50 protein-coding genes, 1 tRNA gene and 1 pseudogene (1 of these 52 cut by a window edge) are annotated in these 57299 nt (G+C 66.8%); 29 read left to right on the top strand and 23 right to left on the bottom strand.

The genetic code is table 11. The features are described 5' to 3' along the window. The 12 genes from PTQ19_RS12230 to PTQ19_RS12175 form a co-directional block, all read left to right on the top strand. A protein-coding gene (locus tag PTQ19_RS12230) for an acetate/propionate family kinase (protein ID WP_274367545.1) crosses the window boundary here: on the top strand, positions 1 to 848 show its 3' portion. The gene continues 376 nt to the left of window position 1, outside the view; 848 of the gene's 1224 nt are visible here — the last part of the coding sequence; its start codon lies beyond the left edge, outside the window; it ends in the stop codon at positions 846 to 848. A 211-nt stretch (positions 849 to 1059) separates the two neighbouring features. After that, positions 1060 to 1827, top strand: coding sequence for a beta-phosphoglucomutase family hydrolase (locus tag PTQ19_RS12225; RefSeq protein ID WP_274367544.1), 768 nt, complete (start codon positions 1060 to 1062; stop codon positions 1825 to 1827). Next, entirely contained in the window at positions 1820 to 4309 is a 2490-nt protein-coding gene (locus tag PTQ19_RS12220; RefSeq protein ID WP_274367543.1) for a glycoside hydrolase family 65 protein, read from the top strand. The genes PTQ19_RS12225 and PTQ19_RS12220 overlap by 8 nt, the downstream gene beginning before the upstream one ends. Positions 4310 to 4482: 173 nt before the next feature. Beyond that, a complete protein-coding gene (locus tag PTQ19_RS12215; RefSeq protein WP_274367542.1) occupies positions 4483 to 7320 on the top strand; it encodes a DNA polymerase III subunit gamma and tau in 2838 nt (945 codons plus the stop codon). Beyond that, positions 7320 to 7913 (top strand): recombination mediator RecR, encoded by a 594-nt coding sequence (gene recR / locus PTQ19_RS12210; protein ID WP_179410128.1) that lies wholly within the window; start codon positions 7320 to 7322, stop codon positions 7911 to 7913. The genes PTQ19_RS12215 and recR overlap by 1 nt, the downstream gene beginning before the upstream one ends. After that, positions 7910 to 8818 (top strand): DMT family transporter, encoded by a 909-nt coding sequence (locus PTQ19_RS12205; RefSeq protein WP_274367541.1) that lies wholly within the window; start codon positions 7910 to 7912, stop codon positions 8816 to 8818. The genes recR and PTQ19_RS12205 overlap by 4 nt, the downstream gene beginning before the upstream one ends. A gap of 89 nt (positions 8819 to 8907) precedes the next feature. After that, complete coding sequence (locus PTQ19_RS12200; protein WP_179411785.1) at positions 8908 to 10194, top strand: aspartate kinase; 1287 nt, start codon at positions 8908 to 8910, stop codon at positions 10192 to 10194. Positions 10195 to 10466: 272 nt separating this feature from the next. Continuing rightward, positions 10467 to 11540, top strand: coding sequence for an aspartate-semialdehyde dehydrogenase (locus PTQ19_RS12195; RefSeq protein WP_179410129.1), 1074 nt, complete (start codon positions 10467 to 10469; stop codon positions 11538 to 11540). A gap of 172 nt (positions 11541 to 11712) precedes the next feature. Then, positions 11713 to 13143 carry a malate dehydrogenase (quinone) gene (gene mqo, locus PTQ19_RS12190; protein ID WP_241263883.1) on the top strand — a complete coding sequence of 477 codons (1431 nt, stop codon included), beginning with the start codon at positions 11713 to 11715 and terminating at the stop codon, positions 13141 to 13143. 10 nt (positions 13144 to 13153) lie between these two features. Further along, complete coding sequence (locus PTQ19_RS12185) at positions 13154 to 13783, top strand: thymidine kinase (RefSeq protein WP_179410131.1); 630 nt, start codon at positions 13154 to 13156, stop codon at positions 13781 to 13783. A 300-nt stretch (positions 13784 to 14083) separates the two neighbouring features. Further along, positions 14084 to 14824 (top strand): FadR/GntR family transcriptional regulator, encoded by a 741-nt coding sequence (locus PTQ19_RS12180; RefSeq protein WP_274367540.1) that lies wholly within the window; start codon positions 14084 to 14086, stop codon positions 14822 to 14824. Between the two features lie 25 nt (positions 14825 to 14849). Continuing rightward, positions 14850 to 16109 (top strand): alpha-hydroxy acid oxidase, encoded by a 1260-nt coding sequence (locus PTQ19_RS12175; RefSeq protein ID WP_179410133.1) that lies wholly within the window; start codon positions 14850 to 14852, stop codon positions 16107 to 16109. Positions 16110 to 16271: 162 nt separating this feature from the next. Here PTQ19_RS12175 and PTQ19_RS12170 read toward each other — a convergent pair whose 3' ends face one another. The 4 genes from PTQ19_RS12170 to PTQ19_RS12155 form a co-directional block, all read right to left on the bottom strand. Further along, on the bottom strand, positions 16272 to 17045 hold the full coding sequence (locus tag PTQ19_RS12170) for an HAD-IIB family hydrolase (RefSeq protein ID WP_179410134.1): 774 nt from the start codon (positions 17043 to 17045) through the stop codon (positions 16272 to 16274). A gap of 102 nt (positions 17046 to 17147) precedes the next feature. Next, a tRNA-Pro gene (locus PTQ19_RS12165) sits at positions 17148 to 17221 on the bottom strand. 75 nt (positions 17222 to 17296) lie between these two features. Beyond that, positions 17297 to 18235 (bottom strand): metallophosphoesterase, encoded by a 939-nt coding sequence (locus tag PTQ19_RS12160; RefSeq protein ID WP_274367539.1) that lies wholly within the window; start codon positions 18233 to 18235, stop codon positions 17297 to 17299. After that, complete coding sequence (locus PTQ19_RS12155; RefSeq protein WP_274367538.1) at positions 18232 to 20829, bottom strand: penicillin-binding protein; 2598 nt, start codon at positions 20827 to 20829, stop codon at positions 18232 to 18234. The genes PTQ19_RS12160 and PTQ19_RS12155 overlap by 4 nt, the downstream gene beginning before the upstream one ends. An 83-nt stretch (positions 20830 to 20912) precedes the next feature. Here PTQ19_RS12155 and PTQ19_RS12150 point away from each other — a divergent pair, with 83 nt between their 5' ends. After that, the gene (locus tag PTQ19_RS12150) at positions 20913 to 21137 is read left to right on the top strand and encodes a hypothetical protein (RefSeq protein WP_274367537.1); all 225 of its coding nucleotides are present in this window, start codon (positions 20913 to 20915) and stop codon (positions 21135 to 21137) included. Continuing rightward, positions 21134 to 21592: a RidA family protein gene (locus PTQ19_RS12145; RefSeq protein WP_179410138.1), complete on the top strand. Its 459-nt coding sequence runs from the start codon at positions 21134 to 21136 to the stop codon at positions 21590 to 21592. Before PTQ19_RS12150 ends, PTQ19_RS12145 begins: the two co-directional genes overlap by 4 nt. Positions 21593 to 21700: 108 nt before the next feature. On the opposite strand, the gene acs is transcribed toward PTQ19_RS12145, so the two are convergent. After that, a complete protein-coding gene (gene acs, locus PTQ19_RS12140; RefSeq protein WP_274367536.1) occupies positions 21701 to 23668 on the bottom strand; it encodes an acetate--CoA ligase in 1968 nt (655 codons plus the stop codon). A 365-nt stretch (positions 23669 to 24033) separates the two neighbouring features. Here acs and PTQ19_RS12135 point away from each other — a divergent pair, with 365 nt between their 5' ends. The 4 genes and pseudogenes from PTQ19_RS12135 (at position 24034) to PTQ19_RS12120 (ending at position 27966) form a co-directional block, all read left to right on the top strand. Next, positions 24034 to 25047: a TadA family conjugal transfer-associated ATPase gene (locus PTQ19_RS12135; RefSeq protein WP_274367535.1), complete on the top strand. Its 1014-nt coding sequence runs from the start codon at positions 24034 to 24036 to the stop codon at positions 25045 to 25047. Continuing rightward, positions 25041 to 25970 (top strand): type II secretion system F family protein, encoded by a 930-nt coding sequence (locus tag PTQ19_RS12130; RefSeq protein ID WP_274367534.1) that lies wholly within the window; start codon positions 25041 to 25043, stop codon positions 25968 to 25970. The genes PTQ19_RS12135 and PTQ19_RS12130 overlap by 7 nt, the downstream gene beginning before the upstream one ends. 55 nt (positions 25971 to 26025) lie before the next feature. Next, positions 26026 to 26139, top strand: a pseudogene (locus PTQ19_RS12125) (DUF4244 domain-containing protein); the annotation flags it as partial. Between the two features lie 21 nt (positions 26140 to 26160). Further along, complete coding sequence (locus tag PTQ19_RS12120; protein WP_274367532.1) at positions 26161 to 27966, top strand: recombinase family protein; 1806 nt, start codon at positions 26161 to 26163, stop codon at positions 27964 to 27966. Positions 27967 to 28584: 618 nt separating this feature from the next. Here the strand turns inward: PTQ19_RS12120 and PTQ19_RS12115 are convergent. From PTQ19_RS12115 to PTQ19_RS12100, 4 genes are read right to left on the bottom strand one after another with little or no spacing between them, the layout of a single operon-like run. After that, complete coding sequence (locus PTQ19_RS12115) at positions 28585 to 30123, bottom strand: hypothetical protein (RefSeq protein ID WP_274367531.1); 1539 nt, start codon at positions 30121 to 30123, stop codon at positions 28585 to 28587. Beyond that, positions 30120 to 30926, bottom strand: coding sequence for a hypothetical protein (locus PTQ19_RS12110; protein WP_274367530.1), 807 nt, complete (start codon positions 30924 to 30926; stop codon positions 30120 to 30122). The genes PTQ19_RS12115 and PTQ19_RS12110 overlap by 4 nt, the downstream gene beginning before the upstream one ends. Then, positions 30926 to 31756, bottom strand: coding sequence for a hypothetical protein (locus PTQ19_RS12105; protein WP_274367529.1), 831 nt, complete (start codon positions 31754 to 31756; stop codon positions 30926 to 30928). The genes PTQ19_RS12110 and PTQ19_RS12105 overlap by 1 nt, the downstream gene beginning before the upstream one ends. Continuing rightward, on the bottom strand, positions 31753 to 31941 hold the full coding sequence (locus PTQ19_RS12100) for a hypothetical protein (RefSeq protein ID WP_274367528.1): 189 nt from the start codon (positions 31939 to 31941) through the stop codon (positions 31753 to 31755). Before PTQ19_RS12100 ends, PTQ19_RS12105 begins: the two co-directional genes overlap by 4 nt. Positions 31942 to 32068: 127 nt before the next feature. Between PTQ19_RS12100 and PTQ19_RS12095 the strand changes: the two genes are divergently transcribed. The 4 genes from PTQ19_RS12095 to PTQ19_RS12080 are packed head-to-tail and all read left to right on the top strand — an operon-like array spanning position 32069 to position 34800. Further along, entirely contained in the window at positions 32069 to 32344 is a 276-nt protein-coding gene (locus PTQ19_RS12095; RefSeq protein WP_274367527.1) for a hypothetical protein, read from the top strand. Beyond that, positions 32341 to 33708 (top strand): type IV secretory system conjugative DNA transfer family protein, encoded by a 1368-nt coding sequence (locus PTQ19_RS12090; RefSeq protein ID WP_274367526.1) that lies wholly within the window; start codon positions 32341 to 32343, stop codon positions 33706 to 33708. The genes PTQ19_RS12095 and PTQ19_RS12090 overlap by 4 nt, the downstream gene beginning before the upstream one ends. Beyond that, complete coding sequence (locus tag PTQ19_RS12085; protein ID WP_274367525.1) at positions 33701 to 34465, top strand: hypothetical protein; 765 nt, start codon at positions 33701 to 33703, stop codon at positions 34463 to 34465. The genes PTQ19_RS12090 and PTQ19_RS12085 overlap by 8 nt, the downstream gene beginning before the upstream one ends. Then, the gene (locus PTQ19_RS12080) at positions 34462 to 34800 is read left to right on the top strand and encodes a hypothetical protein (protein ID WP_274367524.1); all 339 of its coding nucleotides are present in this window, start codon (positions 34462 to 34464) and stop codon (positions 34798 to 34800) included. Before PTQ19_RS12085 ends, PTQ19_RS12080 begins: the two co-directional genes overlap by 4 nt. Positions 34801 to 34866: 66 nt before the next feature. Here the strand turns inward: PTQ19_RS12080 and PTQ19_RS12075 are convergent, their stop codons facing one another. From PTQ19_RS12075 to PTQ19_RS15385, 8 genes are all read right to left on the bottom strand, one after another. Beyond that, positions 34867 to 38325 carry an AAA family ATPase gene (locus PTQ19_RS12075; RefSeq protein WP_274367523.1) on the bottom strand — a complete coding sequence of 1153 codons (3459 nt, stop codon included), beginning with the start codon at positions 38323 to 38325 and terminating at the stop codon, positions 34867 to 34869. 230 nt (positions 38326 to 38555) lie between these two features. Beyond that, positions 38556 to 38990: a hypothetical protein gene (locus tag PTQ19_RS12070; protein ID WP_274367522.1), complete on the bottom strand. Its 435-nt coding sequence runs from the start codon at positions 38988 to 38990 to the stop codon at positions 38556 to 38558. Positions 38991 to 39014: 24 nt separating this feature from the next. Continuing rightward, positions 39015 to 39800 carry a DUF2637 domain-containing protein gene (locus PTQ19_RS12065; RefSeq protein WP_274367521.1) on the bottom strand — a complete coding sequence of 262 codons (786 nt, stop codon included), beginning with the start codon at positions 39798 to 39800 and terminating at the stop codon, positions 39015 to 39017. 441 nt (positions 39801 to 40241) lie between these two features. After that, the gene (locus tag PTQ19_RS12060) at positions 40242 to 40439 is read right to left on the bottom strand and encodes a hypothetical protein (RefSeq protein WP_274367520.1); all 198 of its coding nucleotides are present in this window, start codon (positions 40437 to 40439) and stop codon (positions 40242 to 40244) included. Positions 40440 to 40608: 169 nt separating this feature from the next. Beyond that, the gene (locus tag PTQ19_RS12055; protein ID WP_274367519.1) at positions 40609 to 40947 is read right to left on the bottom strand and encodes a hypothetical protein; all 339 of its coding nucleotides are present in this window, start codon (positions 40945 to 40947) and stop codon (positions 40609 to 40611) included. Positions 40948 to 41118: 171 nt separating this feature from the next. Further along, positions 41119 to 42021, bottom strand: coding sequence for a L,D-transpeptidase (locus PTQ19_RS12050; RefSeq protein WP_274367518.1), 903 nt, complete (start codon positions 42019 to 42021; stop codon positions 41119 to 41121). A gap of 96 nt (positions 42022 to 42117) precedes the next feature. Continuing rightward, on the bottom strand, positions 42118 to 43131 hold the full coding sequence (locus PTQ19_RS12045; RefSeq protein WP_274367517.1) for a prealbumin-like fold domain-containing protein: 1014 nt from the start codon (positions 43129 to 43131) through the stop codon (positions 42118 to 42120). Between the two features lie 57 nt (positions 43132 to 43188). Next, positions 43189 to 43398, bottom strand: a complete 210-nt coding sequence (locus PTQ19_RS15385; RefSeq protein ID WP_425313213.1) for a helix-turn-helix domain-containing protein — start codon at positions 43396 to 43398, stop codon at positions 43189 to 43191. 139 nt (positions 43399 to 43537) lie between these two features. Between PTQ19_RS15385 and PTQ19_RS12040 the strand changes: the two genes are divergently transcribed. Further along, positions 43538 to 44074 carry a hypothetical protein gene (locus PTQ19_RS12040; protein ID WP_274367516.1) on the top strand — a complete coding sequence of 179 codons (537 nt, stop codon included), beginning with the start codon at positions 43538 to 43540 and terminating at the stop codon, positions 44072 to 44074. Between the two features lie 32 nt (positions 44075 to 44106). Here PTQ19_RS12040 and PTQ19_RS12035 read toward each other — a convergent pair whose 3' ends face one another. The 3 genes from PTQ19_RS12035 to PTQ19_RS12025 form a co-directional block, all read right to left on the bottom strand. Continuing rightward, positions 44107 to 45255, bottom strand: a complete 1149-nt coding sequence (locus PTQ19_RS12035) for an SH3 domain-containing protein (RefSeq protein WP_274367515.1) — start codon at positions 45253 to 45255, stop codon at positions 44107 to 44109. A gap of 113 nt (positions 45256 to 45368) precedes the next feature. Then, complete coding sequence (locus PTQ19_RS12030; protein WP_274367514.1) at positions 45369 to 45506, bottom strand: hypothetical protein; 138 nt, start codon at positions 45504 to 45506, stop codon at positions 45369 to 45371. A gap of 759 nt (positions 45507 to 46265) precedes the next feature. Further along, positions 46266 to 46628 carry a hypothetical protein gene (locus tag PTQ19_RS12025; protein WP_274367513.1) on the bottom strand — a complete coding sequence of 121 codons (363 nt, stop codon included), beginning with the start codon at positions 46626 to 46628 and terminating at the stop codon, positions 46266 to 46268. Between the two features lie 1083 nt (positions 46629 to 47711). Here PTQ19_RS12025 and PTQ19_RS12020 point away from each other — a divergent pair. The 5 genes from PTQ19_RS12020 to PTQ19_RS12000 all read left to right on the top strand — a co-directional run bounded on the left by PTQ19_RS12020 (position 47712) and on the right by PTQ19_RS12000 (position 52608). Further along, positions 47712 to 49463, top strand: a complete 1752-nt coding sequence (locus PTQ19_RS12020) for a DNA primase family protein (protein WP_274367512.1) — start codon at positions 47712 to 47714, stop codon at positions 49461 to 49463. Next, positions 49463 to 50071: a hypothetical protein gene (locus PTQ19_RS12015; RefSeq protein WP_274367511.1), complete on the top strand. Its 609-nt coding sequence runs from the start codon at positions 49463 to 49465 to the stop codon at positions 50069 to 50071. Before PTQ19_RS12020 ends, PTQ19_RS12015 begins: the two co-directional genes overlap by 1 nt. 280 nt (positions 50072 to 50351) lie before the next feature. Continuing rightward, complete coding sequence (locus PTQ19_RS12010; RefSeq protein WP_274367510.1) at positions 50352 to 50792, top strand: hypothetical protein; 441 nt, start codon at positions 50352 to 50354, stop codon at positions 50790 to 50792. A 143-nt stretch (positions 50793 to 50935) separates the two neighbouring features. After that, entirely contained in the window at positions 50936 to 51976 is a 1041-nt protein-coding gene (locus PTQ19_RS12005; protein ID WP_274367509.1) for a hypothetical protein, read from the top strand. Between the two features lie 23 nt (positions 51977 to 51999). Beyond that, on the top strand, positions 52000 to 52608 hold the full coding sequence (locus PTQ19_RS12000) for a type II toxin-antitoxin system prevent-host-death family antitoxin (RefSeq protein ID WP_274367508.1): 609 nt from the start codon (positions 52000 to 52002) through the stop codon (positions 52606 to 52608). Between the two features lie 308 nt (positions 52609 to 52916). Here the strand turns inward: PTQ19_RS12000 and PTQ19_RS11995 are convergent, their stop codons facing one another. Together PTQ19_RS11995 and PTQ19_RS11990 are read right to left on the bottom strand one after the other, a co-directional pair. Then, positions 52917 to 54116, bottom strand: a complete 1200-nt coding sequence (locus PTQ19_RS11995) for a hypothetical protein (protein WP_274367507.1) — start codon at positions 54114 to 54116, stop codon at positions 52917 to 52919. A 35-nt stretch (positions 54117 to 54151) separates the two neighbouring features. Next, positions 54152 to 55231, bottom strand: coding sequence for a hypothetical protein (locus PTQ19_RS11990; RefSeq protein ID WP_274367506.1), 1080 nt, complete (start codon positions 55229 to 55231; stop codon positions 54152 to 54154). 107 nt (positions 55232 to 55338) lie between these two features. Here PTQ19_RS11990 and PTQ19_RS11985 point away from each other — a divergent pair, with 107 nt between their 5' ends. After that, complete coding sequence (locus PTQ19_RS11985; protein ID WP_274367505.1) at positions 55339 to 55926, top strand: TetR/AcrR family transcriptional regulator; 588 nt, start codon at positions 55339 to 55341, stop codon at positions 55924 to 55926. 87 nt (positions 55927 to 56013) lie between these two features. Here the strand turns inward: PTQ19_RS11985 and PTQ19_RS11980 are convergent, their stop codons facing one another. Next, the gene (locus PTQ19_RS11980; RefSeq protein ID WP_274367504.1) at positions 56014 to 56805 is read right to left on the bottom strand and encodes a DUF2510 domain-containing protein; all 792 of its coding nucleotides are present in this window, start codon (positions 56803 to 56805) and stop codon (positions 56014 to 56016) included. Positions 56806 to 57299 lie beyond the last annotated feature (494 nt).

Genomic DNA, 57299 nt, shown 5'->3' with positions numbered 1-57299 from the left:
AGCTCAGCGTGCTCGCCCCGCTGCACAACCCGGCCAACCTCGCCGGCATCGTCGCCGCGAAGGCCGTCTTCGACGACGTGCCCCACGTGGTCGTGTTCGACACGGCATTCCACCAGACGCTCCCGCCGGCCGCCTACACCTATGCCATCGACGCCCAGATCGCCCGTGAACACCGGGTGCGCCGCTACGGGTTCCACGGCACCAGCCACAAGTACGTCAGCGAGCACGCCGCGGAGTTCCTGGGGCGGGCGAACGACAGCATCCGACAGCTCGTCTTCCATCTCGGCAACGGGGCATCCGTCACCGCCGTCGACCGCGGACGCTCGGTGGAGACGTCGATGGGGCTCACCCCGTTGGAGGGCCTGGTCATGGGTACCCGCTCGGGCGACATCGATCCGGCCGCACTGCTGCACCTCTCCCGTCGCGCCGGGCTCGGTATCGACGAACTCGACGACCTGCTGAACAAACGCAGCGGTCTGCTGGGGCTTGCCGGGTACAACGACATGCGCGACATCCTCGCGGGAGCGGATGCCGGTGACGAGGCCTCCCGGCTGGCCTACGACGTCTACATCCACCGGCTGCGTGCGTACGCCGGCGCGTACATCGCGCAGCTCGGCGGCGTCGACGTGATCTCGTTCACCGCCGGGGTCGGCGAGAACGCAGTGAAGGTACGCGCCGACGCGCTCGCGACGCTGGGGTTCGTCGGCGTGCGGATCGATCCCCACCGCAACGCCGAGCGCGCGCCCGGCATCCGACGCATCTCGGCCGACGACTCGGTCGTCGATGTGCTGGTCGTGCCCACTGACGAGGAGCTCGAGATCGCGCGGCAGACGCTCAGTGTGATCTGAGCGTCGGATGCCGGCATCCGACGTTCATCGGTGCGCGACGTTCCCGTCGGAAATCCCAGACCTGCGCGGCGTGTCGCAGCGCAGGGCGACATGACACGCCTCGGTGGGTGGGAGGGGTCTGTGATTTCCGGATGCACGATTCGGGCGCGCGCTTCGGAACAGGGCCCCGCGTTCATTAGGCTTGACGCGCACGTCCGATTCCGGAGGTCCCATGGTTCACGAACTTCCCGATCCGCACCACATCCTCGACCTCAGCAGCGCCCCCGGCGTGCTGTTCGACCTGGATGGGGTGCTCACGCCGACCGCTGAGGTGCACATGCGCGCCTGGCAGAGCGTGTTCGATGATGTCCTCGCCCGATGGGGGATCGTCGAGCCGTATACGGATGCCGATTACTTCGCCTACGTCGACGGCAAGAAGCGGTACGACGGCGTGGCGAGCCTGCTGCGCAGCCGCAACATCGAGATCCCGTGGGGCGAGGTCACCGATCCGCCCGAGGCCGAGACGGTGTGCGGCGTCGGGAACCGCAAGAACGCTGCGTTCGCGGCGGCCCTGCGCTCGGGCGGCATCGCCCCGTATCCGGGGTCGCTCGCGGTACTGGTGAGCCTGCGCGACGCCGGTGTGCCGATGGGTGTCGTGTCGAGTTCGAAGAACGCCGAAGAGGTGCTGAGCACAGCGGGCATCCGAGACTTCTTCCGCATCGTCGTCGACGGTGTCGTCGCTGAACGCGACCACCTCGCCTCGAAGCCAGCGCCCGACATGTTCCTCGAAGGGGCGCGGATGCTGCAGGTCGACCCGGCGGCCGCTGTCGCGGTCGAGGATGCTGTCGCCGGCGTAGGGTCGGCGGCCGCGGCGGGCTTTGGCGTCGTGGTCGGAGTCGACCGTGGCGCGGGACCCGAGGTGCTGCGCGCTGCCGGCGCGACGGTTGTCGTCGACGATCTTTCCCAGCTGCTGAGCGAGCGGAGCGAGACGAATGATTGACCGCGAACGCCACCCCGTCGACCCGTGGCGGCTCATCGAGAACACCTACGACGCTAGCGGGGTGTCTGAGACCGTCTTCACGGTCGCCAACGGCTATCTCGGCCTGCGCGGCAATCACATCGAGGGGCGCGGTGCCCACGAGCACGGCACGTTCATCAACGGTCTGCACGAGACCTGGCCGATCCGCCACGCCGAACAGGCGTACGGCTTCGCCGAGGTGGGGCAGACGATCGTCAACGCCCCCGACGCCAAGGTGATGCGCGTCTACATCGACGACGAACCGCTGTCGTTCGACGCGACTGAGATGCACGAGTACTCACGTGTGCTCGATATGCGCACCGGTGTGCTCTCGCGCGATGTGCTGTGGGTGACCCCGTCGGGCAAGCGCGTGCGCATGCGCGATGAGCGCCTGGTGAGTTTCGATGAGCGTCATCTGGCGGTGCTGCGCCTGGAGATCGTCGTCGAGAACGCCGATGCTCCGGTGACGGTGAGCTGTCAGCTGCTGAACAGGCAGGACGGTGCAGGTATCTACGCCGGCGACCCGATGGCCTCCAAGTCCGAGCGCAAGGGATTCGACCCGCGCAAGGCCGAGAAGATCACTGAGCGGGTGCTGCAGCCGGTCGAGTACTGGCAGGACGGGCTGCGCTCGGCGCTGTCGTACCGCGTCACCGAGTCGGGGATGACGGTGGCGGTCGTCGCCGACCACATCGTCGAGACCGAGAACGACTACAGCGCGCGATCGCTGATCGAACCCGACATCGCCAAGAACGTCTTCCGGGTGCAGGCGAAGGCGGGTGTGCCGATCCGCATCAGCAAGATCGTCAGCTACCACAGCTCGCGCGGCGTGCCGCCGCGTGAGCTCGTCGACCGGTGCCGCCGCTCGCTCGACCGGGCGGGTGTCGAGGGGGTGGATGCCCTCTTCCAAGCCCAGTCTCGGTGGTTGAGCGACTTCTGGGAGCGCTCGGATGTGCGCATCGCCGGACACGACGATCTGCAGCAGGCGACGCGCTGGTGCCTGTTCCAGCTCGCCCAGGCCGCATCGCGCGCCGACGGCAGCGGGGTGCCGGCGAAGGGCCTGACCGGGTCGGGCTACAGCGGGCACTACTTCTGGGACACCGAGGTCTATGTGCTGCCGTTTTTGACGTACACGTCGCCGCAGTGGGCGAAGAACGCCCTGCGCGCACGGGTGCTGATGCTGCCGGCGGCCCGCCGGCGCGCGGCGCAGCTGAACGAGGCGGGCGCACTGTTCCCGTGGCGCACGATCAACGGCGAAGAGGCGTCCGCCTACTACGCGGCCGGCACGGCGCAGTACCACATCAACGCCGACGTGAGCTTCGCGCTCGGCAAGTACGTGCGCGCCACGGGGGATGAGGACTTCCTGCGCAGGGAAGGCGCCGACATCGCGGTCGAGACGGCGCGTCTGTGGGCGACGCTGGGCTTCTGGCGGGGCATCAACGGTGAGAGCTCGTTCCACATCCACGGTGTGACCGGGCCCGATGAGTACACCACGGTCGTCAACGACAACCTGTTCACGAACGTGATGGCGCGGTACAACCTGCGCTTCGCCGCCCGTGTTGTGCGCGAGATGCGCGCTGCCGATCCCGCCTCGTATGCAGCCCTGGTCGAGCGGGTCGGTCTCGACTTCGGTGAGGCCGAGGCGTGGGAGCGCGCGGCCGAGGCCATTCACATCCCGTACAGCGAAGGACTGGGCATCCACCCGCAGGACACGTTCTTCTTGGAACGCGAGGTGTGGGATCTGGAGGGCACGCCCGCCGAGAAGCGCCCGCTGCTGCTGCACTACCACCCGCTGGTGATCTACCGCTTCCAGGTGCTCAAACAGGCCGATGTCGTGCTCGCGCTGTTCCTGCAGGGCAACCACTTTACCGACGACGAGAAGCTCGCCGACTTCGACTACTACGACCCGTTGACGACGGGGGATTCCACGCTTTCGGCGGTCGTGCAGTCGATCATGGCGGCCGAGGTCGGGTATCAGGACCTCGCCCGCGAGTACTTCGAGCACGCCCTGTACGTCGACCTCGCAGACCTGCATCACAATGCCTCGGACGGCGTGCATGTCGCGTCGGCGGGTGGCGTGTGGACCGCGCTGGTGAGCGGCTTCGGCGGAATGCGCGACCACGCCGGAGAACTGAGCTTCGACCCGAGGCTGCCGGTGGACTGGCCCGAGCTGTCGTTCCCCCTGCAGTGGCAGGGGGCGGCGCTGCACGTCACCGTGACGCGCGATGCGCTGCGTGTCGAGGTGCGTTCGGGCGACGTGGTCGAGTTCGCGGTGCGCGGCGCCGTGCACCGCGCGGCCGTCGACGAACCGGCCGTCGTGCGGCTGGTCGATCAGGGCCCGGTGCGCCCCGGGCGCCCGACGCTGCGCAAGTTCGAGGATGCCCGGCGCGACGACGGAACGCGCCTGTCGGCGTCGGTGCCCGTCACCACCAGCGCGCTCCCGGTGCTCGACGCATACGACGACTGACCCGGCGCGGTTGTGTTGCGTGCGTCGCGTGTCGTGCGTGTTGCTCGCGTTGTGCGTGCCGCCGACACCCCCACGTGTCGTCGAGACCCCCAGGTGCGGATGCCCGTAGCTGGGGGTCTCGGCGGAAGCTAGGGGTCTCGGCGGACGTCGGTCGCACGCCGTAGGCTGGATGGGTGACGACAGCCCTCTACCGCCGCTACCGGCCCGAGACCTTCGCGGAGATGATCGGGCAGTCCCAGGTGACCGATCCGCTCATGACCGCGCTACGCGGCGACAGGATCGGGCACGCGTACCTGTTCTCCGGCCCCCGCGGATGTGGAAAGACCACGTCAGCGCGCATTCTCGCGCGTTGCCTCAACTGTGCCGAAGGGCCCACCGACACCCCGTGCGGTGTGTGCCCGAGCTGCATCGAACTGTCGCGCGCCGGCGGCGGCTCGCTCGATGTCGTCGAGATCGACGCGGCCAGCCACAACGGTGTCGACGACGCCCGCGACCTGCGCGAGCGTGCGACCTTCGCACCGAGCCGTGATCGGTTCAAGATCTTCATCCTCGATGAGGCGCACATGGTCACACCGCAGGGCTTCAATGCCCTGCTGAAGCTGGTCGAGGAGCCGCCGGCGCACGTCAAGTTCATCTTCGCGACGACCGAGCCAGAGAAGGTGCTCGGCACGATCCGTTCGCGCACGCACCACTATCCGTTCCGGTTGGTGCCGCCCGCGGCGATGCTCGAGTACGTCGAGAAGCTGTGCGCCGAAGAGGGCGTGCAGGTCGCCGACGGTGTACTCGCGCTCGTGGTGCGCGCCGGTGGTGGTTCGCCGCGAGACACGCTCTCATTGCTCGACCAGCTGATCGCCGGTTCCGAGGCGGGCAACGTGACTTACGAGCGTGCCGTCGCGCTGCTCGGCTACACCCACGCCGCGCTGCTTGACGAGATCGTCGATGCGCTCGCCGCAGGTGATGCGGCATCCGCCTTCCCCGCGGTCGACCGCATCGTGCAGACCGGGCAAGATCCGCGCCGGTTCGTCGACGACCTGCTCGAGCGGCTGCGCGACCTGATCGTGATCGAGGCGGTGGGCGAGGGGGCATCCGCTGTGCTCCGCGGCCTGCCTGCCGACGAACTGCAGCGCATGCACGCCCAGGCGCGCGCGTTCGGGGCTCTGCGTCTCTCGCGCACCGCAGACCTGGTCAGCCAGGCGCTCGACGATATGACCGGAGCGACCTCGCCGCGGCTCCACCTCGAGCTGATGGTCGCGCGCGTGCTCGCCGGGGCCGCCGCCGACGGTGAGCACGCTGCGGCTCCCGCGTCGTCCGGTGCCGTTCCACAGCGTCCCGCGGCTCCGACTGCACCCACCTCGGCAACGGGCGCTGCGGCGGCGCCGAGTGCGGCTGCGCCCGCGTCCGCGCCTGCGGTCCCAGCGATGCCTACGACGTCGGATGCCACGCTGAACGCTCCGGCCCCGCCGCCCGCGCCATCCGCCGAACCTGCCCCGGCCGCTGCTGCGGGGCCGACGGCGCCCGCGCCTGCTCCGGCCGCGGAGACGCCGACCGCTGAGACGCCTGCCGCTGAGACGCCTGCCGCTGAGACGCCGACCGCTGTGCCCTCGGGTCCGGTGACCTTCGAACGGATCCGGGACTCCTGGGCCGGCGTGCTCAAGCGCCTCGAATCGATCAGTCGTTCCTCTTGGCTGATGGTCACGGCGATCCAGCCGCTTGGCTACGACGTCGACAGCGAGGTGCTGACGCTCGGGTTCTCCAGCCCCAGCGACGTGTCGCGGTTCAAGGGCGCGACACCAGGCAAGGGCACCTCCGACCACCTGCGCACGGCCATCGAGCAAGAACTCGGCATCACCGTGAAGTACCGTCCGGCTCCGCTGCCACCGGCAGACGGCGCCTCCACTGGTGTGGGTGGACCTGACGGTTCGGGAGGCCCCGGCGGCTCGACCGGCCCCGCTGGCCCCGGAAGCTCCGGCGGTTCTGGGGGAACCGGCGGACCTGCACCGTCGAACCCTGCACCGTCGAACCCTGCACCGTCGAACCCTGCACCGTCGAACTCTGCACAGTCGAACTCTGCATCCGCGGCACAGAACGGCGCCGCGCAGTCACGAACGGCGCCCATCGCGCCCAGTGCCGGTGACGATGCCCCCGCCGCAGGCTGGGCAAAGCCGACAGATGTGTCCGAGACCTCAGGGCCGGGCGCCCCGAAGGGGAAGGCGCGTCAGGCGTCCGAGCCTTCCGCGGCGACCGCGCGACCATCGAACGCCGCGGTCACCGAGTGGGCGGTCGCTCCCATCCCGTCCTCGGATGCCCCCGTCGCGTCGGCACCTGCGAAAGCGTCACCACAAACGCCCGCTGTGCCCGCGCCGGGCATAGCGTCGGGAGCGTCCACGACTTCGACGCCCCCGACGGCATCGGCCGCGACGGTATCCGCGCCCGCGCCGGCAGGTCCGGCCGACGGGGCGTCCACGGCGGCAGCACCTGTGGCGGCGAAGCCCGCGCAGCACTCGGCTCCCCAGCAGCCGAATCCGCAGCAACAAGCGCCGCAACAGCCCTACGACGACCAGCCTCCGTACGACGATCAGCCTCCGTACGACGATCAGCCTCCGTACGACGAGTACCCGCCGTTCGACGACGAACCGCCGTACGACCCGATGTACGACGGTCCGCCGCCACGGGAAACTCCGGGACGCCAGGCATCCGGCCCCGCACGGGCTTCCGCGCCGCAGGTAGCCGCGCCCCGGGCAGTCGCAGCCCCGGCATCCGCAGGGCCGGCGGCTCCCGCGGAGTCCGGCGCCCGTCCAACCGCGCCGACCGCCGCATCCGCCGTTGCTTCAGGGCAGGCGGCCGCCCCGCCCGCAGCATCCGCCCCTGCGGCCTCCCGCGCTACTGCGCCCGCCGCCTCGCGGTCGATGCATGACGGCGTCGAACGCCGTGGCGAAGCCGTGATCCGCCAGGTGCTCGGAGCGAAGTTCCTTCGCGAAGAGCCCTTCGAGGCACCGACGAGGTTCAACTGATGTACGACGGCATCGTTCAAGAGCTGATCGACGAGTTCGGCCGGCTGCCGGGCATCGGTCCCAAGTCCGCGCAGCGGATCGCGTTCCACATCCTGCAGACGCCGTCCTTCGACGTCGCCCGTCTGTCAGAACTGCTCACCGAGGTGCGCACGCGGGTGCGATTCTGCGACATCTGCGGAAACGTCGCCGAGCAGGAGCGCTGCAGCATCTGCCGTGACCCGCGCCGCAACCCCGAGCTGATCTGCGTCGTCGAGGATGCGAAGGACGTCGCGGCGATCGAGCGCACCCGTGAGTTCCGTGGCCTCTATCACGTGCTCGGTGGAGCGATCAGCCCCATCGCCGGTGTCGGACCCGACGACCTGCGGATCGCCCAGCTGATGAGCAGGCTCGCCGACGGCACTGTGCAAGAGGTCATCCTCGCGACCAACCCCAACCTCGAGGGCGAGGCGACCGCAAGCTATCTGAGCCGCCTGCTGACGAGCATGGACATCGCCGTATCGCGCCTGGCATCGGGACTCCCCGTCGGCGGCGATCTGGAGTACGCCGACGAGGTCACCCTGGGACGCGCCTTCGAGGGCCGTCGCCGGCTGTGAATGCTCAGCATCCGGGATTCACCCGCAAGGGCTGGGCGCTGTTCGCCGTCATGGCATTCGTCTGGGGCATCACCTACCTGTTCATCAAAGAGGCTGTCGCGTCGTACTCACCTCCGGCGGTGGTTTCGGCGCGTACCTTGCTCGGCGCCGCCGTGCTGCTGCCGTTCGCGATCCGCGCGGGTGCGCTCAAGGCGGCATGGAAACACTGGCCCTGGGTGATGGCCTTCGGCCTCATCGAGATGGCCGGTCCGTTCCTGCTGCTCAGCCACGCTGAGACGCAGCTTCCCTCCGGACTGACAGGGCTCCTCGTCGCGACCGTCCCGCTGTTCGCCGTGCTCATCGCGCTCGTGCGGGGTGATCGTTCGGTGCTCGCGCCGATACGTCTCGGCGGGCTGCTGCTCGGCTTCGCCGGTGTCGCGATCGTCGTCGCCGGACCCGGCCTGTTCCCACGCGACGGTGCCAGCGCCTTCGCGATCGGCGAGGTGCTGCTCACCGCGCTGCTGTACGCCATCGCCCCCTTCGTCATCGCCTACAAGCTCAGCGACGTCCCCTCGATCGGAACGATCACGCTCGCGCTGCTCGGCATCGGGCTCGGGTACCTGCCGGCCGCGCTGCTGACCCAGACCGAGGTTCCGACGCTGCGCTCGACGGTCTCGCTGGTGCTGCTCGGCGTGATCTGCACGGCGGTTGCTTTCGTCGCCTTCTTCGCGCTCATTCGTGAGGTCGGGCCGGTGCGTGCGCCGCTGTTCACCTACGTCAACCCGATCGTGGCACTCGTTCTCGGCACAGTGCTCCTGGCCGAGCCCGTCACGCCCGGGCTGCTGATCGGACTTCCGGTCGTTCTCGTCGGATGCTGGTTCGCCGCCACCGGGGGTCGGCTGCGCCCCCGGGTGACCGGAACGTAGCATCCGACCCGTCACATGCGTGAAGGCGCATGGATGCCGTCCGTAGAATGTCGCATGGGCGAATCCGCCCGCAGCACCCGGGAGTGATCGTGGCACTGATCGTGCAGAAGTACGGCGGCTCGTCCGTCGCCGACGCAGAGAGCATCAAGCGCGTCGCCAAGCGCATCGTCGACACCCGTCGCGCCGGACACGACGTGGTCGTGGCCGTCAGCGCGATGGGCGACACCACCGACGAACTGCTCGACCTGGCCAACCAGGTCGCCCCGATTCCCGCCCCGCGCGAGCTCGACATGCTGCTCAGCAGCGGTGAGCGCATCTCGATGGCGCTGCTGGCCATGACCATCCACTCGATGGGCTTCGAGGCGCGCTCGTTCACCGGCAGCCAAGCCGGCATGATCACCGACTCCCACCACGGCAAGGCCCGCATCGTCGATGTCACGCCGGTGCGTCTGCGCGAAGCACTCGACGAGGGGGCGATCGTGATCGTCGCCGGCTTCCAGGGCTTCAACCGCGATACGCGCGACATCACCACGCTCGGCCGCGGCGGATCCGACACCACCGCGGTCGCCCTCGCCGCCGCGCTGAACGCCGACGTGTGCGAGATCTACAGCGACGTCGACGGTATCTACACCGCCGACCCGCGCGTCATCCCGCGCGCCCGCAAGCTCGACACCATCTCGAGCGAAGAGATGCTCGAACTCGCTGCCAACGGCGCGAAGGTGCTCTACATCCGTGCCGTCGAGTACGCCCGCCGTCACGGCGTCCTGATCCACGCCCGCTCGACCTTCTCGTCGGCAGAGGGCACCTACGTTCTCGGCGAGGGCATGCAGGCCCCGCGCGCATCCCAGGGAGAAGCCATGGAAGAACCCATCGTCGCCGGCGTCGCCACCGACCTGAGCCAGGCGAAGATCACCGTCGCCGGTGTGCCCGACGTTCCGGGCAAGGCCGCCGAGATCTTCAAGATCGTCTCCAAGGCGGGCGCCAACGTCGACATGATCGTGCAGAACGTCTCGGCGGCCTCGACGGGGCGCACGGACATCTCGTTCACGCTGCCCAAGGCCGACGCGCCTGCAACCATCAAGGCGCTCGCGGCCGAGCAGGGCGAGGTCGGGTTCGAGAACCTGCTGCACGACGACCAGATCGGCAAGCTCTCGGTGGTCGGCGCGGGTATGCGCACGCACTCCGGTGTGTCCGAGATCCTGTTCGAGGCTCTCAGTGCCGGCGGGATCAACATCGAGATGATTTCCACGTCCGAGATCCGCATCTCGGTCGTGCTGCGTGGCTCGGACCTCGCCGAAGCCGCCCGCACCGTGCACACCGCCTACGGGCTCGACAGCGAGATCGAGGCTGTCGTCCACGCCGGCACCGGCCGCTGACCGAGGCCCCAGCCCTCCAGCATCCGCTCTTCGCGCCCACTCCCGCTGAGAAACCACCTCCCGTTCGAGAAACCACGCCGCAGGCGGTTTCTCGAACGGGAGGTGGTTTCTCAATGAAGCCGCCCCGCGCGGGAGCGCGGGCGTCACGCGCGGGTCGGCCGCAGAGGCGACGAGGTAGACTCACCGCAACCCTGACATCGGCGCCAGGCGCAGCATCCGCACCCTGGAGCTGAGCCTGGCGTAACCGTCTCCACGCCAAGGACTCCATTCCCATGACTCGTATCTCCGATTCCGGATTCTCGATCGCGATCGTCGGCGCCACCGGCCAAGTCGGCACCGTGATGCGCGACATCCTCGCCGAGCGGGCCTTCCCGATCCGCGAGCTGCGCCTGTTCTCGTCGGCCCGCTCCGCGGGCACGGCGATCGAGTACGGCGGCGAGACGGTGATCGTCGAGGACGTTGAGAAGGCGGATGCCTCGGGCATCGACATCGCGCTGTTCTCGGCGGGTGCGACCGCGAGCCGCGCCTATGCGCCGAAGTTCGCCGCTGCGGGTGCCGTCGTCGTCGACAACTCCAGCGCCTGGCGCATGGACCCGGAGGTCCCGCTGGTCGTCAGCGAGGTGAACCCGGATGCCATGGATGAGCGTCCCAAGGGCATCATCGCCAACCCGAACTGCACCACGATGGCGGCCATGCCGGTGCTCAAGGCGCTGCACGCCGAGGCCGGCCTCGAGCGCCTGATCGTATCGACGTACCAGGCCGTCTCGGGCTCGGGGCTGGCAGGGGCGCAGGAGCTGCTCGGGCAGGTCGAGGGCGTGCTCGCCCAGGGCGACACCCTGCGTCTGGTGCACGACGGATCGGCCGTCGACTTCCCGCAGCCCGAGAAGTACGTCGCTCCCATCGCGTTCGATGTCATCCCGATGGCCGGATCCGTCGTCGATGATGGCGACAACGAGACCGACGAAGAGAAGAAGTTGCGCAACGAGAGCCGCAAGATCCTCGGCCTTCCCGACCTGCGGGTCGCCGGCACGTGCGTGCGCGTTCCGGTGTTCACCGGGCATTCGCTGTCGATCAACGCCGAGTTCGCGTCGGACATCACGCCGGCCCGGGCGTATGAGGTACTGGCATCCGCTCCCGGCGTCATCGTCGATGAGGTGCCCACGCCTCTGCAGGCCGCCGGCAAGGACCCGAGCTTCGTCGGGCGCATTCGCGCCGACCAGTCGGCTCCTGAGGGCAAGGGGCTGGTGCTGTTCATCAGCAACGACAACCTGCGCAAGGGCGCGGCGCTGAACGCCGTGCAGATCGCCGAGGAGCTCACCCGCCGCTTGGTCCCCGCGCCCCGCTGACGCACGCGCCCCCTCCCGTCTATCTGTCACGAACCCGCGCTATTCGGCCCGAATAGCGCGGGTTTGTGACGAATAGACGGGGGAGTGGGGCGGCGAAATGAGGGTGGATGCTGACGGCTAGACTGGTCGGGTGACCGAAACCGTCGATGTCGTTCTGATCGGTGGGGGCATCATGTCCGCCACACTGGGTACCCTGCTGCGCGAACTGCAGCCGGACTGGAAGATCGTCGCCTACGAGCGACTCAGCGACGTCGGGCAGGAGAGCTCCAACCCCTGGAACAACGCCGGTACCGGACACGCGGCACTGTGCGAGCTGAACTACATGCCCCAGGGTAAGGACGGCTCGCTCGACCCCGCCAAGGCGATCTCGATCAACGAGCAGTTCCAGCAGAGCCGGCAGTTCTGGTCGACTCTCGTCGACCGCGGCGTGCTCGATGGGCCGTCGACGTTCATCAACTCGACCCCGCACATGACGTTCGTGCGCGGTGAGAAGGATGTTGCGTTCCTGAAGGCGCGCTACGAGGTGCTCAAGGAGCAGCCGCTGTTCGCCGGCATCGAGTACAGCGAGGACTCCCGGGTCATCAACTCGTGGGCGCCGCTGCTGATGCAGAAGCGCCGCAAGGGTGAGCCCTTCGCCGCCACGCGCGTGCCCTCGGGCACCGACGTCGACTTCGGTGCACTCACGCACCAGCTCTTCGATCACCTCTCTGACGCCGGCGTTCAGGTGCGCACCGACCACGAGGTCCGCAGCCTCAAGCGCCAGTCCGACGGCACGTGGCTGGTCAAGTACCGGCACGTGATCGGTCGCACGCCCGGCCAGGTCAAGGCGCGCTTCGTGTTCGTCGGGGCGGGCGGTTGGGCCCTCAAGCTGCTGCAGCGTTCGGGCATCCCCGAGATCAAGGGCTACGGTGTCTTCCCGATCGGCGGTCAGTTCCTGAAGACGTCCGACCCGAAGATCGTCGCCCAGCACCAGGCGAAGGTGTACTCGCAGGCATCCGTCGGCGCACCGCCGATGTCGGTGCCGCACCTCGACACGCGTGTCGTCGACGGCGAGGCGTCGCTGATGTTCGGTCCGTTCGCGACGTTCAGCCCGAAGTTCCTCAAGCAGGGGTCGATGTTCGACATCGTCTCGCAGGTGCGGCCGCACAACCTCTGGCCGATGCTGCGTGTTGCGTTCGCGAACCCCGATCTGATCACGTACCTGGTCGGCGAACTGATGAAGAACCACCGCAAGAAGGTCGACAGCCTGCGCACGTTCATGCCGACGGCGCAGGACGGCGACTGGACGCTGATCCAGGCCGGCCAGCGCGCCCAGGTCATGAAGAAGGACCCCGAGAAGGGCGGCATTCTGCAGTTCGGCACTGAGGTCGTCGCCGCCGAAGACGGCACGATCGCCGGTCTGCTCGGTGCCTCGCCGGGTGCATCGACGGCGGTACCGATCATGCTCGGCCTGCTGAAGCGGTGCTTCCCCGAGCAGTACGCCGGCTGGGAGCCGACGCTGCGCGAGCTGATCCCGACGGTCGGCGAGACGCTCAACGACGACGCGGCCGCCGCCGAGAAGTCGATGGATGCCACCGCATCCACGCTCTCGCTCACGGCCTGAGTAGCCGACCGTGGCGAAGCTGTACTTCCGCTACGGCGCGATGAACTCCGGCAAGTCGACGGCCCTCCTGCAGGCCGCGTACAACTACGAGGAACGCGGGCAGCGCGTGCTGCTGGCAAAACCCGAGATCGACACCAAGGGTGCCTCGCAGATCGAGAGTCGGTTGGGCGTCACGCGTGAGGTCGACTTCCTGATCGGTGAGGGCGCGGATGCCCGGGCGCTGTTCTACGCGGAGCGCGAGCGGGTGCGCAATGAGGTGGCTGATGAGCTGCTGCCCTCGGACCCCGAAGATGTCGCATGCCTGCTGATCGACGAGGCGCAGTTCCTCTCGGCGGAGCAGGTGGATGACCTGTTCCGCATCGCGGTGCTCGATGGTATTCCGGTGATGGCATATGGCATTCGAAACGACTTCCGTACTCACGCCTTCCCGGGATCGGCGCGCCTGCTGGCGATCGCGCACGCGCTGGAGGAGCTCAAGACGATCTGCCGTTGCGGACGCAAGGCCGTCTTCAACGGGCGTCGCGCCGGTGGGCGCTTTGTTTTCGACGGCGACCAGGTGGCCATCGACGGCGTCGCGGTGACGTACGAATCGCTGTGCGGCAACTGCTACCTGGAGGAGTCCGGCGGCATCCTCGGCTGACCCAGCCGCACGTCGCGTAGCCCTCTCGCCTCGCACCTCGCGTGGGCTTCGCGCCTCGCGCCTCGCACCTCGCACCTCGCGTGGGCCTCGCGCCCCGCGCCCTTCGCGCACGCATCCGCCCGACGAGGGGTCAGTATTCGTCGTGTCCGCGCCCGTCGACCCGACATTTTCTGACCCCTCGTGGTGGGGTGTTGGCGCGCGGGAGCGCGCGGGAGTGCGCGGGAGCGCGCGGGGGAGACCGTGGCGTGTTGCGTGGTCTGACCACACCGGTTACGCTGTGGTCAGACCACAGGAGGACGGATGCCGGAGACCCCCGCCACCCAGCGCGCTTGGCGCACCGTGCTCGAGCGCATCGAGAGCGATCTGCTCGTGGGCGTGCTCGGTCCGGGCGACCGATTGCCCTCGGAGCGCGACCTCGCCGCCGATCTCGGTGTGGGGCGTTCCAGCGTGCGCGAGGCGCTCCGTGTCCTTGAGGTGATGGGGCTCATCCGCACCGCGACCGGGTCCGGGCCCCAGGCGGGGGCGATCGTGATCGCCACGCCTTCCGGGGGGATGTCCGCGCTGCTGCGGTTGCAAGTGGCCGCGCAGGGCTTTCCCCTGGCCGATGTCGTGCAGACCCGCCTCGTGCTGGAGGATGCCGTTGTCTCGGCGCTCGCAACGGCCCCTGAACGTGCACTGGAGGCCGCCCACGCGCTTCTCGACGCGATGGACGACGAGCACCTCTCGGCGCCGGAGTTCCTCGCCCTTGATGCCCAGCTGCATTACGCGCTGGCCGAGGCCTCGGGCAACACGGTGATCACGGCGATGATGGCCGGCCTGCGCACCTCGATCGAGTCGTACGTGCTCGAAGGCTCGGCGCGCATCGAGGACTGGAGCACGATGGTCGCGCATCTGCGCCGAGAGCATCGTGAGATCGTCGTCGCCATCGAGGCAGGCGAGGCGGATGCTGCCCGCGCGCGCGTTCGCGACCACATCACCGGCTACTACACCGCGGCCGGCCTCGTGCCCGACAATCGTCCCGTTCTGACTGAGAACGACTGACATCCCCACCCGGAAAGGAGCGCCCATGGTCACGCGCCAGGTGCCGAACCCCGTTGAGCTTCTCGAGCTGATGAAGTTCAAGAAGCCCGAGCTCAACGGCAAGAAGCGCAGGCTCGACTCCGCGCTCACGATCTACGACCTGCGCGACATCGCCAAGCGGCGCACGCCGAAGGCCGCCTTCGACTACACCGACGGCGCTGCAGAGGGTGAGCTGTCGCTGTCTCGGGCGCGTCAGGCCTTCGAGGACGTCGAGTTCCACCCCGGCATCCTCAAGCCCGCGCCGACTGTCGACACGTCGGTCGAGATCCTTGGCGGTCCTTCGGCGCTGCCGTTCGGTATCGCGCCGACCGGATTCACCCGTCTGATGCAGACGGAGGGTGAGACGGCCGGGGCCGGTGCCGCCGCCGCGGCGGGTATTCCGTTCACGCTGTCGACACTGGGCACCACCTCGATCGAGGGCGTCAAGGCTGCCAACCCCGAGGGGCGCAACTGGTTCCAGCTGTACGTCATGCGCGACCGTGAGATCTCGTACGAGCTCACGCGTCGCGCCGCGGCGGCCGGCTTCGACACGCTGCAGTTCACCGTTGACACCCCGGTGGCCGGTGCCCGGTTGCGTGACAAGCGCAACGGTTTCAGCATCCCCCCGCAGCTCACGCTCGGCACGATCATCAACGCCATCCCGCGCCCCTGGTGGTGGTTCGACTTTCTGACCACGCCCAAGCTCGAGTTTGCGTCGCTGAGCACTACCGGCGGCACGGTTGGCGAGCTGCTCGATGCCGCCATGGACCCGACTATCAGCTACGACGATCTGGCCGTGATCCGCGACCTGTGGCCCGGCAAGATCGTGATCAAGGGCGTGCAGAACGTCGAGGACTCCGTGCGGTTGCGCGATGCGGGCGTCGACGGCATCGTGCTGTCGAACCATGGCGGCCGTCAGCTCGACCGCGCGCCGATTCCCTTCCGTCTGCTGCCGCACGTGCGCAAGGCGGTCGGCGATGACTTCACCGTCATGGTCGACACGGGCATCATGAACGGCGCTGACATCGTGGCATCCGTCGCGCTGGGTGCGGACTTCACACTCATCGGACGTGCGTACCTGTACGGACTGATGGCCGGCGGACGTCAGGGTGTTGATCGCACGATCGAGATCCTGCGCACCGAGATCGAGCGCACGATGCGCCTGCTGGGGGTGTCGACGCTCGCAGAGCTCGAACCCAAGCACGTCACGCAGCTGGCACGTCTCGTGCCGGTGGCCGCGGACGCCGCGGGGGCGCTGGCGCGCTGACCCCGCGCGCGTGGAGGTTGCGCCGCGCGCGTCGTGAGTGGTCACCGAGAACAGGACGAATACCGAGAACAGGGCGGATGCTGCAGATCCGTCCTGTTCTCGTGTTTCAGCCTGTTCTCCTGCGCGGTGCGAGAGGCGCCGTCACGCAGCGGCGGATGCTCGTCACCGCACGGCGGGAACGGGGAGCGTCTGCAGCAGTGCGTCGAGCTCGTCGGCGGTGTGCTCCCAACCGTCCACGGCGATGGAGCGCACACCGAGCGCCAGTACGGGGTAGTCGTTGCCGCCCTTGTCCAAGCGGTCACCGTAGAAGAGCATGTCGGTCAGCGCGATGCCGGTGAGCTCGGCGAGCTTCTGCATGCCGTAGGCCTTGTCGATGCCCGCCCGGGTGATGTCGATCGACGTCGAGCCGCCTGAGCGCACTTCGAGGCCGGGCAGTCGCGGTGCGACGGCATCCCGCAGGGCGGCGCGCTTCGTGCCCGCGGGATCCCAGGTGTGCTTCGCATCGCGCGGAGCCTGCTGGCCGAGCGCCGAGAACGTGATCTGCGATCCGCGGTCTTCGAGGATCTCACCCCAGGGCGTCGCTTCCCAGAGACCGAGACGTTCGGCCTCTTCGCGCAGCGCCGTGAGTGCCGAGGTCTTCTCGGCCTCGGAAAGGTCGTGCGCGTACACGGCGGTGTATGCGGTGCCGTCGTGTCGCAGGTAGCGGGTCCCGCACGTCGGCAGAAGGTGCAGTCGCTGGTGCGCGGCGGCGTCGAGGTCGTCGAGTCGTGCGATTACCTGGGAGCGGAACTGGTCCTCGTTGCCACCCGAGATGATGGCGACCTCGACCCGCTGCAACAGGGAGCGCAGCAGGTCTGCGATCCGGTCGTCGATCTGGCCCTTGGACGGAGCGAGCGTGTCGTCGAGGTCGAACGCGACCAGGCGAAGGGTGTTCATGATGACTCCAGTGTAGGAGAACGGGCTGGGAGCAATCGATGACACAGCCAGCGGGATATACGAAAAGGGACTCGCTCCAGGCGAGTCCCTCTTCGTGTGCTGTCGGGGTGACAGGATTTGAACCTGCGGCCTCTTCGTCCCGAACGAAGCGCGCTACCAAGCTGCGCCACACCCCGTGATTGCAACCGTTCAAGTCTACATGCCGAGCGCGCGAGTGCCGAATCGGGTGAGTCCCCGGGCGCGCCCGCCTGTCATGCTGAGCGTGCCGTCAACGTCAGCAACGTCGCTTCGGGGCGGCACGCGAATCGCACCGGTGCGTAGATTGAGTGGCCACAACCGGCGCTGACATTCAGGGGAACACTGCGGCCGTCGTGCGACCAGGTGCTGAGCCCCTTGGCCTGTTTCAGCGGGATATCGCAGTTCGCGACGAGTGTGCCGTAGCCGGGCAGGCAGACCTGCCCGCCGTGCGTGTGTCCCGCGAAGAGGGCATCCGCCGCGAGGTCGACGAAGTTGTTCAGCACGCGCTGGTACGGCGCGTGCGTCACTCCGATTCGCGATGCTCCCGCCGGGGCGGGGCCCAGCGAATCGAGCGCTCCGGGGATGACATCGAGCTCGTCCCACTCGCGGTGCGCGTCGTCGACGCCGAAGAAGTCGATGGTGTTTCCCGCGACGACCTGGCGCATCGCCGTGTTGTTCAGATCGTGCCAGCCGAGGTCGTCAGTGAAGAACGCGTCAAGAGCTGCGGTGTCGAGGAGCTTCGGCTCGGATGCCGTCTTCGACGGTCCCGTGAAGTACTTCAGCGGGTTGCGCGGGGCGGGGGCCTGCACATCGTTCGAGCCGTGCACGAACACGCCGGGGATGCCGGCGAAGGGCGCGAAGGCGCGTCGGATGCCCGCAAGACCGTCTTGGTGGCCCAGGTTGTCGCCGGTGTTCACGATGAGGTCCGGCTCAAGCGCCACCAGCGAGGCGAGCCAGTCCTGCTTGCGGTGCTGCCACGGCGCCATGTGCGCATCGGACACATGCAATACGCGGATCGGTGCACTGCCGGGCGCTAGCGCCGGGGCGGTCGCCGTGCGGATGGTGAAGAGATACCGTTCGATGCCGATGCCCCAGATCGCCGCACCGAGGCCAACGGCCCCCACCGCGCCGAGCGCGGTGAGGGCCGGATGCGCTGTGAAACGCGAGGTCATTCCTCGTCTTCCTCCTCGCTCAGACAACTGAGCGTGATGGTCGATCCAGGAGCCGCGTTCGACCCGGCACCAGGATCCTGTGCGACCACGGTCGCTCCGCCGTTGCAGCCGTCCTCGTTCACCGAGAAGCCGGCATCCTCCAGCGCCTTCTTGGCCTGACCGAACTTCGATCCGACGACGTTCGGGATCGCCGACTCGGGCGGTGTGCCCGAGCTGGGGCTGATCGTGACCGTGGTGCCGCCGGGCGCCGAACCGGCACCGGGATCCTGCTCGGCGACGAGGCCCTTCTCAACCGTGCTGTCGACGGGGTCACCGACGCGGACGGTGAAGCCTGCCTTCTCGAGTGTCTGCGTTGCTTCGTCAACCGACAGACCGATGACACTGGGCAGATCCTTCACGACGCGGCGCGTGAGGTTGGCGTCCGGTGCGGGGAAGCGGTCACCGCCGTACACGGCGTTCGCTGCTCGCTGGATCTCCTTGGCGAGCGGGTAGCGGATGTCGACCAGGCGGGTCCCGTGGGCATAGAAGCGGCGCAGATCTTCGCGTCCTGTGACGTTTCCCACCCACACAGCGGTCGTGACGTTCGTGCTCGACTCGACAAGCATGGTGTGCGAGGTCTCGGCGGTACCGGTCTTACCGATCACCTGAACGCCGTCGTAGGGGTTCGCTCCTGCACCGGTGCCGCCCTCCATCACGCCGCGCAGAGCGAACGCGGCAGTGGCGGCGACCTCGGGAGAGATCACCTGGGTGCACGAGGCCTTCGGCGGCGCGATCTCCTCGCCGTCCTGCCCGATCACCTTGTCGATCACCCGGGGCTCGCAGAACTTGCCCTTGTTCGCGACGGTCGCGTATGCGCCGGCCATCTGAATCGGCGCTACTGACTTCGATCCCAGAACTGTGGGGAAGGGATCATTGGGCGCGGTTCCATCCTTAGTGACATCACCCATATCGCCGTAGTGGACGCCCAGGCGCTTGGCCATCTTGTTGATGTCACACAGATCGAGCTGCTGCGCCATCGCCAGGAATCCGGTGTTCAGCGAGACAGCTGTGAAGCGACTGACTGTGCTGACGGATCCTCGTCCCTGTCCGAAGTTTCCGACGTCTTCGACCTGGGTGTATGTCCCACCGCACTGTGGGAAGTTGCCGAAGATACGCGACCGTCCGTCGAGCACCTCGTTGACCGAGCGGCCCTGCTCGAGCCACTCCAGCAGGGTGAAGAGCTTCCACGTCGATCCGGTCTCGAAACCACCCGATGACCCGTTGTGCGCGCTGTCGGCGGCGAACACCTGTGCCGACTCGCCGTTGGCCAGGCTGGCGTCGGCTGCTTCACTGAACCGCGTGTTCTGGGCGATCGCCAGGATGCGGCCAGTGCTCGCCTCGATCGAGACGCCAGCGCCACCGACGTTGATGCCATCCATCGCCGCGGGCACGCGGTCGTGCACGGCCTGCACGGCAGGGGCCTGCACCCGCAGGTCGAGCGAGGTGTAGATCTTCATGCCGCCGCGGCGCATGTTCTCCAGACGCTCCTCGGGCGTTGCGCCGAACGCCTCGTCGTTCTCGACGACCGCCTTCGCGTACTGGCAGAAGTAGGCGTTGTCGCCAGCGGCGCCGCAGCCCTGCGTGGTCTCCTGGATGTTCGGCTCGACCGGGGCGGCGACAGCGGCGTCGTACTCCTCTTGCGTGATCTGACCGTTCTCATGCATCTCGAAGAGCACGTAGTCGCGGCGCTCCTTGGTCGTCGCGTAGCCGTCCTCAGTCGTGTTGTGTGCGACGCCCTGCTTGTCCGTCCAGGTGCCCGCGCTACCGCGGTCGATACGAAGCAGGTTGGGCTCCTGCACCATTCCGGCGAGCGTGGCGGCCTGCGTCAGATTGAGCTTGGCAGCCGTGGTGCCGAAGTAACGGTTCGCGGCGGCTTCGACGCCGTAGGTCGTTCCGCCGAAGTTCGACACGTTCAGGTAGCCGAGCAGGATCTCATTCTTCGAGTAGTCCTTCTCGATCTGCACCGCGTAGCGCATCTCTTGCAACTTGCGCTCGATGCCTGCAGCACCCTTCGTCTGCGCAGCGTCGATGAAGCACTGCTGCATCTTGGTGTCGTACTCGGGGTCGTTGGGGGGTACGCCCTGTTCGCACTGCTGGATGAGCGCGTTCTTGACGTACTGCTGCGTGATCGTCGAGGCACCGCGCGTGGAGCTGCCGGTGAGGTTCTCGACAGCGGCCTTCGCCGTCTGCAGCAGGTTGACTCCGCCGTGCGAGTAGAAGTTTTTGTCCTCACTCGAGAGCACCGCGTCGTAGAGCAACGGCGAGACCTGATCGAAGGTCACCGGCACGCGGTTCTGCTCGTAGAAGGTCGCCAGCTCGAACGGCTTGCCGTCGCGGTCATTGCCGTAGATCGTCGTCGGCGCCATCGGCGCCGTCGGCTTCAGATAGCTCGGCAGATTGTCGAACAGGGTCAGCGCCTGGGAGCCGCTGACCCCGGCGACGGCGATGGCGGGGGTGACAGCGGCCGTGGCCAGCACTCCGGCGACGACACTGAGGCCGACCAGGCCCAGCAGGCCGCCGAGCACACCCTTCACCGTGCGTTTCGTTTGAGGCATACGCTTGATGGTAGGGGAGTTCCCTGAATAGAAGCCTCGACGCCGGCATCCGTTGCCGGAGGTCGCCGACGCACAGGAGTGCCATGACCACGTGGGAGTATCTGACCACACCGCTGCTGATCCACAACACAGCGGCGATCCTCAACAACTGGGGCAAGCAGGGCTGGGAGCTCGTGCAGGTCATCCAGGGCCCTGAGGGCGGCCTGGTCGCCTACTTCAAGCGTCCCGTGACGCAGGACGCGACGGTCAACTCCGGCCTCGCGGCTGCGGCCGAGGCATCCCGTCAGTTCGAAGGAGATCATCGATGAACCTCACCGCCCGCCTGGAAGAGCTCGGCATCGAGCTGCCCGCGGTCGTCGCTCCGGTTGCGGCTTACGTGCCCGCCGTCGTGCACGGCGACCTCGTCTACACCTCGGGCCAGCTGCCGATCGCCGGCGGTGGACTGCTCGCGACCGGCAAGGTCGGAGCGGAAGTGGATGCTGACGACGCGAAGTCCTACGCGCGCACCTGCGCGCTGAACGCCCTGGCCGCGGCGGCTGCCGCCGCAGGCGGCGTCGACCGGATTGCCGGCGTGCTGCGGGTGGGCGGATTCGTAGCATCCGATCCCGCGTTCAGCGGTCAGCCCGGCGTCATCAACGGTGCCAGCGAAGTGCTCGGCGAGATCTTCGGCGAGGCGGGCGCCCACGCGCGCGCCGCCGTCGGCGTGGCGGTGCTGCCGCTCGACGCGCCCGTCGAGGTCGAGGTTACGTTCACGCTCGCGTGACCGTGTCGGCGCTACCCGCCGACACCCCGCTTTATCGCCGAGACCCCCAGCTGCAGATGACTGCAACTGGGGGTCTCGGCGATTACTGGGGGTCTCGACGCGAACGCGTTACTTGACCTGGCTCGAGATCGTGCTCATCACCATGGTGTCGGCGAGCGTCGTGACGTCGCCGACCTCGCGACCCTCGGCCACATCGCGCAGCAGGCGTCGCATGATCTTGCCCGAGCGCGTCTTGGGCAGCTCCGGCACGATGTACACGTCGCGCGGGCGTGCGATCGGGCCGATCTGCTCGCCCACCCAGGCGCGAATCAGAGCGGTCAGGCCCTCGGGGGAGTGCGACTCGAGGTAGCTCTGCTTGATGATCACGAACGCCACGACGGCCTGACCGGTGGTCTCGTCAGCGGCACCGACGACGGCGGCCTCGGCCGTGGCCTCGTGCGCGACGATCGACGACTCGATCTCGGTGGTCGACAGGCGGTGACCCGACACGTTCATCACGTCGTCGACGCGGCCGAGCAGCCACAGGTCGCCGTCCTCGTCGAGGCGGGCGCCGTCGCCGGCGAAGTAGTAGCCCTGCTTCTCGAACTTCTCCCAGTACGTCTCCTTGAAACGCTCGGGGTCGCCCCAGATGCCGCGCAGCATGCTCGGCCACGGCTCGGTGATCACCAGCAGGCCGCCGTTGCCGTTGCCGACTTCCTGGCCGTCATCGTCGGTGACATCGATCGAGATGCCCGGAATCGGCACCTGAGCCGAACCCGGCTTCGTCGCCGTGATGCCCGGCAGCGGCGAGACCATGATCGCGCCGGTCTCGGTCTGCCACCACGTGTCGACGATGGGAGCCTTGTCGGCACCGATCACCTCGCGGTACCACATCCACGCCTCGGGGTTGATGGGCTCACCCACCGAACCGAGCAGACGCAGGCTCGACAGATCGAACTGCTGCGGGATCTGGCGTCCGAGCTTCATGAACGAGCGGATGGCGGTGGGCGCCGTGTAGAGGGTCGTCACGCCGTACTTCTGCACCAGCTCCCACCAGCGTCCGGGGTGCGGCGAGTCCGGCGTGCCCTCGAAGAGCACCTGGGTCGCACCGTTGGCGAGGGGGCCGTAGGCCACGTAGCTGTGCCCAGTGATCCAGCCGATGTCGGCCGTGCACCAGAACACATCGGTCTCGGCGTGCAGGTCGAAGACGTACTTGTGCGTGTACGACGCCTGCACCAGGTAGCCGCCCGAGGTGTGCAGGATGCCCTTGGGCTTTCCGGTCGTGCCCGAGGTGTAGAGGATGAACAGCGGGTTCTCGGCGGGGAAGGCCTGCGCCTCGTGCTCGGTCGACGCCGCCGGCACGACGTCGTGCCACCAGATGTCGCGCTCGTTCCAGTCCACGTCGTTGCCGCCGCGCTTGACGACGAGCACGTGCTCGACGGTCTGCTGCTCGCCTTCGCCGTTGCGGTCGCTCAGCGCCTGGTCCACAGCGGGCTTGAGTGCCGAGACCTTGCCCTTGCGGAAGCCGCCGTCGGCGGTGATGACCACCTTCGCGCCGGCATCGTCGATGCGCGAGCGCAGGCTGTCGGCGCTGAAGCCGCCGAAGACGACCGAGTGGATGGCGCCGAGGCGGGCCACGGCGAGCATCGAGACGATCGCCTCGGGGATCATCGGCAGGTAGATCGCGACGCGGTCGCCCTGGCCGATGCCGAGGTCGGCGAGCACGTTCGCGGCGCGCTTGACCTCTGCGGTCAGCTCGGCGTACGTGATGCGGCGCTCGTCGCCGGGCTCGCCCTCCCACAGGATCGCGACGCGGTCACCCAGCCCGGCTTCGACGTGACGGTCGAGGCAGTTGTAGGCGACGTTGAGCTCGCCGTCGTCGAACCACTTCGCGAACGGCGGATTCGACCAGTCGAGCACCTGCGTGAACGGCTTGTGCCAGTGCACGTTCTCGCGGGCCTGCTCACCCCAGAAGGCTTCGCGGTCGGCGGCGGCACGCTCGTACAGCGCGGGGTCATCGATGGACTGGGCGGCGAATTCCGCCGAGGGCGGGAAGCTCCGAGATTCGTCGAGGAGATGATCGATCTGACTGCTCATGGGCACTCGCTCCTTTGCGCGGGGTAGAAGGGTCGTGTCGGGCGCGACCGTGATCCGGCGAATCTACTCGAGCCGACGCGCGGAAGCCTACTGCCGAAAGTCGGTACTCGCATGGCAGTTGGCAAGCGCACTCCCGCACGCATACACTGACCTCAGCCGATTTCGACATCTGGCTTCAGCGCGCCCGATACCCCCTTATGCGGGCTTGCGCTCAGGCGGCACCTCATTCCCCCCGTGAGGTGCCGCCTCACCCTTTTCTGAGCAGGTGTGCCGCGTTCTGCACAGGACGGCGCGGCTCGCCTCTTATGCACAGCCCATGGGTTTCGGACGGGGGCAGGCGTCGGCGCGCTTCTAGCGTCGTTGCCATGACCGATCCTTTCGTGCTCCGTCCACGCACACACACCGGTACGACGGCGTCCACGGAGCCCGCCGATATCGATCGGCCGATTCTCGACCCGGCGTTCGGCGCGCTCGCCGAGCATGTGCACGACCCCCAGGTCACCGACCTCTTCGTCAACGGTGCACACGGCCTCTTCGTCGACCGGGGTGAGGGAGCCGAACCAGTCCCTCAGTGGCGGGCATCCGAACGCGAGGTGCGCGATCTCGCCGTTGCACTCGTGGCGGCCGGAGGCCGTCACCTCGACGACCAGTCGCCGTGCGTGGACGTGCGGCTCGACTCGGGCATCCGAGTGCACGCCGTGCTCGCGCCGGTCTCGACCGCGGGCACGGCACTGTCGATCCGTGTGCCGAGAGTGCTCGGAGCCGGCCTTGACGCGCTCGCCGCGTCGGGCACCTTCACCCCCGCACAACGCACCTGGTTGGCGGGGCTCGTCGCGCAGCGCGCGAATGTGCTCATCACGGGCGGAACGGGCACGGGCAAGACCACTCTGTTGTCGGCCCTGCTGTCGGAGGTCAGCCCGGCCGAGCGCATCGTCACGATCGAGGACGTCGCCGAGTTGCGCCCCCGCCACCCCCACCACGTGTCGTTGGAGTCGCGGCAGGCGAACCTGGAGGGCGCGGGACGGATCAGCCTGGCCATGCTCGTGCGGGAATCGCTGCGGATGCGACCCGATCGCCTCGTCGTCGGTGAGTGTCGCGGTGAGGAGGTGCGGGAACTGCTCACGGCGTTGAACACCGGTCATGACGGCGGCGCCGGCACCCTGCACGCCAGCGGCCTACCCGATGTGCCGGCGCGCATGGAGGCGCTCGGTGCTCTCGCGGGGATGGACGCCACCGCGTTGGCTCGGCAGGTGGTCAGCGCCTTCACGGTCGTGCTGCACCTGCAACGCGACGCCGCCGGGCGGCGTCATATCGCGCAGGCGGGGCGCTTCGCGCTCACCGGCGACCGCCTCGGAATCGAGGAGGTCACACCGTGGTGAGAGGTGTCGGAGCCCGCATCCGGGGCGGCACGCGGGGGAGAACAGCGGATGCCGGAGAAGAGGCGGGCCGCGCGGCGACCGCCGTGCGCACGCTCGCCGTGCTGCTGCAGGCTGGGGCGCGTCCGATGACGGCGTGGCGGCATCTGGCCGACTCGGGGCATCCCGTCGCGGAACGTGTCGTGGGCCGCTGCGGTGAGGGAGCCGAACTCGTCGGCGCGATCGATGCCGAGGGGGGTGCCTGGTCGGACGTCGCCGCGGCATGGGAGATCGCGACGACTGTCGGGGCTCCGCTCGCCGACGTGCTGCGGGCGCTCGCCGAGTCGCTGCAGGACGCCGCGTCAGCCGCGGATGATGTGCGCATCGCCCTGGCCGAGCCCACCGGAACGGCACGGTTGCTGCTCTGGTTGCCGTTCGCCGGGCTGCTGCTGGGTCTCGCGCTCGGGTTCGACACCATCGGTGTGTTGTTCACCAACCCGTTCGGGGTGGCGTGCGTCGTGCTCGGCCTCGGACTGGTGCTGCTGGCGCGGTGGTGGACGGCCCGCATGGTGCGCGCTGCCCGGCCCGCCCCAGGCACCCCGGGGATGCACGCCGAACTCGTCGCGGTCGCGCTCGCCGGAGGCGTCGGCATTCCGCGGGCGCTGCGCCTGGTCGAGCACAGCACGGCAGACCTGCGCGCTGGTCGCGGCGCGACGGATGCGGTGCTTGAGCTGTCGCGTGCCGCGGGCGTTCCCGCGGCAGAACTGCTGCGCGCCTCAGCCGCGCAGCAACGTCACGATGCCCGTGTGCAGGGGCGCGTGCGGGCCTCGCGGCTCGCATCGAAGCTGCTGCTGCCATTGGGCGCGTGCACCCTGCCGGCATTTCTGCTGCTCGGGGTCGCACCGCTGATGCTCAGCGTGCTCGGCTCGACGCCACTGCCGATCTGACACGACGTTGACCTGCAGAGCGACACGCGCTCTGCACAAAGAGAAGGAGAAGAGAATGAATGACGAGAAACTGCCCCCACTGACCCGGCGACGTGCCGCCGAGTTATTCGCCGACGAGACGGGCGCCGCGACGGCCGAGTACGCGATCACCACGATGGCCGTTGTTGCTGGGATAGAGCATGATTGAGCTATGACTGCTGGTAAGCCTCCAACACGAGCAGTGCTCTACGCGAGACAATCAGTCTCCGATCCCGAGGGGATCGAAATCCAGCTCGAAAAAGGGCGGGCACTCGCCCTTTCTCGTGGCTTCGAGATCGTCGGTGAGTATATCGACGACGGCGTGAGCGGATATCGCGCTCGTGATGAAAAGACGGATTTCACCCGACTGCTTCAGGACGCGAGGGAACGACGCTTTGAGGTCGTGATCGTCCGCAAACTCGATCGCCTAGGTCGCTCGCTCTCAGCGCTTGAAGCCCTCACCACGGCAAAGGCACAGCTGGTGACGACGGACGGTGAGGTGGACCTCACCACGGTTAGCGGCCGTCTCGTGGCGAACGTACTGACGTCTGTCGCGCGAGCCGAGAGCGAGACCAAGGCCGAGCGACGCGTTAACCGCAACGACGATCGACGAAGAGACGGGATCCCCACCTCGGGTCGCGTGCCCTACGGTTATCGCTGGATCACTACGAAGGAACGCGCCGAGCGCGGCACGGATGAGGCGTACGAGTTGGACGACGAACGAGCCGCTGACGTGCGCGGGATCTTTGAGGCCTTCCTCGGAGGCGTCCCGCTCGGATCGATTGCCCGTGATTTGAACGTCGCCGGCAAGCGCACCGTGCCCACGAAACGGCACCCGGACGGGGTTCCGTTCTCGCCAACGTCGGTCCGCCGGATGCTGATGAACCCGTACTACGCCGCGCTTCTGCCGCGGGAAGCACCTAAGGACGGACAGCACTACAACCAGAGCCAGATCACCGCTGACGACTGCGTGCCGGGCCGCTGGCCTGCGATCGTTAAGCCCGAGCAGTGGAGCGCAGCGAAGGCAAAGCTCGCTCACCCAGATCGGAAGACTTCCCCCGGACCGACGCGGCGGTGGCTGCTCAGTGGCCTCGCGATATGCGGCGGCCACGGCAAGCGGGACGACGCCGCGATTACGGAGCGAGCTCTCGCCACCACGGGAAGACCCGCAGCAGCAGATCTGACGAGGCAAGAGATCGCCGAGGCCGCGGGGGCTCTGGCGGAAGAACGGTGTGGTCAACCCATCCGCACTGGAGGGGGCGAGAAGGGAATTCACTCTTACCGGTGCGGCAGTATGGCGCACTTCATGCGCCGCGGAGCGCCGCTTGACGAGTTCATCGAGCGGCTCGTGATCGCGCGTCTCACTGCGCCGGACGCGGCCGGCCTGCTCATCGATCGCGAACGACCCGACGTAGACACCTTGAGCGCCGAGCTGACTCGCCTGGAGGCAGTGCGGCGGGAGCTAGGCGATGACCGCGATGAGGGACTGATCGGCCGGGTCGAGTACCAGCGACGCCTAAAGCGCGTCGATGAGAAGCTCTCGGCCACCCGAGGAGAGCTTGAGGCAGGTAGCCTCGTGGAGCCGCTTCGCGGGCTCGTGGGGGCACCGGACGTGCACGGAGTCTGGGGTCAGCTGCCCCTAGGTCACAAGCGAGCAGTGATCGAGGCGCTTATGACGATCGTTGTGTATAGCGTCGGTCAGGGAAACAGGCGCAACATGACTGATGAGGCCATGGCCAACACGCTGAGCATCGTGTGGCGAAGGAGTGACGGCAGCGCCGCACCGTCCACGGATCCTGCACGACAGCCGGCCCCCACGGATGAACTGAGCAGGCAGCGTGAGCGCAACCGCCAGCGGGACGGGCTGCTGAGCACGCCGAACTGTCCGGAGTGCCTGCATCGCATGGAGCCCGCGGGCATCGCTGGCGAGGCCCCGGGATGGCGGTGCGTCGAGTGCGGGCGAGTCGTGCGCGTCTGAGAGCGCACAAGCCTCGGTCACGAACCGATGGTTCACTCCATCTACGGAGTGCGCCTCCCCCGCAGCAGCACTGACAAACGCGCGTGTACTTCAGGCGAGAGAGGAGGTGCGTCCGCGACGAGCTGAGCGAAGACATCGTCGTCCCCGTCACGTATGACAACATCGAACGTTGTCGTGGGGGCGGCGGTAGCGAGAAGTGACATGTACGACCTCGGAAGATGCCCGCGTCACTCCGAAGTACTGCCGCTTGACCGCGGCTCGACGAAGCAGTGCGAGCTTCAATCCGAGGGAGGATGAGAAGCGTGTTGTGTTGCCGTCCCACCTAACGGGAGCTTGGCCGCCTCATCTCGGCGAGGCCGTCGGCCTCTGGGCGGGTTTACATTGATCACCGCTTGACCAAGAGCCTAGGTGCCTTGCTCCAAGAAGTGGTGGAAGTTGGGCGAATCGGGCGCAACCGTCGCCCAACGTGGGTCTCATGTCCGCGGACACCCCCGGCGCAAGATCAAGAGCGCCGCGAGCTCATCGCGTCGATGCTGCGAGGCGCGTGAAGTTCACGACCGCGCGCCAGAACGCAAGAACCCCCGCGGCTCACAGGCCGCGGGGGTTCTGGTGCTGACGTCAGTCATCGTCGTCGTCTGACGGCTTGACGTCGCCGTTGATCTTCATCACCCCTGAGGGCTCCCATGTGAGATCGACCGTGCCTGTATAGGTGGTCGCGACCGGATCACGCCCGTAGATACGCTCACCCGCGGCGTCCTCCGACGAGTGCGTCGTGATCTTGGTGCTCACCGTGAACCGCCAGGGTGTGGTCGTGGTGAAATGGCCGTCGTCTGAGACGTCAACGGAGCCGGGCTCCATCGAGGAGGACACTACCTCGACAGGCACGTCGTAGACGTTGCTCTTGCGCTCTTGCACGCCGGCACAGAACGCCTCGTCGGCGAACGTCTCTTTCGAGCCATTGCCGGAGCGGCTGCCCGTCGCTCCGTTCGTTGAAGTGGCGTTCACGACGATGCCGCCGGAGGCGATGTTCGTCGTCTCCTCGGTGAACCAGTCGCCGCTCTCCTTCTCGAACTCGCTCGCGCCGCTGGAGAACAGGCCTCGCTTGCCGGGAGCGAGGGCGCCGCAGGCCTGCCCGCGGTCGCTCAGCTCGTACGTCGTCAGTGCCTCGAACTGTCCGTCGGCCAGCTCTGAGAGGTAATCGACGATCGCCTGCCGGCCCGCGTCGGTGATCTGCTGCTCCGGCAGCTCCAGGTCAAAGCTCTGGCCTGGTTCGAGGACGACCTCGATCGGTTCCTCCAGGCCGGGTGACGCCCACAGCGCGTCTCCGGTGGGCGCCTCGATGTTCAGCTCGTAGACGCCAGGAAGCAGGAGCAGCGGCTCGCGTTCAGAGAAGGTGACGGCTTCACCGCTGACGGTGCCGTCTCTGATGATCTCCACCTCGACGGCCTTGGAGGCCGCCTCTCCTGTCGCGTCCACCGCGTCACCGAGGTAGGAGCTTGCCTCGTCAGCGTCCTCATCCGTGTCGATGCGCTCGATCCCGACGGTTGCCCCCGGCAGGGCGGGGAACGCGACGTCAGTACCGAATCGTGCCGCCATCTCGCCGCCGAGCGGGACCTCGCGGAAGGCGTACTGGATCTCGCCGTTCTTGTCCCGACCGAAGGCGACGCCGATCGGTACTGTCGTCTCTGTGTCGCCGAGGAGGTACGTCACGGGTACGGCACCCTCCTGGATGTCGTGCTTCGCGGCGCCGTCGAGGGGGTCAGGCTGGTCAGCCTCCAGGCCCGTCCAGCTGGTGTCGTTCCAATCGATCTCGCCGAGACCGGGTTCGCTGTCGGGCTCACCCTCACCGACCTCGACGCTGGGCGTGGGGATCTTCTCCAGACCCGATGCGTCGGCGGGGGCGAACTCACCGACCTCCACGATCTGGATCGGCTCGCCGGCGGCGGAGGCCGCGAGTCCGTCCGTGATGATCGGTGAGTAGGGGTTGATCTCGTGGGCCAGCTTCGCGTCACCCTCGGAGAGGGCGGTGACGTAGTCCGTAACCGCCTTCTCTGCTGTGTCTTGTGCCGCCGAGGAGCATGCCGTCAGCATGCCCACTCCGATGGCGACGGCGGCGACCGCACAGAGCGGCCGCCGCACAGTCTTGCGCACGATCATGCGCTCACCTCCGAGGGGTTGTGGGGGTCGTGGTGGTCAGGCGCCGCCTTGAGCGACTTCCCCAGAGCGGAGAACACGGGGGCTCCCGCGATCCAGGTGATGACACCGAGGGCGACGGCAGCGATGGAGATCCAGGTGGAAAAGATGATCGGGATCAGCAGCTGCGTTGCCACGCGCAGAGCCAGCGTCAGCGCGGTGCGAATGACACCGATGACCGATACTCGTGCCAGCACCGGCACGCGCTTCCACGGGGAGGGTGTCGCTGCCCCCTCCGCAGCGCTTGACGGCTTGACGACCTGCCACAGGGCGCGAGCGAGACCGGCGGCGAACTTCGTTCCGGCGTACTGCTGTCTGCTGCGCAGAAGCGCCAGCCAGAGGTTCACGGGGAGCAGCACCACCGCGAGAGCGATGGTGTTCCGCCACAGCGGTGCCATCGGGAGGGTGGAGAAGAGCACAGCCTCCACGATCGCCGACGCGACCGCGACGAGCAGCCCGATGCCGAGAGCGACAACCCCACGCTTGAAGCCGGGCTTTCCGAGCGTGCGGCCACCGGGGTACTCCGCGAGCGCATCGACGAGCGGCTGGAACCGTGCCGATGCTGCCGTGGGCGGCCCGACCCGCTCGCCGCGCAGCGACGAGGTGATCAGCTGCCCGGCTGTCACCGCCAGAAGCGTCGAAACGAACGTCAGGGCGTCGCTGGTGCGAAGCCAGAGGCCCAGCAGGACAATGGTGCCGGCGGTAAGGACCGCCAGCAGCAGGCGAGCAACCATGGTGCTCAGGTCAAGGTAGTGGTGAGTGCGCATCAGCGCGCTCCTTTCTGCACGGGCTCAGCCGTGCGGTTGTGGGTGTCTTCGTCGTCGTCTGCCGCGTCCAAAGCGGCATAGTCGATGTCGGTGGGCTCTTCGTCGTAGTCCCAGTCCTCGCCGACAGGATCGAACTGTGCGGCGAGGTCTGCGCCCTCGTCGAGGGCGGCGTCGGCGTCAGCGATCTGGTGGGCTGCTGCATCGACCTCAGCGGCCACGAGATCGCTCGGCAGGCCGCTGAGCTTGCGCACGACCACCCCGGGCCAGCCGTAGCGACGCGCCTGCCACCCTGTCGTGGCCAGCAGGATCGTCAACTGGCCGGCACCGACGAGGACCACGACGGGCATCCAGTTGACCTCGACGCCCGTCTGCGGCCACACGATCAGTTCGGCCAGTGGTTCTGCCCGAAAGGCGATCAGCCACGCAGCCACACCGATCGCGAGTGTGATGATCGCTGCCAGATACCACGGTGCCTGCTGGGGGATGCGGCCTCGGCTGAGCAGCATGCGAGTCGTGAGTCGGTGGAGCACCTCGCTGACGAGCAGCGCGGGACCGACCGTCACCGCAACAGCGGGGATGATCACGAACCACAGCAGCAGACCGCGGTAGAACTTGTCGCTGCTGTCCTCGCCGCGGGCGATGAAGCGGGCTCCTGCCCAGTGGATCGTGGACTCGTGGTGAGCGCTCTCGCTGGCGCCGGCCTCCCGTCGCGCCAGCTCTCCAGCGCGCCGCTTGAGTCGCTGCGCCATGCGACGGTCAGCCATGTGCCAGCTAGCGCCGTGCGCGAGCAGCCAGTTGGCGCGTTCCAGTTCGTGGTGGTCAATGCTCATGGCTGGTCACCTCCGTCGGTGGTCAGGTCAGCGCCAGCCTCGGCGAGGCAAGCGCGGAAATCCTGCGGGGCGTCGGTCTCGCAGACGCGGACCGCGTCCATCAGCTGGTTCTCAGCAGTGCCTGCGGCCGAGGTCATACCGAAGACGACGCCGACGAAGAGCGTGAAGCCCAACACGGCTGTCATCAGCACTGTCTTGACGATGAGTTTCGTTCTCAAGGAGGTCCTCCAGATCCTGTTCAACGGTGCGATACGATAGTACCGCATCGCATCCAAATAACGCTTTCTATTCACTACTACCGAAGGAGTGATCATGATGATCGAATCGCTCAACGCGCGGCAGGCCGTCCCTGTGTCCGAGCATGAGAGGCTGTCGCTTCGCATCGCTGCCGTCGACGCCGGAGTGACGACGGGTCTCTATGTCCGCGCGCTACTGACCTGGGCGCTCGACCACTGCAGTCCAGACGAGCTCGCGGCCGCCGTTGCAGCCGAGCAGCGGGAAGCAGCTGCCCGCCGCCTGCAGGCGAGCAAAGCGGGAGTGCTCCAGCGCTGGGGTCTCGCTCCCGGGGAAGCGGGGGCGGTGAGATGAGCATCTTCAACAAGGCCCGGCCCGCGGCAAAGCCGGTACCCGCCCGAGCGCCTGAGACACCGACCCCTTACCTCGGACTGGTCGACGGCGCGCGCGTCCCGACGGCGCCTCACGGGATGGTCGTCGGCAAGACCGGATCGGGCAAGACGCGCCGCGTGCTCGCCGTGGGCGCCCTCGCCCATAAGGGATCGCGAGTGCTGGTGTCGTCGAAAGCCGACTTCCTAGAGCTCACGCTCAACAGAGGGCTCTCCGCTGCAGGTCCTGTGTACGTGCTCGATCTAGCGGCTGAGCTCGACGAGAGCGCGCCCTGGCTGGCCAATGCGCGCTACACGAAGGTCGTCGCTGACCCGACCACGCTGCTGACGGGCGATGATGACGCGAGCAGGATGGCGACGCTGCTGCTGCAGACCGCCGCGCTCGGGACATCGAGCGGGAGCAACGGCGGTGGTAGCGGCGACAACGCGATCTGGGAACAGCTCGCCCACCAGCCCCTGGCAGCGCTCCTGTTGGCCGGCCAGGCAAGCGGTGGTGGGATCGAGTGGGTCACCCGCGCTGCCGGGAAGTTTGCGAACGAGGGAGACGACACCTCTCCCTCCTGGCAGCAGGCCTTCAATCTGATCTTCGGTAAATCCTTCCACGCGCAAGACCTGTTGACCGTGATCAGGTCGGATGAGAAGCTCCGCGACTCGGTCGCTGCGACCGTGCGATCGGCTCTGAAAGCCTGGACCCTCCAGTCCGTACGTGGTGGCGCCGAGAGCACCGCGTTCACGCCGGTCCTGCTCCAAGGCCCTGGCACGCCCACCCTGTTCATCCTGAGCGGGAGCACCGGGCCGCAGGTCAGTGCGGCAGTGGCTGTTGTCGAGGGTGTGATCGACCACTGGCGTCGCAACCTGGGGCGACAGCTCCCGTGGCTCCTCATCTCGATCGATGAGCTGACGAACACGTGCTCCATCCCGGCTGACCTGCTCGTGTCCCACATCACCGAGCTGCGCGGCCTTCGGGTGTCGATGGTGCTCGGCGTCCAGTCCACCGGTGGTCAGCTGGAGCTGAAGTACGGTGTCGCGGGTGCCAAGGCTCTGCGCGAGACCGTGCCCGCCTTCCTGATCCTGAAAGGCAGTGGTGAGTGGGAGAAACTCGAGGACGCGTCGAAGTTCCTCGGTGAGGAAGACCGTCGTCGTGAGACCTCTGACCGAGACGGCAACGTCGTCTCCGTCTCGCTGGAGCGCTTCCCTCGCCGGGCTCCGCACGAGCTGCTGCCTCCCGACAAGGAGCACGCCCGACTGATCCTCAGCGCCGGCGAAACGCTCCTGGTGGAGATCCCCGACATCTCCGGCATCCCAGAACGAGGGGGTGCTGGTGACTGATTCACAGAAGCGCGCTCAGGGGGGAACACGCACCGCATTCGCAGCCGCCGTCCTCGTCGCCTCGCTCGCTGGGTGCGGTGGGACCGCGGCGCTGGCGCACGAAGCGCCCGCGACCACCCCACACCACACCATCCCCACACTGAACGACGACCTGCGAGCGTCGGTGGACTGGGATGCCGAGGAATGGCTTGAACGCTTCTGGCCGTACCTCCCGGGAACCAGCCAGGCTGTGCTCCACGTCATCGACTTCGGCGATGAGGATCGGTACCGCGTCGCCGGGGCTGTCATGATCGACCACCCCGACGTGGTCCTACTGAACGAGGACTGGTTGGCCTGGGCGTCGGACGAGCGCGCGTGGGAGAACGTCCTCAGCCTCGCCGCGCACGAGCTCGTGCACTCAGCACTGGCGCAGGACGGCGTACCGATCCCTGACGCACTGCTCCTCGACGAGAGCGACCGCTCCTGGGCCGCCGGCGCCATGGACGAGCCCATGGGCTCAGATGCCGATGACAGCGCCGCGCACGAGGCCATCGCCTCCTGCATCGAGGAGACGATCACCCCAGGCACCGCCACCTACTACCTCTCCGCCCCATGCCCATCCACCTACGTAGAGGAGGCCCTGACCTACCTGAACCAGATCACCGGCGACGACTGGGGCGCGCTCAGCCAACCAGGCCACTGGGTCGCCCAGAAGACGTTCGCGGCTGCCGTCGCGACGAGCAACACCACCACCAACAACAAGGAGGCGCTCAGATGAGCATCGACAAGACCATGACAGCCCACGAAGAAGACCTGGACCGCGAGCAGGCCGAGTTCCAGAGCGAGGTCAACTCCCAGGGCGGCCGGAGCTTCACCGACCGTGACGCCGCGGAACGAGAACTTCAGAAGCAGCGCAAGAAGCAGGAGCGCGAGCGAGAGGAAGGCGACGACCTCGACGAGGCCCACCAGATCGCTCTGGACGAGGCGCACCGCCAGCGTCGTGAGCGAGAGAACCCCGGGGAAGCCGCCGACAATGCTCGACGGCGTGAAGCGGATGAGGCGTTCGCGGCGACCCTCGCGCCTCGCAGCACCGACCGCGACCGATGCCGATGAGGTCGTGAGTAGGACAGACAAGAGCCCCGCAGCAGATGCTGCGGGGCTCTTCGTCGTCGGGAGCGCTCAGCGACCGCGACTCTGAGTGGTCGCTCGCTCACGCGAGTCGGTCACAGATGCGAACGCATGGTCGTCGCCGGAGCCCGTCCGAGCCGACGCGAAAATCTGCTCGTGGCGCTGGGCGGCCCGTGCGCGAGCGTCGTCTTCTGCCTGGCGCTGGCGGTCGAGCACGTCGGTAGCAATCGGTGTCGCATCGGACGCCGCGAACGCGCGAGGGTCGACGTCATACCCGCTCCGGCCACCCCGTCGCGCGAGGAGACCCGCGCGCACCGCGAACACGTTCTTCCCGCGCACGGATGCTCGGTTGTCGCCGGCGGCTTCGACGAGGCGGTCGAACTGCTCGCGCGTGAGGACCTGCATCCCGGCCCGCGTGAGATCGTCGCGCTCCTCGGTGAACAGGTTCAGACCTGTCATGTCGGCGGCAGCGTCGGCGTGATGAGCCAGCTGGAACTCGACCTGAGCGGCGTTGTCGCGGACGGCGTGGACCACGACGATCAGCTCTGCGTCACGCTGATGCAGAGGAACCGTCCCCACGCTGCGAGGACGCCGGCCACGCGTGGTCTGCACGCGATCAGGCGATGCCAGCGTACGGTCCTTCTCCGGCTTGATCCGAACACGATCGCTGCCGATAGGCAGTTCGACAGGGACATCCGTCGGCGTGACACCCAGACGCTCTGCCTCGACGCGCAGCTTGCGCCGTGCCTCATCGAGACCGAGGTCAGCACCCTCGCGCTCAACGGCAGCCGTGAACTGCTGACGCGCGTCGTCCAGATCCACCGCGGCCGCGTGCAGGACGTTCGCGTACCTTCCGCGCGTGAGACCGACGTAAACGCCTGCAGCGTCGGACTGATCAGAGACGACCGTGTGAGCGGTGTCTACCGTCATGCCCTGCGAGCCGTGGCCTGTGACGGCATAGGCGAGCTGGAGATTCTCTCGCGCGTACTTCCTGGGGAGTGTCGTTCTGAAGCCGCTGTGCTCGTCCTTGACGATGACCCGACCAGAGAGGTTCACGCGCTCGACGATGAAGGTCTGTCGGTTGGCGACACGCAGTTTCTTGTTGTTCTGACGGGTCGCGACCTTCGCGCCGACGGAGATCCGGTCGCCGTCGCGACCGATGATCGTGCGGGCGCGCCCCAGCTGCACCTGGCCCTTGGCTAGCACCTGCTCCAGGCGCTCGCGCTGCTCGGGCGACGTGCCGACAGCTCCCTTGGCCTCCAGCCGGCGCCACAGTCTGCGGTCCGTGACGCGTCCCTCAGCGACCAGACGCGCACGCACAGTCGCGTCCCGAACGATGCCGGCCCCCACCAGCCTCTCGTAGACCTCGTGGTTGATGCGCTGAGCCGCGGTGTTGGTCGCTGCAATCGCCAGCGACGTCTTGCCCGCCTGCAGCTCCAGAGCCACTGTCTCGGCGACACGACTCACCACCTCGTCGGGCTCGCCCACACGGACCTGGCCGCGCTCTTCGAGGATGTCGAAGAACCCGTCCGCGTCCTGGCGCTGGCGGAGCTTCAGAGAGGCGTCAGCGTACTCGGTGTCGATCTTCTTGGACGGCGTCTGGAACCGACGAACATCCTGGAGGTCGTGGCATGCCGTTGCCGTGTGGACCGCCTTCGTGAGGTAGCCTCCGCGACCGACCGCCGCGAGCTGCTTGCGGTCACCCAGCAGCACCAGCCGGGCGTTGGTCGCGTCACTGTAGCGGTGGAGTATGTCGGCGGTAGCCATGTCAAGCATGCCAGCCTCGTCGATGACCAACGTTGTGCGACGGTCCATGGCGAACGCGTCCGGCTGTGGCTTCCACGTCGTCGGTTCTCTCCAACGACCGCGGTCGTCCAGCGTCGCTCCTGCACGGACCAACATGCCGTGCACGCTGTTGCCCTCGATACCGACCTCGGCTGCGACCTCCAGAGCGCCGCGCTTCGTGGGCGACACTGCCACCATCCGGCCGCCGTCCTTGACGATCTGCTCGTGCGCTGCTGAGAGCATCGTCGTCTTGCCGGACCCGGCAGCGCCCTCAACCACAACAAGCCGATGGGTGCCCGTGATCGACCGCGCAGCCGCGGCCTGGCCGTCCGAGAGTTTGAAGCCGCCTCGATCGACCTTCACCTCACCGTCGACAGCCAGCAGGTACTGGGCGCGTCTCTGTAGCGAGCTCTCCACATCAGCGTCCGTCTGAAGCACCCTCTTCGACGTCCAGTGCGAGGACCCCTCGATGTCCACCCCCTCGTCGAAGAGGTTGACCATCTCTCGGCGCGCAGCGTCAAGGCATCGCTGCTGGAGCTCAGCCACACCCTCGCCCCCGAACAGGTACGTCTCTGCCAGACGACGGTCGATCGCTGCGCGCATATCCGCAGACGACCATGCCGATCGTGAGGAGGACAGCGCGGCGATCGCGTCGGCCGCGATGGTCTTCGCATCGATCTCGCCGGCCTCGTGCACCACGAGGTCGTGAGAGGTGTTGCGAGGGGTGACCGTAGCCAGACGCTGAGCCTGACCCACACGCTCCGCCTGCGCGAGCTCACGCTTCTCGGGCCTTGTCGCTGACCACGAGTGATTGTCCCACCGACGAACCAGGGCAGTGCTGGGCTCTCGACCTGGGTTCTCAGCCCGCCACTGCGCCTCAACGCTCTCACGTCGAGAGGCGATCTGCTCCCGCCGCTGCGAGAACTCGTCCGTGAGCTGCTCGAACTCAGCGATCCGGCCGCCGCCTTCGCCGGGCTCCCACGTGAACCCCTGCTCGGCGATCACCCGGCGCAGCTCCGCGTCAGAGGCGATGACAAGATCGGCCGCGGCATGAACCCGCTCAGCCATCCTGTACAGCACAGCACCGTCCAGCGCCCGCCAAGCCTGCCTACCGTCCGGCAACGTCACCAGGCCCGTCGAAAGGATTTGCAGGTGACGATGCATGTGTGGGTCGGCCGTGCGAGAGGTGTGATGCATCACGCTACTGAACTCGATCTTGTCGAGCTTCAGTTGCTCCTGCTCACCCGCAGGACCGACGCGCGTGACCGCATGCTGCTGGAGCGCCTCCACCGCAGCGATGGTCGCGCGCTCCATCGCCGCCTCCAGCGCCTCTGAGATCTGCGGGTTGGCTGCGGCAGCCAACGACAACGACTTCGACGTCGAGATGCAGGTCTCCTGATACAGCGGGGTGCCGCCGGTCACCACCTCCGGCTCACCCGTCTCGGAGGACGTCTTCACCATCCGGCGCGAGCGAAGCTTGCCGCCGCGATGCTCACCGGTCACGGGGTCCTTGTGCTCCGCCCACGACTGGAACTGCGAGCGACTGATCTTGTCGACCTCCACCCCCGTCGCTGTCACCGCCCCAAACTGGAACGGTGTGCTCGCCGAAGCGAGGTACGTGGAGCTCTTGTTTGCACTCCTCTCCAGCTCATCAGCCTGTCCCGCCAAGTACTGAACTGCTACCGAGGGACTGCCTCGGAACGCTACGAATCCGCCTTTACTCATAGTAAAAGGGTACTGGTTCTCGGCAGTGAATCAGCGGTGAACCTACCTATCGCGAAGCGATAGATTACGTGCGTCCTCTTTCCCCTTGGGAAGCAGTTCCTCGCGGGCTCTCCGGCTGCCTTCCCCCTGACCCTCCCTCGACCCTCCCTTGCTGAAGCCCTGAAAAAGAGAAACCCCCGAGCAGCCTGTGTGGCTGTTCGGGGGCTTGGTGGTTCGGCTGGATGCGAGCGTCAACCCGACACCTCAGAGCGGGCCGCGATGCGGGCCAGCCTCTTCTCAGCGCGCTCCAGGCGCCGCCGCTCGCGGCCAGCGTCGTCCTCGCAGCGCAGCTGTTCGAGGAGCTGGGAGTCGGCGGCACCGAGTACGGCGTCCAGCCGTGCTCTGAGCCGCTCTATGCGCAGTCTGTAGCTCGGGTCGGTGTCCACGCCGACCTCAGAGCCATCCGCGAGCACGCGTGGCCGCGGGTGTTCCGGGTCGACGCCGAGGCGATCGAACAGGTCCAGCGCCAGGTCGGCGAAGCCTTCGGCGTTGCGGGCCGCGGCGGCGCGGGCAGCGCGCTGTCGCTTGGTGGCCGCCCGGGCTTCGGAGCGGGAGCGTTCCCTCTCCTCGGCCAGTCGTTGGTGCAGGCGACGTTCGGCGTCGGTCTTCTTGCTGTTCAGTGCCATGGTGGTTGTTCTCCTTCGTGGTGGTCAGGCGGTCTTGGCCAGTTGTTCGTCCTGTTGCAGCCAGCGCCGCAGGGTGCTTCTGCTGATACCCAGTTGTGCTGCCACAGCGGTCTGTGGCTCACCCTCACCGAGGAGCCTCTTGGCGCGTGCGGTGAGTGCGTCACGGTCATCGACTGCGGGGGTGGCCACGGGGGTGGCCACTGCCTGGCCATGACCACTGGCCACGGTGCTGGCCACGGGTGTGGTCACGGGGGTGGCCACTGCCTGGCCATGACCACTGGCCACGGTGTCCACGGGGGTGGCCACTGCCTGGCCATGACCACTGGCCACGGTGTCCACGGGGGTGGCCACTGCCTGGCCATGACCACTGGCCACGGTGCTGGCCACGGGTGTGGTCACCGGCTGAAGCAGCTGAACCAGCAGCTCCACGAGCAGCGTCAGAGCGACGGGCGGGACAGCGGCCATCGCTACAGCAGTGGCCAGGCTGACCCCGTGCGTCGGGTCGAACACGGCAACGGTGTGGAGCCCGTTCGTCACGACGGAGACAAGCCCGAACAGCACCAGCGTGGTCCAGGCGAGGACGGCGCGCCGACCCCGGGATCGCATGACCAGGATGACCAACAAGGAGATCGTCATGGAGCCGTCAACGATTACGGGGAACCCCCAGGCGATCTCCTCCGGCGTGCCCGCGAGGGCGGCTAGGTCAGTCAATGCCGCGAAACTCATCGTGAAGGCGGTCAGGGCGAGGACCCCGACGATGACGCCCGCGAACGCCGCGAGCCGCCCGGTCTTCTTCTGCTGTGTCTGCATGCGAGCAAGTCCTTCCTGTCAGGCCTGTCAGGCCTGTGCCATCTCGAGGAGGTCCCGGTGAATCGCCCAGTTGTCCAGGTCCTTCGCACACACTCGCCAACGGCTCATCGATCGGTGCTCCAGCCCGTAGCCGCGGATTTTGCCAGCCAGAAGGAGGATGCGAACCGTGTGTTCGGTGATGCCGGCCCGCAGGGCCGCTGCTCTAACGGTGAGCTTTCCTGCCGGGTCGTCGAAGCTGTGGAGGTGTCGCCGATAGTCGTGGCGACGAGGGCGAGTTGAGCGAGACATCATGACTGCCTTTCTTGTGCTGTAGCGTGTCTATCCAATCCTACGCATTTAGTACCATGGATGAGCTGTGTGAAACGACGAAAGCGGCCCCCGACGAGAGTGTCGGAGGCCGCTTGGAGTGGTGGGGTTGCTGGTGAGCGCAACCCTCGGGGTCTACAGGGTGCGAGTGCCAGGCGTGCGGGTGATCTCAGCCTCCTCGTCGTCGAGCCTGAGGTAGTCCCTGAGACGGACTGCGGCCTTGAACGAGATCGACTTCGAGTCCTGCAGTGTCGTGTTGAGCCTGTCGGGCGTGTCGGTCAGTGTGCGGGCGTCGTCGATCACGGCGGAGGGGATCGTGGCGGTGGTGGTCATGGCGGGGTTCCTTTCAGTGGATGTGTGATGGTGTGCGGTCTTTGGTCTGCCAGGCCGGCTGCGCTCGGCGGCGGGGCCGCGGGGGCTGTTCACGCGAGCGGTCGCTCGCCCGCGTGAACAGCTGCGGGGCCTCGTGGGGGCGACGTGCTCCGCCGCCGCCACTCACTGGCTACTTCGCTTCAAGCCAGCCCGGCAAGGCGGCGTCGAGGGCGTCGTGTCGCTCCGCCGAGATCTTTCCGGAGCGAGCGTCTCGCTGCTGCTGGGCCAGCCACGCACCGATGTGGCCGTCATTGAACGCGTAGCCGACGCCCTGCGTCTCCAGCCAGCCGGCCGTCTTCAGCTCCTCAGGGTCCTCGCCCTCCCATCCAGGCCAGATGCGGGTGAGCTCGGCGATCTCCGACTGCGTGAGGGTTCCGTCCCGGAGCTCCTGCTGCAGCTCTTCGAGCATCTCGGCGGCCTCGTCTACGCTCACGGTCATGTCGTCGGTGGGGGTCTGCGTGGTGGTCATGTTGTGCTTCCTTCTGTAACTGGTTCGTGTGCAACTGTTTCGCGTGGAATTTTTCTACGTAAACGATACCACACGATTCTCGGGATATGCGAGAGCGGCCCCCGATTCGTGAACCGGGAGCCGCTCGGTGGTGGGGGGGTTGCGGGGGTGCAACCCTCGGGGTCTGTGGTGTCAGTCGGTGATGGTGATGGGCGTTCCTGTCGGAAGCCCCGACAGCGCGGTCAGCGCCTGGGTGTCGACGCGCACGCAGCCGTGCGAGGACGCTCCTACCGTGTTCTCTGACCAGTGGATCGCGATCAGGCCGCCGTCATCGCCGCGGTACGGCTCGTCAGCGACCGCACTGTGCAGGCTGGTGAGCTGAATGGGCTCTCCGTTGGCTTGGGAGGGGTCGCTGAACCGCGCCTCCAGGTAGCCGGTGCCGGTCGGTGTCGGCGTGCCGGCACGACCGACAGCCGCGCTGTACGTCTCGACACTGTCGCCGTTGCGCACCGTCACGGTCTGGTCGCTGATGGACGCAGTGACATGAGCCTCGACAGTCTCCGGTGCCGGCAGATCCGTCGTGAGGACCCAGGCGGCGCTCTGTGCGGGTGCTGTGCCGCCGTTCTGCGAGGGTAGTGACTGCCGGGCCGGGGTCAGCACCAGCGTCCACTCACCGTCCACGGCAGCGGCCACGGTGACCGTCTGCTCCGCGGTGAAATCCCACGCGGCCAGGCGTGCCACAGGCTCGACGCGATCCTCGCCGTACAGGGCCAGGTCGTCGGCGAGTCGGTAAACGCTCGCGGACGCGTCCGAGGCGAGGGTCCCATCGAACGGCAGCAGGCCAGCGATCACCGCGTCGTACCGCGCCTCAGGCAGCGCCTCCAGCTGCGCGGCAGAGGGGACGAGCACCGGCGTGGGGGTCTCGGGCACCGTCGTCGACGGGCTCGGCGCTGCGGTCGACGCGATCGGCGCGGGGGCAGTGGCGTCGGTGTCAGGCGTCGCCGCGCTGAGTGCCAGCCCCCCGATACAGGCGAGTGCAGCAGCAGCGGCGACTGCCGAGAGGATGGGCGCCTGGGGCTTCGAGAGGGTCTTCATGGGTTGTTCTCCTGGTGGTCGGGAAGAATCTGCCTAGGTACGAGGAACGCCGGCCCCCAGGGGAGACCGGCGTTCGGGGTGTCGTCGTGGGTGGGGTTATCCCGCGACGATGGGGAGGTCCTTCTCGGGCTGCGGCTTCGGCTTCGACGAAGCAGGCTTCGGCTCGGGCTTCGGCTCAGGCTTCGGCTCAGGCTCGGGAACGACCGGAGTGACCGGCGTCACCGGGGTGATCACGCCGATGGAGGGGTCGGGCTGGTTCACCGCGGTGAGGGATGCCGGACCACCGACAGCGTCGGCGGAGGAGATCGCGTGCGTCAGCGCGTACATCGACGACGGCAGGTCGCTGATGTGCTCGCTTGAGCCCCACGGGCCCGTCAGCTCACGCGTGCGCGGCGTCGAGATGCTGACCGAGTCCTCCAGATCCCGGTCGCTGATCAGCATCTCGCCAACGATGCGCTTGTTGTAGAGGTCGTTGTTGAATTCCGTCTCGCCCACCCAATCCGGTCGAGCGCCGTCGGGGTAGACCTCCTCCGCGGGCGCGGTCAGGTTCGCCAGGTCGAACACCGCGGGCGTCTCGTCGAGCAGGAAGCCCTCCGGAGCCTGGGTCTCGGTGACCGTCAGCTTGCCGAAGCCGTCCTGGCTGTCACCCCAGTAGGTGCCGAGATAGACCTGCGCAAGGCCATTCTCGTCGGTGGTGACCGTGACGGTGTCCTGGCCCTGGTTGTGGTCGTACACCGTGTCAGTGAACGCCGGCAGCCCTTCCGTGTAGGCGTCGCCCATCGCCGCGATCTCCTCAGCGGAATGCTGCGTGAAGTCGTCGTCGCTGAGCAGTACGGGGGCGTGCTTGAACGCCGGCTTGCCGTCGACGTTGTCGAACGAGACCTCGTAGGTGGCCCCGGCCAGCGGGTTGCCAGCGGGGTCCGTCTTGGTGAGCTCCAGGGCGTAGAAGTCAGCGAAGTAGCCGCCGACCCCGCCGCCGCCCGCACCGCTGCCGTCCGAAGCGACCGCTGCCGCCGGGGTAGCGGCAGCAATGCCGCAGGTCAGCAGTGCTGCAGCAGCTGCGATGGAAACGGCCTTCCGGCGGCCGGTGATGGTCGTGGAATCTGCCATGTAGTTGGCTCCGATCGTGATGGTGGTGGTGATGGTGGTGATGGTGGTGATGGTGGGTTACCGCGGGTTGCGGCCGGGTCTGCTGGATCGACGAGGGGGATATTCAGCGAGGTACTTCTCGAGCTCAACGACCCGGTAAAAGACGGGGGCGCCGCGCGTGCGGGCGGCCCCTTCCTTCTCGTAGACCGGACCGATGCCTGTGTGGCGCCAGTTGACCAGCGTCTGCGGGGCGCGCTGCAGGAACTCGGCTGCCTCTCGCGTTCGCAGTCGGGCGTTGGGGTGCCGTGTCTTCAGGTTCTCACCTCCCTTTTATCTCGTAATTTTTATGCGCATTTAGTACTGCATAAAAAGACTACCACACGGAACGGGGGGCGGTTGCGTTCTGGTACAAGATAGGATCATGGTCATGGCACGACGACCGTCACCTCCCAAGACCGAGCTCGACCTGCCGGCGGCATCCCTGCTGCTGCACTCGGCCTACAAGCGATCGTCATGGACCGTCGCTGAGCTCTCGAAGGCGACGGGTATCGGTGCAGGCACCGTGACGATCACCCTGAACGGCTTCCGGCACGTCACGGGCGAGCCGACAGGAGAGCTCGACGAGCATGGCAAGCCCATCAAGGAGAAGCTGATCAGGGTCGTCGACCCCACGGATCGCGTGCTCGTCCCGATCGCTCGGGAGCTCAGTGTCACACCCGCTCAGCTCATCGAGATCGGCCGCACGCGCGCCGCCGAGATGCTGCGCAAACAGCTCGAAGAGACGGGTGTCGACGCGCCACCACCGAGCCTCGCCTCCGAGGAGGCGTTGGCGGCGGCGAGTGCAGCCGGGCGACAGACCCTGATCGTGGATGTGTTGGCGGCCTTCAGCGACCGAGAGCTTCAGGGCGAGCTGGTGCGTCGGGAACGCCTGCAGGCCACCAACAGCCCCGACTCTCCCTCGTAGGAGTAGAGACGGGGCTGTCAGACGAGCGCGGCTCAGCCGCAGTTGCCGGCGCGGATGGCCTTGGCGGCCTGGTGGTCACCGGAGCCGGCAGGGTAGTGGCTCCAGGCCAACCCGCCGTAGAACTCCATGGCGAAAGCGTCGGTGATGTTCTGCGCTCGGTTACCGGCGATGAGCGGTGCATAAGTGCCGCAGATGCGGTAGATCTCGGCATGGGCCGCTTCGTGCCGCACGACAGAGATGAGTCGCCAGTCCCCGATCAGTTTGGGATGGATGTAGGCGACGTTGGGTGCGTGCGGCCAGAACTTGCCGAAATGGCCGCTGGTGCCGTCAGGGCCGGAGTCGAAGACAACCTGGACGCCCAGACGGCGGCCCTCCGCAATCGCTGCCTCCCGACTGTTCGACGAGACCGGGCGTGCGGCCGGCTTTGGCTTCTGCGAGGACAGGTGATCGCCGCTGACCCAGCCACGGCCGTCAGCCAGGCGGAACCAACCGCTCTGTTTGCCGTTCACCGCGACCTTGGTGCCGTGCGAGAGAGACCCGACGCGGTTGCCGCTGGTGGATGGCGCCGAACGGATGTTCAGCGAGGACGCGGTCACATAGAACGTTGCAGAGACAGCCTCGACAGGAGCGGGCTTCGGTTGAGCGGCAGGTGCCTTCGAGGACAGGTGATCGCCGCTGACCCAGCCACGGCCGTCAGCCAGGCGGTACCAGCCGCTCTGCTTGCCGTTCACCGCGACCTTGGCACCGTGCGACAGGGAACCAACGTGGTTACCGCTGGTGGACGGCGTTGAGCGGATGTTCAGTGAGGGCGCGGTCACGTAGAGCGTTGCCGAGACAGCCTCGACGACAGGAGCCGGCTTCTTGGTCGCCGGCGCGTCGGGCGCAGGGCTCGGCTGTGCGGCGGGCTTCTTGGTCTCAGGAGCATCGGCGACCGGCGCGCCCTCGGTGGGCAGCGACGGCGTGCGAGAGGCGTCTCCAGGCACCTCCAGGGTCGGGATGTCCGCGTACTCGACCAGCGTTTCGGCGGAGACAGAGGCGTCGCGCTCAGCAGTGTGAGGCGACGGGTGCGCGGACAGCGCGGTGCCGATGATGCCGGTGACGATCAGGCAAGCGCTGACGCTGCCTGCGGTGACGAGGGTACCGACGCGATGACGCTGGAAGAAGGAAGTGAGCGTTGACATGGACATGGTGTGACCTTTCAGGGGATGCCCCGGCGGGGCGTGTGGATGTGCGTGAGCAAGGACTGCTCCCGCGGGTGTGTGTGTACGCGCCCCGAACGGGGTGTGACTGAGCGTCAGCGCAGGAGCGCCGGAGCGACGACCAGCGGCAGCAGCAGCATCACGCCGCTGAGCATCAGAGCGTCAGCGAGCCGGTCGCTGAAAGGCTTGTCGTGATACCGGCTGCGGTGGAAGCGACTGCGGTGGAAGCGCATGATGGGCTCTCTCTCTGATTGGGGTGTGTGAATGAGCGTCAGCAAGGACTGCTCTCGCCGAGTGACTCGGGTGCGGCTTTGCCGCACCGAGCGTGAGCGCCGAAGGCGCGACTGCCTGTGCTCCCCGTAGGGGGGATGTGTGAATGAGCGTCAGCAAGGACTGCTCTCGCCGAGTGACTCAGGCACTGCCTTGCAGTGCCTGAGGCGCGCCGAAGGCGCGATTGCCTGGGCTCCCGCAGGGGGTGTGTGAATGAGCGTCAGCAAGGACTGCTCTCGCCGAGTGACTCGGGCACTGCCTTGCAGTGCCTGAGGCGCGCCGAAGGCGCGACTGCCTGTGCTCCCGAAGGGGGTATGTGAATGAGCGTCAGCAAGGACTGCTCTCGCCGAGTGACTCGGGCACTGCCTTGCAGTGCCTGAGGCGCGCCGAAGGCGCGACTGCCTGTGCTCCCGAAGGGGGTATGTGAATGAGCGTCAGCGCGTGAGTGCGGGGGCGTCCCGGGCACTGCCTTGCAGTGCCTGAGGCGCGCCGAAGGCGCGACTGCCTGTGCTCCCGAAGGGGGTATGTGAATGAGCGTCAGCGCGTGAGTGCGGGGATGACGACCAGCGGCAGCAGCAACATCACGCCGCTGACCAGCAGAGCGTCGGCGATTCGGTCGAGGAGGGGCGTGGCGTGATACCGGCTACGGAAGAACATGATGGTCTCTCTCTGAGGGTGTGTGTGTGGATGAGTGCGAACAGGCCGGGGCGGTCGTCGAGGCGTCAGAGCCGGCCCGGGCCGACGACTTCAGCGGCAGGCAGATCCATGAAGACCTCGACGTGGTCGCCGCTGCGCGTGCGCTCCAGCCACGACCACGTCAGGAGGGAACGCACCTCGACCACGTAGGGCTGCGTGGCACCGAGGCGGTACGCCTGCTGTGTGCAGAGAACCTCGATACCCGCAGGGGTCACGTACGCCAGACGAACGCCCAGCCAGGTGCTGACACGTCGCCACGCGTCCACAACCTCCGCCGGCACTCCAGCGCTGTCACCGTTCACCAACGCGACCAGGTACAACGCATACTCGCGTTCAGTGACTGACGAAGACTGTCCGTGGGGACGGTCGAGGGTGTTCTTGTTGTTCACGTTTCATACTCCTTGGAAGGTGTTTTCTGCTAGTTAAAGACTACCAGTAAAGTCACCGCGATGCACTTCGGAGCACCAGTGACAGGGTGGGGGTGAGGGGGTCGGGAAGTAGTGAATGCGTAGCAGTGGCGGTGGCTGCATGGCGACCTCGACTGGCTTCAGCGACAAGGCGTGGGGCATGGGTGCCTCCAGGGCAGGGGTCTGCGCAGAGCCTGTCGAGACCACCGACACAGCGTCCACGACGGGGTCTGAGGGGTCCAGGCGCGACGGCGTTCATCGTGCACCGCCGAGGATCGCGACGAGCGGCGAGAGCAGCTCGTCAGTCAGACGCTGCGCCGCAGCGACCACACGTGAAGGGCGGGGTGGGGGTGCGGGGGCGCCAGGGCTGCGACCGGGGAGAGCGATGCCTTCAGTGCGGGCTTCAGCGCAGCAAGGTGGGGGCGAGGGTGCCCACCTGGTTGTGGCGATGTACCCACCTTTGTACCCACCCGTACCCACCCTGTACCCAGGGCAGTGGGTACACCAAAATCCGCGGAATTACGCGGGTTTTGAGGCCATGTACCCATGTACCCAGAAAAAGAGAGTCACTACGTGTGTGTAAGAAAAAGACGCCAAGCATGTATCTAGTGGGAACCGACTGACGAAAAGGTGGGTACATTGGGTACATGCCCCGTTTTCCCTTGAAAACACGCGGTTTTTGACGTACCCACTGCCCTGGGTACAAGGGTGGGTACACACCCGAGGGTGGGTACACACCCTCGCGCTCCCTACCGCTGAAGTCAGCCGGTGCAGTCCATAAGGGTTTCCCAGGCTGAGGAGTTGGTTCCTTTACTGGGCCTCGGTTAGGCTGGAAGCAACAACCCCCGTGGGTGCTAGATCTGCACCCCTGTGTTCGAGAAAAACTACGCTACTTCGCCTTTCTTGGCGCGATCTCGAACGCTTCGGCCGCACCCTGCGCTCCGATATGCGGGGTGCGGCCTCCCACGGGAGGCTTTTTCTGTTCGCGCTTGAGCGCGCAGCTGAGGTCACCTCTACACACAGCGACGAGATTGCTCCGTCGTGTGACGAAAGGTACCTACTCGCATGTCACAGACCGTTGAGTTTCAGCCAGCGTCTGAACCCACCACCACCACGACCACCGCGGAGAAGGCGGGCGAGATCCCTCTCTCCCCGCTCATTGACAATGTTCTCTTGCGCTCCGTCGAGCGCTACCTCGATCGCGTCGCGCCGGCGCCGGGCGAGAGCTGGCCCGACGCGATCACCATCAAGGAGAGCGTCATCGGCTCCTGCAACGACTACATCGCTGGTCTGAACGCGCAGCTGACGGGCCGCGATCGTCACCCGAAGCTGAAGGCGCTTCACAATGCGCAGATCGCGACGATCCTGGCCCGTGTGCATCGGGTCGTTGGCATCACTCCTGACGCCTCCTCCATCAACCGTGACGCACTGCTTCTGGGGATGTATCAGCACTCAGGGCCAGAGCTGGGCTGCTACACGACCGACGAAGCCACGATCCGAGCCGTAGCGATGCAGTACAACATGCTCGCAACTGAGCGCGATCACCGGGAGATCCTCGCGTTGCTGCGCGTGCAGGTGGACGTCGTCACGCAGAACAGAGACCGCGACCTCATCGCGGTCAACAACGGCATCTTCAACTACATGACGAAGGAGCTGCATAAGTTCGATCCCGAGGTCGTGTTCCTCAACAAGGTGAGGACTGACTGGAATCCCTCGGCGCAGAGCCCCCAGATCACCATGCACGACGGTCAGGTGTGGGAGTTCGATGCCTGGTTGTTGGACCTGTTCAACGGCGATGCGGCTCTCACACAACTGATGCTGCAGGCCATCGGTGCCTGTGTGCGGCCATACGTCCGCTGGAAGAAGACCGCACTGCTCTTCGATGAGCGCGGCAACAACGGCAAGGGCACCCTGCTGGAACTGATCCGGGGGGTTCTTGGCCCTGGAGGCTTCATCACTATGGCCTTGTCCGAGTTTCACGGCTTCCACATGGAAAGGCTGACGAGGGGCGGAACCATTTTGTGCGATGAGAACAACGAGTCCTACATGAACGACTTGATGAAGCTCAAGGCCGTCATCACGGGGGACCCCATTCACATCGACCGGAAGAATCGACTGTCTGTGGAGCACCAGCACAACGGGTTCATGATCCAGTGCGTGAACTCTCTTCCGAAGCTCAAGGACCGCACGGGCTCGATGAAGCGGCGTCTGCTCCCGATCCCGTTCTCGAAGTCGTTCACGGGCGTGGAGCGCAGCTACATTCGCGACGATTACATGACGCGGCCTGACGTCCGCGAGTACGTCCTCAAGCTCGTGCTCAGTGGGATACCCGATTACTACGAGTTCGCGGATGCTGACGCTTCACGGGAGGCACTGCACGAACAGATGCTGGCAAACTCCGCTGTCCGCCAGTTCTGGGAAAGCGTCGAGCCGTTTCTGGTCTGGGACCTCGTACCCTATGTGTTCCTGTACGACCTCTACAAGGCGTGGCTGACACACAACAATCCTTCCTCCCATCCGCTCTCGCGCCTCGAGTTCGACAAGGAGTTCTTCGCCGTTGTCGCGGAAGACGCCGCGGGGCCGTGGGAAGCTCACCCCGATCGGCGCAAGGTCTACCGCACAGGCACGAAGATGGATGAGCCCGAGCCGCTGATTGCCCGCTACGACCTCCATGACTGGATGAACCAGAACTACGCCGGCAACGATCCGCGTCGAATCGTCGCGTTCGCGAAGGCGCCGCGGTACAAGGGAGCGATCGTCCGCAGAGTGCCCAAAGCCGTGCAGGCAGCCGCCGCCGGAATCGATGAGGAGGACTGATGACGACCCGTGATTTTCGGTGCTGCAGCAGCGCCGCGCTGTGGACGGACAAGACCCAGAGCCGTCAGCGGATGGTGTGCTTCCTGCACAGCACGGACGACGAGCGCGAGCGGGTAGCCGCAACTGACGCTGCTGCCGAGCGCATCGGGCTGAAGCCCCGACCCCGAGAGATGCAGCGGTGGGGGTGGGTGTATGACTGGACTTACGGGCCGAACATCGATCTGCGCGCCCGTGAGCTCATGATCGAGTGGGCGACCTCGCACGGGCTACGGATCAGGCGCGACACCTCCATGTACCGCCGGTGCTTGCACTGGCTCTCGGAGGGGCGCTGCCGGTACCACTGTGTCGTCGACGGCAGTCACATCCAGAGCGAGGATCCCCACTACGTCGCCCTTGCGGGCGGCAGCACTTCCTGGATGGACCACGTCACCGCCTGGACCCGCGACGGTGAGCCGGCCGCGCTCGTCTCGCAACCATACGGCCTGGATGACCGGAGCAGACAGGCCCTCGCCGTGCTGGCGGAGCACCCCGCCTTCGAGGTTGAGGTGGACGACAATGGCGGCTGGTACAGCCGCAGCACGGGATTCGTCGTCGTTCGACGAGCCTGATCACGAGACCGGACAGAGGACGGTACGGGAAGCTCCCGTACCGTCCTCGTCTGCGTTGGGGGTGACGGGGTTGTCACCAATTTCCCGACGGTCGTTGACTGCGGGAGAAGAACCCTAGAGTCTAGGTACCGCGGGTGTGATCCCCTCCAGTGCGACTGCTGCAGCAGGGTGCGATCGACGCGGGCCAGGAAAGAACTGGCTTCCCTCCGGCTCCTTCGGAAAAAGCAAACGTGAACAGGCCTCAGTCATGACGTGATCCCATGAACTGAAGGAAACCCCTGTGATGTACAGCACCATCGACCGCCCGTTTGCCGCTGAGACTGAGATCGAGATCGTGATCGAGGTCGAGAGCCCCCTCACCGCGTGGATGCGCCGTCACGAGGCGTACCTCGACGCGGACGCGGAGATCCATTGTCTCCACTGGCTGATCGACGGCGCCTGCGAGGCCGGCTGCTTCGGTGATGAGCGCTTCGGTTTCCGGAGCGACGACGTGCTCATGCGGCTGCTGGCTGAGAGCTCCTCGCTGGCGTGGCTCGGCAGTGCGACGCTGTGGCGGCGGTTCGGACAGCCGCACTGCGTCGTGGCCCAGCTCCCGGAGCTCTCCGACGCCGATGAGGTCGCCTTGGAGGCTCTCGCGGGGCTGGCTGACATCGTGGTCGAGATCGACCCCGACGGGGTGGACCTGCCCGGGCACCGGGTCGTCGTCGCCTACTGCCGCTGAGCGCACAGCGGTGGGTCGTCCCTCTCGGGAGAGGGGCTACCCGCCGTGCGCGCCCCTGCGGGAGGGGTGCGCAACCCCTCGCGATGGGGTAGAATTGATGTAGCAGAAACGTATACCAATTCCACTACTTCGGAGGCCTGCCTATGACCGACAACACACTTGCCGCACGACGCGGGGCCTTCTCTCTCGCCCTCCTCGCGGCCTCCGTCGCTGTGCTGACGGGGTGCACCGCTGCGGAGAGCTTCGACTACAGCGCTCAGCCGCAGGGCTTCGACGCCGGTTCCTCCGTGCGGCTCGCCATCCCGGACGACGCTCGCGCGGCGCTTCCGTTCACCGAGGACCAGCAGCTCGTCGACGCGTTCACCGTCCGTGGCGTCGAGGTTGATGGTGGTCGCTGCGCCATCGAAGTCGATGTCGAGTACACAGAGAGAGGTCGTGAGGAGATCATCGCCCCGCTGTACGGTCAGGCGGAAGCCGATGCTGACCTCCAGGCTGGTCTCGATCAGATCGATGACCGGCTCAGCAGCATGTTCGATCGGCGCGACGCTGAGGATGTGCTCTATCTCGACGTCAACGCGCGGTTCCAGAAGCACCTGGACGAGGTCATCGAGCAGCGCGAATTCAACGCTGAGACGTTCACCTACACCCACGATCGTCCTGACCCTGTCGAGGTGGAGCAGGAACTGTTGTCGAGGCTTGCCCACGTGTTGTCGAACTGGATCGATCCAGAGGCTGTCGAGGGGGGCGACGCGCAGGCAATCGTCGACGCTGCTGTCGCTGTCGTCGAGGGCGGTGTGCAGGAGTCCCTGAAGACTTCGGCTGCCGCGCCGGCGGCGGAGAACGCCTACCACCGCCTGTTCCTCGGGTCTGAGGGCTACGTGCTCGTCGAGGAAGAGTACTCCGTTCACGATGCTGCTGTGCTGGCGGACGGTGTTCCGGAGCAAGGTGTATTCGCTGAAGCCGACGATGTGACGCGCTTCACACACGTCGTCGCCTGCAGCCCCAGTGCCCACCGCGCCGACACCCCCGGGGCGATCGATCTCCATCACCTTGCTATGAGCGAAGAGGGCATCGACGTCGTCGCTGAGGCCAGTTTGGTAACGATGAGCAGCTCCGAGGTCGGTGTCGAGGGCGTGGTGTACGGTCTGACTCGGGACGCCAACGGCGACTGGATCGAAGGGTGAGGGTGACGGTGGTGCTAGGAGATATGTCCGGTGACCCTGGGCTCACAGCCGATATGGATGCCGCTGCCGCGCAGTACGCTGCTCGGGTCGTCGGTGAGCTCCTGGTTGAAAAGCCTGACCTGACGGCGGGGGAGATGTACGGCGTTCTCGTCGACCGTGCCGAGGAGGCGCGCGCGGCCGCCAGAGCTGCCCGCAACCACCGATCATCAGTTGTTGACCACCCCTCCTACTCCAGCGCGCGCACGCACTTCAAGGACGTCCTCGACGCCACCGAGCGCGGTCGCTCTGTCACTGTTGCTCGTGAGGGCCGGGCCTCGGTTGTCATGCCGGCCGACAAGCTCAGGGCGCTCTTCTTCCATGCTGTCTCTCCGCGCGTGGAGCTGGCGAACGAAGACGGACGCGTCATCGCGCTGATGTCAGGCCGGCCGTTCGTCTCGGAGGGCTCGACCGTCGACGGTGCGCTTGAGGGCTTGGTGCTCTCTCTTCGTGAGTACGCCGAGGACTGGGAGGCGCGACTTCAGGGTGCCCCGAATCACCGCGACAACTGGGCGCTGGTCCAGCTGGTCACGCTCTCTTCGGACGACGAGCTCCTCGAATGGCTCGCACGCGACAGCGGAGAGGCAGACGCGTAGCGAGAGACCGTGAGTCAGAGCGCCCGGCGCCTGTCGCGTGCTCCGAAGCGATCGAGCGCGGCGGGGACGTCGGGGGTGTGCCAGATGTGGCTGCGCGTGTAGTCGTTCGTCGTGACGAACGCGCCATACCGAAAGTTACGGCGTAACCTTCGGTATGGCGGAGTTCTGGCCCGTAGTGAGCGCGGTCGAGCCGCGCTTCGCGGGCACGTGTTCGTTCGGCAGCTCGAGAGGGAGAAAGCAAGAATCCCCGCAGCCTGTCGGCTACGGGGTTCTTCAGCGACGGGGAAAGAGGGGGGGTACGACCAGCGTTAGAAGTCGCAGGCGAAGCTCACGCTCCACGAGACGCCGGGGTTCTCGCTGGTGCCGGTGATGACAGCGTCGTGCGGGACGACGAGATTGCTGGCCCAGTTCGCGGAGACGGCACCTCCGGAGCCGTAGTTCGGGAGGCAAGCGCCTCCGGTCTTGACGATGCTGCCGCGGTTCGGGATCGACGGCGTCTGTCCGCCGCCGGAGCTGCTGCTACCTCCTCCGCCTCCGCCTCCTCCTGACGAGGAAGATCCTCCACCGCCTCCCGAGGAAGACGACGAGCCACCGGAGTGTCCGTGTGAGCTGCTGCTCCCGCCTCCGGTCGAACCGCCACGATTGACCGGGGTGTTCTGCTGGCGCTGGGCTTCTTTGGCGGCGGCGGCGTCTTTCTCCTTCGTGACCGCGGCATCGTGAGACTTCTTCGCGGCGCCCCAGGCGTCGACGTACGTCTTGACGAGAGCGGCCAGGTCGTCGTCCTCGGTCAGAGAATCTGCGTCCAGACCGGCAACGGCGGCGGTGAACGCCGCCTTGGTCTTCGCGTCAGCCTTCTCGGGGAGCGAGCCAGCCAGCTGGACACCACGTGCGTGAGCCGACTCTGCGATGTCGCGCTGCTGCGCGAGGATGAGCTCGTAGGCTTCCTCGATGTCGTCGGCCTGCTTGGTGACCGCGGCTGCGTCGTCGCGCAGATCCTCGGCGCTGGCTGCCAGCGTGACTGCCTGCTCCCGGAGCGCCTCAAGGCTCGCGGGTGTCTTGACCGGTGTCGGTTTGGCGGCGGCCAGTGCTTCTGCTTCAGCATCTTCTGCGTCGGCGACGACGAGGTTCAGCGTGTCATCGTCGAGCACCAGCTCGGCGATCTCTGCGTACTCGGCGAGCGATGCGTCGTAGTCGGCCAACAGCGCCGGGGCGGCGACATAGGTCTCTGGCGTGACGTCCGAGAGTGCCTTCAGCGCCGTGTAGCGCTCACCGGCGGTGACCACGGCACTCTGGAGCCGCGCCTCGGCCGCCGTCAGCTCTGCGCTGGCCTCTGCGAGGCTCTGCTCGCTGGCCACGAACGCGCTCGTGGCCTCCGAGTGCTGGACGCTGTGCACGATCTCGGGTGTGGCGATCGCGCCACCGATGACGACGGCGCCGACGGCAATGGCGATGGTGATCCATACGCGCTGCTTGCGCGTCGTGAGGTCTGAGGCCTTCAGCTGAGGCATCTGAGGCTCTTGAGCCTCGTCAGTGTTCTTCCTGGTCATCGTGGTTCTCTCGTCTCAGGGTGTGAGGCTGGTGGTTCCTCGTCCGGGCTGGCTTCGCCGGTGCCCCAACGTGTGATGAGGGAGCTGCAAGATCTCATTCCGGCAGGGATCTCGTTCAGCGTCGGTAGCGCCAGCGTGGGAAGCGTGTCCGGGGTGGGGTGCTCGATGATCGCCGCCTCGATGAACTCTTCAAGCTCAGCGACAACTGTGGCGGTATCTACCGATGTCCAGTGAGTTGGCATCGCAGCTCGCCCATCTGAATCAATGGTGGCGCCGTTGCGTTCAAGAACATCACTGATGCGACTCCAGTTCTCAGTTGCTTCCGCGAGTTCCTGTTCCTTGACCTTGAGAAACTGGCGTTTCTCTTCGTCGGCGTGCGCCTGTTCTGAGTGTGTCGGCGGCGTGAGCTTACCGATAACGAGAACGACGAGTCCGACAGCGAACCCGATCAGTGCCCAGTTCGCGGTCTGGTACATGAACTGCGCGGGCGTCCACTGCGTCCAAAGCAGAAACCAGCAGAGCCATCCGACGATGGAATAGAGTGCGCTGGCTCCCGCTACACACCGCCCCGCGATGGTGAGGGTGCTACCGCGTTTGTTGCGGGGTGCGGGGGCAGAAGGTGTGTGGCGCCATACCAACCCGTCCGGGGTGGGGCGAAACCTCCGAGAGAGCTGGCGTAGCTCGTTCAGGTCGATGGAGGAGACCGCATGGCCCCAATCTTGCTTCACTCCCTCGGCCCACGCTGAATCGCGATGTGTGATCAACGAGATCAGCGCCTGCGCTCTCTGACGCCACTCGTCGTACTGTTGCCCGTGGGGCGTCTGACGCCATAGCGCGAATGCGGCCCGCGCGGCGTTGTCCCTTGCCTGTTGCTGCACGGCTAGTGACTCTTCTGCGATCTGTCTCTGTGCAGCAGCTTCGCGCGCGATCGCCGCTGTCTGGGCAATCTGGGCCTCTCCCTGCGCGAGTTGTGCGCTCTGCAACCTCAGGTTCGCCGCGGCCGCGGCGCTTTGGGCGAACATCTGTTCGCGGTGGTTCTGTGCGACGAGCTCCGCGAGCGTGGGCTCTTGTGCCATGGAAGACCTCTCATCTTGCGGAACGTGGTGAGGCTGAGAGCTCGACCCGTTCAATGGTGTACGTGCATGAAGCTGATACAGCGGTATCAGACTAATACAGTTGTATTATGGCTGGTATGACCAAGCGCGAGGAGATCATCCAAGCCGCCGCTGAGCTGTTCGCCTCGGTGGGCTACCGAGCCACGAGCTACGCTGCGATCGCCGAGAAGCTGGGCATGCACCGCAACGCGCTACAGCACTACATCCCGTCGAAGCCGAAGCTCGCCCACGAGGTCGCATGGGCTCCGTTCAAGAACGGTGCGTTCCTCGCACCTGATGTGTCTCCAGCGGGTGGCGCTGCCACCCGAGGCACCGCGGCCGTACTGAGCATCGTCCGTCATGTCGGCGCGCTGTATGTCTCCGATGTGGCAGCCCGCGCGTCGATGAGGCTCATGGAGGAGCGGGCGATCATCCCCGCCGACCTGCCGGTGCCGTTCCGGCCATGGCTGGGGCCCATCGCCGGCCACCTTCGAGAAGCAATCGACGACGGAGACGTGGACTCTGACGTCGATGTTGACGATCTTGCCTGGCGGATCGTGTCATCCTTCGCCGGCGCCCGGCTGGTGGGCGAGATGCTCGACGAGATCGACGCGTTCCCCGAGAAGGCGCTGCGCACGACGGAAGACCTCTTGCGCGCGCATCGGCCTCAGGGCTGAGTGCAGCGACCTTCTTCAGCGGGAGACGCGACGTCGCCATTTGCCCGACTGAGTCGTAGAGGGCGGACGGTGCTTCTCGTCTCCGTGTCAGTAGCAGGCGATCTCCGACAGCCTGAAGGTATCCGCGCTGTCGTTGAAGTCCTGTAGGTGTGCCAACGCGCTCTCTTCGGGACGCACTTGGCCGAGGGCGTCGTTGGTCATTCCGACGACGGTGTCGCCCTGCAAGAGGCTGGCTTCGACGTAGAGCATGTTCGGGCAGCCGCTGATCGTCATGACCTCGACATAGGAACAGCGAGTGTATCCGCAGGTGTAGCTGCTCTTGTCGGCGAACCGGAAGTAGATGTTGCCGCTCTCGTAGATCGACCAGCCCAGGTCGGTCATCGTCGTGTCGGTGCTCTTCGTCGGGGGCTCTGCAGGCTCATCGGGTGTCGCCGGCTCGATCTCCTCGCTACTGGCGTCTTCTGGCTCGTCATCGGACGTCTCTTCGGCGGCCGGCGACGAGGAGCTCGACGGTGCGACCTCGGCCGGAGGGGTGAGCCCGACAGCGATGGTCACGACGATCGAGAACACGATCGCGAGAGCGGACAGCACGATGCCGGTGACCGCACGCCCCTTGGGCTGGCGTTTCAGGAGGGCGCTTGCACCAAGCGCGACCCCGATGACGCCGATGATCGCGCCGATAATCGGGAACCAGCCAATCAGAAATGCGCCGATGCCGACAATCAACGCCGCCGTTGCGGACCCGGTGCGCGCTGTGGCGGGCCCCGCAGTGTGATTCGTCGGCTGTGTCGCCGGTTCTGACCAGGCAGAGCCGTCCCACCACTGCATCTCACCGGAGGGAGTCGGGTACCACCCTGGCGGAGGGAGCTGGCTCGTCATGGCCACAGCCTATCCATGGGGTGGTGTGTGGGTGCCCTGTCTTCGGAGAGCGGGTGGAGAGCAAGAATCAGCGCCTCCATGTTGCGGCGTATGTGCACCCTGCTGTCAGGCGGCCGAGATAGGGTGCTGCTCAGACGGATGCGTAGCCCGGTTGGCGCCCTTTGTGCGCGCTATGGTGAGGCTATGAAATACCTAGGTTGGACGGCGGGGGTCATGATCGGCCTCGGAGTGCTTATCGCCATCATCGCGGGGTCAACGTGGCCAGACACAAGGTCCATCTACAGTGTCGGTGACGCGACTGCGAACATCGTCTGGTTGGGTATTGGGGCAGGGTTGGTCTCGATGGGCGTGCTCGCTGCTTTCCTCGCACTGCACGCAGTCGCTGTGGGAGAGGTCACGGAGGAAGCCCTCCTCCGGCACGAGAACAAGCTCCGGGAGGCGGAGCGGGCGCGTATCCGGGGCCTGTAGACACTTCGGCCATCGTCAGACGACGA

This window comes from Microbacterium esteraromaticum (genome assembly GCF_028747645.1).
GTDB lineage: Bacteria > Actinomycetota > Actinomycetes > Actinomycetales > Microbacteriaceae > Microbacterium > Microbacterium esteraromaticum_C.
Note: the sequence above shows the minus strand (reverse complement) of the source record. Positions and strands in the feature narration are given on the sequence as shown.

Coding starts and splice junctions, on each gene's coding strand:
- PTQ19_RS12225 (WP_274367544.1), top strand. CDS start 1,060: ATGGTTCACGAACTTCCCGATCCGCACCACATCCTCGACCTCAGCAGC.
- PTQ19_RS12220 (WP_274367543.1), top strand. CDS start 1,820: ATGATTGACCGCGAACGCCACCCCGTCGACCCGTGGCGGCTCATCGAG.
- recR (WP_179410128.1), top strand. CDS start 7,320: ATGTACGACGGCATCGTTCAAGAGCTGATCGACGAGTTCGGCCGGCTG.
- PTQ19_RS12195 (WP_179410129.1), top strand. CDS start 10,467: ATGACTCGTATCTCCGATTCCGGATTCTCGATCGCGATCGTCGGCGCC.
- mqo (WP_241263883.1), top strand. CDS start 11,713: ATGTCCGCCACACTGGGTACCCTGCTGCGCGAACTGCAGCCGGACTGG.
- PTQ19_RS12180 (WP_274367540.1), top strand. CDS start 14,084: ATGCCGGAGACCCCCGCCACCCAGCGCGCTTGGCGCACCGTGCTCGAG.
- PTQ19_RS12175 (WP_179410133.1), top strand. CDS start 14,850: ATGGTCACGCGCCAGGTGCCGAACCCCGTTGAGCTTCTCGAGCTGATG.
- PTQ19_RS12170 (WP_179410134.1), bottom strand. CDS start 17,045: ATGAACACCCTTCGCCTGGTCGCGTTCGACCTCGACGACACGCTCGCT.
- PTQ19_RS12160 (WP_274367539.1), bottom strand. CDS start 18,235: ATGACCTCGCGTTTCACAGCGCATCCGGCCCTCACCGCGCTCGGCGCG.
- PTQ19_RS12155 (WP_274367538.1), bottom strand. CDS start 20,829: ATGCCTCAAACGAAACGCACGGTGAAGGGTGTGCTCGGCGGCCTGCTG.
- PTQ19_RS12150 (WP_274367537.1), top strand. CDS start 20,913: ATGACCACGTGGGAGTATCTGACCACACCGCTGCTGATCCACAACACA.
- PTQ19_RS12145 (WP_179410138.1), top strand. CDS start 21,134: ATGAACCTCACCGCCCGCCTGGAAGAGCTCGGCATCGAGCTGCCCGCG.
- acs (WP_274367536.1), bottom strand. CDS start 23,668: ATGAGCAGTCAGATCGATCATCTCCTCGACGAATCTCGGAGCTTCCCG.
- PTQ19_RS12135 (WP_274367535.1), top strand. CDS start 24,034: ATGACCGATCCTTTCGTGCTCCGTCCACGCACACACACCGGTACGACG.
- PTQ19_RS12120 (WP_274367532.1), top strand. CDS start 26,161: ATGACTGCTGGTAAGCCTCCAACACGAGCAGTGCTCTACGCGAGACAA.
- PTQ19_RS12115 (WP_274367531.1), bottom strand. CDS start 30,123: ATGATCGTGCGCAAGACTGTGCGGCGGCCGCTCTGTGCGGTCGCCGCC.
- PTQ19_RS12110 (WP_274367530.1), bottom strand. CDS start 30,926: ATGCGCACTCACCACTACCTTGACCTGAGCACCATGGTTGCTCGCCTG.
- PTQ19_RS12105 (WP_274367529.1), bottom strand. CDS start 31,756: ATGAGCATTGACCACCACGAACTGGAACGCGCCAACTGGCTGCTCGCG.
- PTQ19_RS12100 (WP_274367528.1), bottom strand. CDS start 31,941: ATGACAGCCGTGTTGGGCTTCACGCTCTTCGTCGGCGTCGTCTTCGGT.
- PTQ19_RS12095 (WP_274367527.1), top strand. CDS start 32,069: ATGATGATCGAATCGCTCAACGCGCGGCAGGCCGTCCCTGTGTCCGAG.
- PTQ19_RS12090 (WP_274367526.1), top strand. CDS start 32,341: ATGAGCATCTTCAACAAGGCCCGGCCCGCGGCAAAGCCGGTACCCGCC.
- PTQ19_RS12080 (WP_274367524.1), top strand. CDS start 34,462: ATGAGCATCGACAAGACCATGACAGCCCACGAAGAAGACCTGGACCGC.
- PTQ19_RS12075 (WP_274367523.1), bottom strand. CDS start 38,325: ATGAGTAAAGGCGGATTCGTAGCGTTCCGAGGCAGTCCCTCGGTAGCA.
- PTQ19_RS12070 (WP_274367522.1), bottom strand. CDS start 38,990: ATGGCACTGAACAGCAAGAAGACCGACGCCGAACGTCGCCTGCACCAA.
- PTQ19_RS12065 (WP_274367521.1), bottom strand. CDS start 39,800: ATGCAGACACAGCAGAAGAAGACCGGGCGGCTCGCGGCGTTCGCGGGC.
- PTQ19_RS12060 (WP_274367520.1), bottom strand. CDS start 40,439: ATGACCACCACCGCCACGATCCCCTCCGCCGTGATCGACGACGCCCGC.
- PTQ19_RS12055 (WP_274367519.1), bottom strand. CDS start 40,947: ATGACCACCACGCAGACCCCCACCGACGACATGACCGTGAGCGTAGAC.
- PTQ19_RS12050 (WP_274367518.1), bottom strand. CDS start 42,021: ATGAAGACCCTCTCGAAGCCCCAGGCGCCCATCCTCTCGGCAGTCGCC.
- PTQ19_RS12045 (WP_274367517.1), bottom strand. CDS start 43,131: ATGGCAGATTCCACGACCATCACCGGCCGCCGGAAGGCCGTTTCCATC.
- PTQ19_RS12040 (WP_274367516.1), top strand. CDS start 43,538: ATGGCACGACGACCGTCACCTCCCAAGACCGAGCTCGACCTGCCGGCG.
- PTQ19_RS12035 (WP_274367515.1), bottom strand. CDS start 45,255: ATGTCAACGCTCACTTCCTTCTTCCAGCGTCATCGCGTCGGTACCCTC.
- PTQ19_RS12030 (WP_274367514.1), bottom strand. CDS start 45,506: ATGCGCTTCCACCGCAGTCGCTTCCACCGCAGCCGGTATCACGACAAG.
- PTQ19_RS12020 (WP_274367512.1), top strand. CDS start 47,712: ATGTCACAGACCGTTGAGTTTCAGCCAGCGTCTGAACCCACCACCACC.
- PTQ19_RS12015 (WP_274367511.1), top strand. CDS start 49,463: ATGACGACCCGTGATTTTCGGTGCTGCAGCAGCGCCGCGCTGTGGACG.
- PTQ19_RS12005 (WP_274367509.1), top strand. CDS start 50,936: ATGACCGACAACACACTTGCCGCACGACGCGGGGCCTTCTCTCTCGCC.
- PTQ19_RS12000 (WP_274367508.1), top strand. CDS start 52,000: ATGTCCGGTGACCCTGGGCTCACAGCCGATATGGATGCCGCTGCCGCG.
- PTQ19_RS11995 (WP_274367507.1), bottom strand. CDS start 54,116: ATGCCTCAGCTGAAGGCCTCAGACCTCACGACGCGCAAGCAGCGCGTA.
- PTQ19_RS11990 (WP_274367506.1), bottom strand. CDS start 55,231: ATGGCACAAGAGCCCACGCTCGCGGAGCTCGTCGCACAGAACCACCGC.
- PTQ19_RS11985 (WP_274367505.1), top strand. CDS start 55,339: ATGGCTGGTATGACCAAGCGCGAGGAGATCATCCAAGCCGCCGCTGAG.
- PTQ19_RS11980 (WP_274367504.1), bottom strand. CDS start 56,805: ATGACGAGCCAGCTCCCTCCGCCAGGGTGGTACCCGACTCCCTCCGGT.